The organism is Christiangramia fulva (assembly GCF_003024155.1).
Taxonomy (GTDB): Bacteria; Bacteroidota; Bacteroidia; order Flavobacteriales; family Flavobacteriaceae; genus Christiangramia; species Christiangramia fulva.
This window is the reverse complement of the sequence record NZ_CP028136.1, coordinates 1,209,754-1,267,424: the sequence shown is the minus strand read 5'-3', so window position 1 is coordinate 1,267,424 and position 57,671 is coordinate 1,209,754. Positions and strand designations below refer to the sequence as shown.

Genomic DNA, 57,671 nt, shown 5'->3' with positions numbered 1-57,671 from the left:
CATTTCTTCAATGAGTTCATCTGTGATTTCCAGATTATGATATACGTTCTGAACGTCATCGTCATCTTCGAATTTCTCGACGAGATCAAGTATTTTTTTGGCATCTTCAACTGGAAGTTCTACCGTATTCACAGGGATTCTCTGTACCTCTGAATTTTTTGGTTCGATCTCCAACTCTTCAAGTTTTGAAGACATTAATCCGAAATCGGTGAATTCGGTATAAACGGTAATTAAATCTTCTTCTTTTTCGATTTTCGTCGCCCCTCCTTCTATGAGTTCCAGTTCGAATTCCTCTATGTCCCCCTCGATCTTTTCCTTTTCAATCACAAAAACTCCTTTTTTATCGAAAAGGAATTCAAGAGAACCATTGGTTCCAAGGCTACCACCGTTTTTTGAAAAAATGGAACGCACCGAAGCCACAGTCCGGTTGGTATTGTCGGTAGTACATTCAACAAAAATGGCAATTCCATTGGGCCCGTAACCTTCAAAAGTCACCGTTTCATAAGTGTCAGCATCGGCACCGCTGGCCTTTTTTATGGCTCGTTCAATGGTGTCTTTGGGCATATTGACTCCCTTGGCATTTTGGATCGCATTTCTCAATGTGGGATTTGCTTCAGGATCAGGTCCGCCTCCTTCCTTTACGGCCACGGTGATCTCTTTAATCGCCCGCGTAAATTGTTTCGCACGTTTCTTATCCTGCGCTCCTTTTCGGTGTTTGATATTTGCCCATTTTGAATGTCCGGCCATTGTTAGAATCTGGTTTTTAGTTCGTAGTTCGTAGAAAATTCTTAGATGTACAAAGTTAAAAAAGTTGATAAGATCATTAAAATTCGGAATTTTATATAAGACCTTTAAAAATATAGATGTGAATCAATTCAATTTTGAAAAGCTAGAAGTTTACCAAAAAAGTCTGGATTTTTCTGATCTTGTATATGCGATCACTAAAACTTTTCCTAAAGAAGAATTATACGGATTAACATCACAATTTCGCAGAGCGGCCGTATCGATATCTTTAAATATTGCAGAAGGGTCTGGTGGCAGCAAGAAGGAATTTGCACGTTACCTTAACCTAGCGTCCAATTCATTAAAAGAATGTATAGTATGCGTAACTATTTCAAAAAGGCAAGGTTTTATAACTTCGGAACAGGAAATAAAACTTCGATTTTCATTAACTGAAATTTCAAAAATGTTAGCAGGATTAAGAAAATATCTTAATCAATAAATCTACGAACACCGAACTTCCAACTAATCATTTAGCTTAAGAACTGCCATAAAAGCTTCCTGCGGAATTTCTACATTTCCAACCTGGCGCATTCGTTTTTTACCTTTTTTCTGTTTTTCAAGGAGCTTACGTTTACGGGAGATATCACCACCATAACATTTTGCGGTCACGTCTTTTCGAAGTGCTTTTACCGTTTCGCGGGCAATGATCTTCGCGCCAATAGCGGCCTGAATAGGAATATCGAACTGCTGCCTTGGAATTAATTCTTTCAGCTTTTCGCACATTTTCTTCCCAATGTCATAAGCGTTATCTACGTGTAATAATGCCGAGAGCGCATCCACTTTATTTCCGTTCAAAAGCACATCCACTTTTACAAGTTTAGAAACCCGCATTCCGATAGGGGAATAATCAAAGGAAGCGTAGCCTCGGGAAACCGTTTTTAACCTGTCATAAAAATCGAAGACGATTTCGGCTAAAGGCATGTCAAAGGTCAATTCAACCCTTTCGGTAGTGAGGTAAGTTTGATTGGTAATTTCCCCTCTTTTCTCGATGCAAAGAGACATTACATTCCCAACATAATCTGATTTGGTAATAATGGTAGCTTTAATATATGGCTCTTCCACCCTGTTTAAAGTGGAAGGTTCAGGTAGATCGGAAGGATTGTTTACCAGGATGATATCATCCGGATTTTTATTGGTGTAAGCGTGATAAGAAACGTTAGGAACCGTGGTGATCACAGTCATATCAAATTCACGTTCCAGTCGTTCCTGTATGATCTCCAGGTGAAGCATTCCGAGGAATCCACAGCGAAAACCGAAGCCCAGAGCGGCAGAACTTTCCGGTGTAAATACCAGCGAGGCATCATTGAGCTGAAGTTTTTCCATGGAAGCCCTAAGATCTTCATATTCTTCGGTGTCTACAGGATAAATTCCGGCAAAAACCATGGGTTTTACGTCTTCAAATCCGGCAACTGCTTCTTTGGTAGGATTTTCAGCATCGGTAATGGTATCACCTACTTTTACTTCCCTGGCGTCTTTGATCCCGGTAATAAGGTAACCTACATCACCGGTTTTTATTTCTTTCTTCGCGAGTTGTTGCAGCTTTAAAGTTCCTACCTCATCGGCATAATAGGTCTTTCCAGTATTGACAAATTTTATATGCTGTCCTTTTTTTATCGTACCGTTTATTACACGGAAAAAAGTTTCCACTCCACGAAACGGATTGTAGACTGAATCGAAGATCAATGCACGCAGGGGAGCATCGACTTTTCCGCTTGGCGCCGGAATACGATTGATAATGGCATCCAGAATTTCCTGAATTCCGAGACCGGTTTTAGCACTGGCCGGAATAACGTCAGAAGGATCACAACCCAAAAGGTCTACAATGTCATCGGTAACTTCTTCAATATTCGCGCTGGGAAGGTCAACCTTATTTAAAACAGGGATGATTTCCAGGTCATTTTCAAGAGCGAGATAAAGATTGGATATCGTTTGCGCCTGAATGCTCTGCGCAGCATCAACCACCAGTAAAGCCCCTTCGCAGGCAGCGATTGACCGCGAAACTTCGTATGAAAAATCTACGTGGCCGGGAGTATCTATGAGATTGAGAACAAAATGTTCTCCTTCATGAATATAATCCATCTGAATGGCGTGACTTTTAATAGTGATTCCGCGCTCGCGCTCCAGGTCCATATTATCAAGCAACTGCTCCTGTTTTTCCCTTTCGGTCACCGAGCCGGTAAAATCAAGTAGCCTGTCGGCCAGGGTGCTTTTCCCGTGGTCAATATGAGCAATGATACAAAAGTTCCGTATGTTCTTCATCTCCTTTTTTCTGTCTGATCACCCATTTTAATGAGGCGAGTTTAAGAGTACAAATATAATTGAATTAATACTCATACCTAAAATTTCAAATTTATGTTTGAATACTTGCTATTTAGCCGGTACTTATGGAAATTTATGAATAATTGTTGGTGGTTTACCATATACTTCTATAAATAATAATAAATGAATCAGCAAAATCCAGATACCGAGAAAGCTTCCAATTATGATCATCTAGAGAAGATGAGCACTTTTGAGCTGCTCTCTAATATTAACAAAGAGGACCAGACGGTTGCCCAAAATGTTCAGAAAGCTATACCGGCTATTGAAAAACTGGTAGATAAAATAGTTCCCAAAATAAAAAAAGGAGGAAGGCTTTTTTATATTGGAGCCGGCACCAGTGGCCGACTTGGTGTTTTGGATGCTTCTGAATGTCCGCCTACTTTTGGAGTGAGTCCGGGAATTGTCATTGGTCTTATTGCCGGAGGCGATACCGCTTTGCGAAATGCGGTGGAAAATGCTGAAGATGATACTTCACAGGCATGGACAGATCTTTTGGACTATGATGTTTCAGAAAAAGATGTACTGATTGGAATTGCCGCTTCTGGCACGACTCCTTATGTGATTGGCGGAATTAAAGACGCACGAAAACGAGGAATTATTACCGGTTGTATAACCTGCAGTTCAGGTAGCCCGCTGGCAGAGGCTTCAGAATTTCCCATAGAAGTAGTCACAGGCCCAGAATTCGTTACGGGAAGTACGAGAATGAAAGCCGGGACCGCACAAAAATTAGTCTTAAATATGATCTCTACCTCAGTGATGATCAAACTGGGTCGGGTAAAAGGGAATAAGATGGTGGATATGCAGCTTTCCAATAATAAACTGGTAGGCCGTGGGGTTAGGATGATCATGGAAGAACTTGATGTCGATGAAGAAGAGGCCTCGAAACTTCTTTTAGAACATAAAAGCGTTAGAAAGGTATTGTCAATCAATAAAAAGGCCTGAAAATGAAAAAAATTATAAGATTAAGCCTGATTATCATTTTTTGCGGAAGCCTTGCGTCCTGCAGGACCAAATGGTTTATTGGATATGATTCAGATAAAGAAACAAAAACCGAAAAGACCCAAAAGAACGAGGAAGAGAACAAAACTTCTGAGGTTGAAAATGAGGGGAATTAATTTTCAGTTCTAATGAACTTCAAAAATGAAATATCCAATTTTCTTTCTGAAAAAATTATCCCTTACCATATGGTTGATCTGTTTGAGCCCAATTTTAAACCCAATAAATATTCACGGAAATTCAAAATTTCCTATTGAAGGTAATCTCGGAAACAACGACTTCAAAATCATCGCCTACGCTACTCCTTCCACCAATGAGATAAGTTCAGAAACCGCGAAACAGATGAACCAGATTATTTACAGTTTTCTTCATTTAAAAGGCAATAAACTGGAAGCTTCCGAGAAGGATAAAGAATATCTTAGTTATCTCAATTCTTTGAAAGAAGTAAACCCAAATTTGAAAGTACTTGTTTCTTTAGGCGGCTGGGGAGGCTGTGAAACCTGTTCCGATGTTTTTTCAAGTGAAAAAGGACGGGAAGAATTCGTTTCTTCGGTTAAGGAATTTTTGCAAAAGAATAACTATAATGGCATTGATCTCGATTGGGAATACCCGGTGATTGAAGGCTTTCCCGGTCATGCATTCAAACCGGCTGATAAGGAAAACTTTACTGCCCTGGTCTCAGAGTTGCGTAAAGCATTGGGGCCTGATTATGTGATTTCTTTTGCCGCCGGTGGTTTTAAAGATTACCTGGCTAAATCTATCAATTGGGAAGAGGTAATGCCCCTGGTAGATCATGTGAATATTATGAGCTATGATATTGTGAATGGGAATAGTACCAAAACCGGTCATCATACTTCCTTATTTTCCACCGAAAATCAGCCCATTTCAACTGATTATAGTGTTCGCTATCTTGATTCTATAGGCGTTCCGCGTGAAAAGATGGTTATTGGCGCAGCATTTTACGCCCGCGTGTGGGAAAATGTAAAAAAGACTTTGAACGGCCGGTATCAGCCGGGAAAATTTAAACAGGGAGTTGCTTACAGGCAGCTTAAAGACTTTTTTGAAAAGAACCCGGGTTTCAAAATTTACTGGGATTCGGTAGCTCATGCACCTTATGCTTATAATGAAGAGAAAGGTTTCTTTGCTACCTTTGACGACTCTCTTTCGGTAGCTCAGAAGACGGCCTATGCCATAAAAAACGATCTGGGAGGGATCATGTTCTGGGAACTTTCCAACGATAAAGCGGAAGATGGTCTTCTGGACGTTATTTATAGGGTGAAGGAGAATATGGAAACTAATTAGATCTTAATGTCAATATTTAAAAAATCATCAGCCCTTTTATTTTTATCGCTATTTCTACTCACATTTTTTGCCTGTAAAACTCCTGAAGCCGTCGTCCCAACCAAAGAGGCTTCCAAAAAAGAGGAACAGGAAAACGTGGTTAAACCTTCTGAACAGGAATCACAGGTTTCCCTGGAAGGAAAAGAAGATATTCCTTCCGCTCAAAAAGAATTTCGCGCGGCCTGGGTAGCCACGGTGGCCAATATAAACTGGCCGAGTAAACCAGGCTTACCTTCGGATGTTCAGCAAAAGGAAGCATTAAAAATTTTGGATGCCGCAGTGAAATCTCATTTAAATGCGATCATTCTTCAGGTAAGGCCTCAGGCCGATGCACTCTATGATAGTGAACTTGAACCCTGGTCTTATTACCTTACCGGTAAAAATGGGAAAGCACCTCAGCCCTATTACGATCCTCTTAAATTCTGGATCGACGAGGCTCATAAACGGGGGCTGGAACTTCATGCATGGCTGAATCCTTATCGGGCGCATCATACCACTGCCGGGGAGATTGGAAGTGAATCTATCATTAAAAAACATCCTGAGTGGGTGGTAGAATTACAAAACGGCATGTGGTGGATGGATCCCGCAAACAAAGAAGTGCAGGACTTCTCTGCACAGGTTGTAAAGGATATTGTAAAGCGCTATGACATTGATGGGATTCATTTTGATGATTACTTTTATCCTTATCCATCTTATAACAATAATAAGGGTTTTCCCGATGAAAAAAGCTGGAAAAAATATCTTGCTGAAGGTGGTGAGCTTTCCAGGGCCGATTGGCGACGTAAAAACGTCAATGATTTTATTCAAAGGGTAGCAAAAGATATAAAATCGGAAAAAGGATTTGTAAAATTTGGGATAAGCCCTTTTGGGATCTGGAGACCCGACTTTCCTGTGGGAATCAAGGGAATGGATCAGTATGACGTGCTGTATGCCGATGCTAAATTATGGCTTAACAATGGCTGGATAGATTATTTTACGCCGCAATTGTACTGGCCTACGAGACAGATCAATTTAAGTTTTCCGGTTTTGCTGGGCTGGTGGGATTCTGAAAATGTAACCAGCAGGCACCTGTGGCCCGGGATCAATTTAAGCCTCGAAGAGAAGGAAGAAAATAAAGGGGAGATTATTTCTCAAATCATGATTTCAAGGGGAATCCTTCATGATGATCCGGGAGTGGTTCTTTGGAGCATTGGTCAGTTATTAAAAAATGACGAACTCGATTCCTCGCTGGTGGCGGGCCCTTATCGTGCCAATGCCCTGGTTCCGCCGAGTCCATGGCTGGATGATGAACCTCCTGCACAACCCGATTTCAGAACTGAAAAAACAACAGAGGGAAATTTTATAATATCCCGGATTTCTGACGATCCTGCCGATGTATTTAGGTGGGTGCTGTATTTTAAATATGAAGAGGAAGATTGGAATTATAGAATTTTCAATAAAATTGAGCAAAAAGCCGCCCTTCCTTTAAAAAATGCTGAAAATAAAATGCTGGAATCGGTCGGAATTACAACGGTTGACCGTACGGGGAATGAAAGTGAATTTAAAAAAATACCTCTGCATGAATCCATGTAAAGAATTTTTGTCGGTTTTTTTCCTGTTCCTGGGAATTTCTTTAGCAATTGCTCAGGAAAATGATTCGGTTTATATCAGGCTGAATCAGGCGGGTTATCTTTCGGAGGATTCAAAAACAGGTATCATTTTTTCCAATTCTGAACTTCGTGATGAATTTTCGATAGTGAGTTCAGATGACGAAAATCGCATTTTTCATGGGTCTCTGAAGAAAATTGAGGATAAAGGCTGGGGAAATTTCAAATACTATTATAAAGCTGACTTTTCGAATTTGAAAAAAGCGGGGAGATATGTTCTTCGATACGGAAATCATAGCTCTTCAGAATTTGGTATTGGCAGGACCTTTTCCTATAAAAACTATCAGGAAGACCTGCTGGGATTCATGCGCCAGCAACGTTGCGGTTACAATCCTTTTCTTGATATGGTCTGCCATCAGCGAGATGGACGCACAATGTATGGCCCTATGCCTGACTCCACTTTTATAGATTTTACGGGTGGATGGCACGACGCCGGCGATCAGCTTAAATATCTGATCACTTCCAGCAACGCCACCGCGAAAATGCTAAAAGCTTACGAGTTGCTGCCTGAAAAATTTGCCGATGAGGTAGATGCACTCGGGCATCCAAATCCTAACGGGATCCCCGATGTGCTGGATGAGGCGAAGTGGGGTCTTGACTGGATTCACAAAATGCACTCCGGTAAAAATGAGCTTTTCCATCAAATTGCCGATGATCGTGATCATATTGGAATGAAATTGCCCGATAAAGATTCTGCCGATTATGGCTGGGGCCCAAATTCATATAGAGTAGCCTATTTTGCTACCGGGAAACCACAGGGACTTCGAGAATTTAAGAGCAAGGCAACGGGAATCGCCAATCTGGCGGGAAGATCTGCTGCGGCCATGGCCATTGCAGCACGGGTTTGGAAAAATGATCTTAAGGATTCTATATTTTCAGAAAAATGTCGGGTCGCCGCCAGGGAGCTTTATGAAATGGGAAAAGCCCAGGAAGGTTATCAGCAGGGGAATTCTTATGGTGCGCCCTATCGTTATAATGAAGATACCTGGGCCGATGATATGGAATGGGCTGCGGCCGAATTATATGCAAACACAGGGGATCAAAAATACCTTGAAGACGCAAAAAGATATGCCCAAATGGCAAATTCGGTTTCGTGGATGGGAAAGGATCAAACAGAACATTACCGTTATTATCCATTTTTCAATATTGGCCATTTCGTTCTGTACCCGTTTGTGGATTCCGATTTTCAGAAGAAATTAGCCGGATATTACAGAAACGGAATAGAAGCCTGTCAGGAAAAATCAAAGTCGAGTCCCTTTGAAATAGGGGTTCCGTTTATCTGGTGCTCCAACAACCTCGCGGTAAATTTGATTAGTCAGATTCTTCTTTACGAAAAAATGACCGGAGATCTGAAATATCATTCTTTCATGCTTTCTCAACGCGATTGGCTATTGGGAAAAAATCCCTGGGGCACCTCAATGTTTATGAATATTCCGAGACAGTCCGAATATCCCGAAAGCGTGCATACCAGTGTCTGGTTCATGACCCGCAAGGAAGTTCCCGGCGGACTTGTGGACGGCCCGGTGTATGCTTCGGTCTACAACAGCCTGAAAGGAATCCAGTTAAAAGAAGAGGATGAATTTGCCAACTTTCAGAATGATTTTGTAGTCTATCACGATGATTTTGGCGATTATTCTACCAATGAACCAACCATGGATGGCACGGCCGACGCCGTTTTTATGATGGCTTTTTTTTCTGAATAAAAAATCCTTATCCACTCAGTTTTACCGTAATTTTTGTTGAATGTTGTATTTTCGAAAATGAAGGATAATAATAGGAAGCAGGAATAATTTTACTAAAATGTATTCCGAAATTAATTTAGACACTGAGAAAAAATAAAATATGAGATTGCAAGTAAGATCCATTTCAATACAGCTGTTGGGCCTTTTTTTCCTTTTGATTTCATGCGGGGAGGAAAAAGAAGATTTCAATGAGGCGCAGGAGTATATAAGCCAGACGCAGAAGGAATTTGCTCCCGATAAACGCGTGGCTCTTTTCGAGATTACTTCAGAAGAAAGTGATGCCACAGAAGTGTTAAAAGGCGAAACAAATCTTCCCAGGGCCAAAAAAGCTTTACTGGCAAAACTTGATTCTGCAGGTGTAAAATATATTGACAGTATACAAGTTTTACCCGCTAAAGATTTACAAGGGAAGGAATTTGGAGTTATTGATGTTTCGGTGGCAAATTTAAGAGGAGAAGGAAAACATTCGGCTGAACTGGTTACTCAGGCCACACTTGGCACTCCTGTAAAAATTTGGAAACGTACTGACCAATGGTATTACATTCAAACACCCGATGATTATCTCGCCTGGGTTGACCATGGGGGAATAACTACAATGTCAAGTGAAGAATTCAAAAACTGGAAAGCTTCAGAAAAGGTTATTTATACCAAAACCTTTGGCCAATCTTATACCGGAATTTCGAAAGATTCGGTGGTCAGCGATCTCGTGATCGGTGATATTCTCGAACTGGAAGCGGAAAGGGAAAATTTCTTTAAAGTGCGATATCCCGATGGCCGCGCTGCTTTTATTCCTAAAGATGATTCCCAAATTTATTCGGAATGGTTAAAAAACACAGAGGCTTCTCCTGAAAATCTGGTTGCAACTTCAGAAAAACTGATGGGTTTGCCCTATCTGTGGGGTGGAACTTCTGCTAAAGGTGTGGATTGCAGCGGGTTTACCAAGACTATTTATTTTATGAATGGACTGGTAGTGCCGCGGGATGCTTCGCAACAGGTGCATGAGGGAAAATTGATAGATTCCACGGGTGATTTTAGCAAACTGGAGGTTGGAGATCTTCTTTTCTTCGGAAGGCCGGCAACCGATTCTACTTCTGAAAAAGTGGTGCATGTGGGAATGTGGATAGGTAATGACCAGTTTATCCACTCTTCCGGAGATGTTCACATAAGCAGTATGGATGAAAATGCTCCTGATTTTGATAAATATAATCGTGACCGGTATTTACGAGCCAAAAGATACCTTGGCAGTGATAGTCGGGGATTGAAGTATCTTAAAAACAGATCGATTTTCGAAGCTGAGCCTGCAGATTCTCTGAATTTTTAATTCTTAAAAAGAATTTCCCCGGGAAATTTATTTTTCCCTTCCGGAAACTGTTAAAATATTGCTAAAATTCCCAGAAAGACTATATTTGTTGATGTTTGCTGAAAATTGAATCTGACCATCCATGGGAAACCGACTTTGCCTATTAACAATATTATGCCTTTTTTTCTCTTACTCGTATTCTCAGAACTCTCTGGAAGGAAAAATTATCAATGAAAAAGATGAGCCTGTAGCTTATGCCAATGTGATCCTTTTGAATGCCGAGGATTCTACTTCAGTATACAAGGGAGTGGTTTCAGAAGAGGATGGGAGCTTTTTTGTCGAAAATCTTGATGATCAGAATTATGTGCTTAAAATCACTTTTATAGGCTATGAAGATTACCTTGAAAAGATAAAACTTAGCCATGGTCGTACCAATTTAAAAACCATTACACTTAAAGAAGCTTCAGATGCCCTTGATGAAATAACGGTAAATGCTCGTAAACCAAAGATCACTAAAGAGGTAGACCGACTTGTTTTTGATGTGGCTAATTCAAATCTTTCCTCGGGGAATACCTGGGATGTACTGCGCAAGGCGCCGGGAGTTATAGATAATCAGGGGCAGCTCATGGTGCGAAACACAAGCGTTCAGGTGTACCTCAACGACCATAAAATCTATCTCTCTTCATCAGAATTAAAATCTCTGCTTGAAGGCTATTCGGCTGAAAATATTGAAACTATAGAGATCATTACCAATCCTCCGGCCAAGTATGATGCCGAAGGCGGAGCAATTCTGAACATCCATACGTCAAAGGCAATTTCAGCGGGTTACAAAGGCAGCCTGGAAGGAACCTATACACAGTCCATCTATCCGAAGTTCAAGATCGGGACCAGTCATTATTTTCAGGGAGACCGTTTGAATATTTTTGCCAATTATTCTTTTAATCCCAAAAAGGATTACAAAAAGGATGAAACCTATATTAATTTTATTCGCAACGGTAACTTGTTTTCTCGTTGGGATACCGATTTTGTTAAGGAAACCACCTCACAGGCTCATAATGCGAATGCCATCGTTGATTATGAACTTAGCGAAAACAGTACCTTAAACTTCTCGTTAAACGCTAATTTTTCTCCCGATCAGGAATTTGATAATGACGTAACCACAGAAATCAGAAATTCGCAAAGACAGCTGGATTCTACTCTTATTACCAGTTCCCGGGTTTTGACCGACATAAATAATATTGCTTTAAACCTGGGCTATACTATCTCCTTTGAAAATGGAGGTGAATTTTCTGTAAAGGGGCATTACACCAAATTTGAACAGGACCGGGATCAGCAAGTCTTTTCGGAGTACCGTGATCCTTCAGGGAATATTCTAAATACTAATGATTTCGCAACCTCAGCACGGCAGAATATTGATATTTATACCGCTCAGGCCGACTTTTCGACAAACATAGGCAGTTCTTCTTTTAATCTCGGATCGAAATTTTCAGGAATAGAATCCAATAGTAAGATCGATTATTTGAATGCCGCCGAATTGCAGGAACTTTATGATAATCTTTCTGATAATTTCCTTTACCACGAAAAGATCTATGCGTTTTACTCAAGTTTGTCTCATGACTGGGAAAAATGGAGTGCAAAAGTTGGTCTTCGCGGTGAATATACCGACAGGCAGGGAGAATCGGTTGTTTTGGATAAGATCAATAACCGAGAATATTTTGAACTTTTTCCTACCGCCTACCTGCAATATCGAGTTTCAGAAGATCATAGTTTTACTTTAGATTATAGCCGAAGGATCAACAGGCCGCGTTATGAAAGCCTGAATCCGTTCCGTTATTTTCTGAATGAGACCAACTACAACGCCGGAAATCCCAATCTCGTAGCCTCTATCAGCAATAATTTCAATTTGAATTATACCTTAAAAAATTCATGGTTCTTCGACTTCTATTATAAAGACCACGGAAATTCGCCGGAAACCCTTGTTTTTCAGGATAATCAAAACCTGACTTTAAGAAATGTAAGTCAGAATTTGTTGGGAAGCGAAGGTTATGGACTTGATATTTTCCACAGCCAGTCTCTCACGCGCTGGTGGTATATACAGGCATTTACGTCGCTCTTTCATGAGCAGAACACGTTTATTGCCGTGGAGAGCAATAACGCCGAAGTGACCCGCGAGGTGGACGGAATACAGGCTTATGCCTATAATATTTTTACTCTTTCGAAGGACGGCAGTTTTGAAGGAAATATGTTCGTGCAGTATGTGAGCGATTTCCTTTCCGGTTCTTATAAACTGGAGCCTATGACCACAGTTTCTGTAGGATTGCGCAAAACCCTTTGGAATAAGCGCGCAGAACTTACCCTGAATTTGAATGATATCTTCAATACCACAAATACCAGGCTTACTTCAGATTATTTAAATCAGAGCAACAGTTTTTATTCTTTTTCTGAAAATCGGAATGTACAGTTAGGCTTTAAATATAATTTCGGAAACTTCCGCCTTAGCGATAACGAAAGAACCATCGAGGAGGCTGAAAGAGAACGCCTTTAATCCATAATTAATACTTTCAAACAATTTCTTACTTTTGCAACCTGAAAAACAACTGGTTGTGGCAAAAATTGGAAATATAGATGTAGGAGACTTCCCGTTGCTGTTGGCACCGATGGAAGATGTGAGCGATCCGCCATTCCGCGCCTTGTGCAAGGAGCAGGGAGCTGATGTAGTGTTCACCGAATTTATTTCTTCAGAAGGACTTATTCGCGACGCGGCGAAAAGTACTATGAAACTCGATATTTACGAAAAGGAAAGGCCCGTGGGAATTCAGATTTTTGGGGCTAATCTCGATTCTATGTTGCAATCTGTAGAGATCGTCGAGCAGTCAGGACCAGATATTATCGATATCAATTTCGGTTGCCCGGTGAAAAAAGTAGTTTCAAAAGGTGCAGGAGCCGGAATTTTAAAAGATATTGACCTGATGGTTTCGCTTACCGAAGCCATGGTGAAGCATACAAAACTTCCGGTTACAGTTAAAACGCGTTTAGGTTGGGATCATGATTCCATTAAAATTGTTGAGGTTGCTGAGAGGCTTCAGGATGTGGGTTGCCAGGCAATTTCTATCCATGGCCGCACTCGTGCCCAAATGTACAAGGGCGAAGCCGACTGGAGACCGATTGCTGAAGTAAAAAATAATCCGCGCATGCATATTCCTGTTTTCGGGAATGGCGATGTGGATACTCCCGAAAGGGCCATGGAAATGAGGAACAAGTATGGTCTAGATGGCGCGATGATCGGTCGGGCAAGTATTGGTTATCCGTGGTTTTTTCGTGAAGTAAAACATTATTTTAAAACCGGTGAACATCTTGATCCGCCAGGTCTGCAGGAACGACTGGATGCCGCACGCCGTCATCTTCAAATGGCAATTGACTGGAAAGGGGAGAAATTAGGCGTTTTTGAAACCCGTCGACATTATACCAATTATTTTAAAGGAATTCCGCATTTCAAGGAATATCGTATGAAAATGGTAACCAGCGACGATGCTGCCGATGTTTTTGCCGCTTTTGATGATGTGGAAAGGGATTTTGCCGATTATCAGTTCGCCTGATTGAGCGCTTTTTTGCTTCTTCCAGCCGCGATATAAGAAGCGATAAGTCCTAAAATGAAAATCGTTACCAGGACGATAAGGATATTCTGAAATTTCATTTTTACAGGATAAGGCAGGCTTGGGGTGATCATCACCAGTTCGTAATTCATCTGGAGAACGATCAGCACAATAGCAACAAGGAGTCCCACGATTCCGCCTAAACAGGTCATCAGCATACCCTGCATAAAAAAGATCCTTTTGATCTGCCCCGGCGTGGCGCCAAGACTAAAAATCGTTTTGATATTTTCCCTTTTATCAAGGATCATCACGATGATCGATCCCACCACGTTAAATAGCGCGATGGTAAGGACAAGCGTGAAAATAAGGTAAACAAAGAGATTTTCTGAATTCAGCATTTTGTTTAGCGCGTCGTTCAGTTCTGTGCGGGTCTTTAAATAGATCTTTCCATTAAAGATTTCGCTGATCTTCTGAGATAATTCTTTCACATTCGCATCGGGAGTAAGCCTGAATTCTATGGAAGAAATTTCATTTTCCTTCATCTCCAGCAGGTCCCTTGCAAAACCAATATTCGCAAAAACATATTTATCATCCAGCTCTTCATTGATGCTGTAAATACCTGTTACGATCACATTTTTGGTGGTAAAGGCATTGCTAAGATTGGTCATGGTGATCTGGCCTTTTCCGGGTTTTGGGACCATGATCTTTAGTAAATGCTCATAATTGAAGACACTCAAATTTAAGAGTTGGGAAATACCATTGCCTACCACAACCTGAGGTTCGCTATCGGTAAGCCAGGTCCCGTAAACCACCGCACTGTCGATCTTATTTACTTTTCGGTAATCATTATCCACCCCTTTGATAAAGGCGGTGTGATTTTTAGAGCGATAATCTAAAAAAACCCGTTCTTCAATGGTTTTACTGAAGGCTTTTATTCCGGGAATATTCCGAAGTTTTTCCAGCTGTTCTTCAGAATACGTGAAAGTTTTGCCCTGCTTCGGAAAAGCTTTCAGATCAGGATCGAATTCATTTGAAAAGGACAGGCTGAAATCCCGCAACCCGGAGAATCCGCTTAAAACGATAAAAAGCGAGAATGCTCCCGCGAAAACCCCCACCGCCGCGATAATGGTGATCACATTTATGGCGTTGCTTTTGCTTTTAGTGAAAAGATAGCGCCGGGCGATGTAGAGGGGAAAATTCAAATTACGACTTTTTCCGTTTATCTAATAGATCTGGATTTTCAATAGGATTATGGGAGCCTTTCATTTCTTTTTCGATCTTATCGATATATTCCAGGGAATCGTCAATATAAAAACTGAGATCTGGCATTTTTCGAAGCTGATGCTTTGTTCGCTGGGCCACCTCGTGTTTGATCTTATGTTTATGCGCGTTGATCTCCTCCAGGACCTCTTCTGCATGTTTATTCGGAAAAATGCTCAGATATGCCTTGGCGATGGAAAGATCGGTAGTGACCCTCACTTTGGAAACCGAAATCAAAATTCCCGTACGACCGTTTTCACGCAGTTCATTTTGCAAAATATCGGCCAGGTCGCGCTGCAATAATCCTCCTATCTTTTTTTGTCTGTTTGTTTCCATGCTACAAAAGTAAAATATTTAAATGTGATTTCAGGAAACTGCCATTTCATTTGATCGGAATAAGCTGAAATGCTGATATTTGCTAAAAGCAATAAATAATAAGAATAACCAATAATGAATAAAATAGAACATATCGGGATCGCGGTAAAAGACCTGGAAGCAGCCAATAGAACTTATAAAGCCGTTTTAGGAAGCAAAAACTATAAGACCGAAACGGTAGAAAGTGAAGGCGTGATCACATCTTTTTTTAAAATTGGCGAAAGCAAGATCGAATTACTTGCCGGAACTAATGCCAATAGCCCAGTTTCTAAATTTATAGAAAAAAGGGGAGAGGGTATTCACCATATCGCTTTTCATGTATCCGATATTAAAGCTGAAATTGAGCGTTTAAAGGAAGAAGGCTTCAGATTGTTGAATGAAACTCCGAAACCTGGTGCCGATTATAAGCAGGTCGCTTTTATGCATCCCAAAGATGCCAACGGAGTTTTAATAGAACTCTGCCAGGAAAAAGAATAGGAATTTTTTGTTTGGTGTGTAAGCATCAATTATCTAAATTTGCGCTCTCGATACAATATGGTATCAGGTCCCATAGCTCAGTTGGTTAGAGCACCTGACTCATAATCAGGTGGTCGATGGTTCGAGCCCATCTGGGACCACCAGTAAAATCAAGGCTTCGCAAATTCAGTTTTGCGGAGCCTTCATTTTTCACACGTATTTCACACGTAGAATTGGTAAAAATTTCCTCAAAAATCTTTTTTGGAATCAATTCGGCTCATTTCTATCCAACTTATATTCTTTTTTGATATTATTCATTTTATTTGCTTTATATTGGTATAATTTGAAATATGTTTAATAAAATAGCTTAAATATTGAATATTTTTTAATTAATTTATAATTTCTTACTTTTAATAGATCATGTAATTACAGGTCTATTGTGAAGCAGGAAAACACTTACATCAGAGTCGGCACCCAGTACTATAAACTGGTGAAGATCCCTTCCATTTCAGGGCGCACGAATCAAAGTTTGATTCCCTGGAATATCGAAACCATCCGCCAGGATCACGGAAAGACCTTTCTGGCCCAGATCCCCAAATTTGATGGCTTCACCTGCATTCCCGACCATCTTAATTTTCAATCGACCTTCCATAATTTTTATAATACCTATGCTCCTTTAAGCCATACGCCCGAAGAAGGAAGTTTCAAACGATCTTTAGCATTTGTCAAACATATTTTCGGACCTCATTTTGAACTAGGTCTGGATTACCTGCAGCTGCTTTATACCAAGCCCACTCAGATCCTTCCTATCCTTTGTCTGGTCTCTCAGGAACGCTCTACAGGAAAAAGCACCTTTTTAAAATGGCTAAAGAATATTTTCCAGGGTAATCTTACGTATTTACTTAATGATGATTTCAGTAGCCAGTTCAATTCAGATTGGACCAATAAATTGCTGATTTGTGTCGATGAAGTCTTATTTAATAAAGAAGAACTCACCGAACGAATCAAATACCTGAGTACCACTAATTATAACAAGCTCGAGGCAAAAGGAAAGGACAAACGGGAAGTAGAATTCTTTGGCAAGTTTATACTCTGCAGCAATAATGAGGAGAACTTTATCAAGATCGATCAGCATGAGACCCGCTTTTGGGTGCTGAAAGTACCCAAGGCCGAAAAGGAAGAGACTGAATTACTCGAAAAGCTTAACCAAGAGATCCCGGCATTTCTCTATTTCCTTACGAATCGTCAACTGCAAACACGAAAGAAGACTCGGATGTGGTTTACTCCGGACCAATTAGAAACAAAAGCCCTAAAAAGGCTGGTTCATAATAATAGGAACCGGGTCGAGAAGGAGATGGCCAGCTTACTCATGGCCATTATGGAAACAGATAATTCTGAAGAGATTAAAGTATGTCCGGTGGATGTTTTAAATGCCCTGGGAAAATCCCGGATACGAACCGACCTGACCCAGATCCGGAAGATCTTCAAAAAAGACTGGAAACTTACCAATCAACCCAATTCTAACGGCTACCTGAGGTTTGTCACCTACGCCGATGGAGATATTAACTGGAAGGAAGCCAAAGGACGCTATTTCACTATAACTAAAATGTTCTTAGAGCAGCAGTTTGAGGAAGAGAAGTTAGGCTGATTACTGCCGGCTCAAACAAAAATGATGAATTGATGACAAAATGATGACAGGGAGCCACCAGTGTTCACGGGGGTTCTCATGCGCTGTCATCGTTTCATCATTTTTAAACCCACTTTTCAGGGAAAAGCTTCTGATTCTCTCTTTTTTTTGATGAATTGATGACAGAATAGGATGAGACCAGTAATAGTAAGGCTTAAGGCTGTCATCATTTTGTCATCAAACTGTCATCAAAATGAAAATGATGACAGAAATTAAGAAAAGAGGGACGAGATACTAAACAAAGCTAAATACCAACAATGAAAATGCTATTGAAATAAAAAAGTAGGACCGGCTTTCATCGAGTTACCTAAACAAAACCCCGTCCAGGGGTGAGGGCTTTGTTTAGGTAAAACAGGAAGAAATAATTTAAAAAATATAAAAGTTACTTACCTACTTACCTAAAACCTCTGAAGCCGAATAATAACAGGGCTTTCAGCCAGGTAAGTAAAATTAGATCCATCTTACCTAAGTTACCTAAAAACAGCACTCCAGGTAAGACAGGTAACAGAAGGTAAGTGGCATTTTTATTTGAAAAGCCTTGGTATTGCTGAAAAAGGTAAGTAGGTAACTAAAATTTGAAAAAATGAGTTTAAAAAAACTAACCTGTGAAAGAGCCCGCAGTATTTGCATCGTGGAAACGCTCGCAAAACTGGGGCACTTTCCCAGTAGGACAAGGGAGAAAGAAGCCTGGTACTTCAGTCCCCTCCGGTCAGAAACACAGGCCTCTTTCAAGGTGTCTTTAAAACTGAACCGATGGTATGACTTCGGTATAGGCGAAGGTGGAAATGTCATCGACCTGGTTTGCAAGGTTTCTAATTGTAGCGTGGCCGAAGCCCTTCAATTCCTCTCTGATGAACTACCTGTATATTCATTTCAAGGACCAGCTGCAGATACTTCAAAAAAGGATAGCGCCAACACCATCGTAAAGATCCAACCGATCACCAGGAGCTATTTAAAGAAATATGTACGATCCAGAGGCATCTCTTTACCGATAGCTAGAAAATATTGTAAGGAAGTATGGTATGAATGTCATGGAAAGACCTATTACGCAATCGGACTTCAGAACAATGAGAATGGCTGGGAACTTCGCAATCTATATTTTAAAACCTCCAGTTCTCCTAAAAGTTATACCTGGTTTCAAAATGAGAAAAATCACCTGGTGGTTTGTGAAGGAATGTTTGACCTGTTATCCATCGCGGAATTATATCCGGAAGAATTAAAGAACTCGGATATCATTGTATTAAACTCCTTGTCATTTTTAGCTCAGATCACTGCCAAATTCAAGAGCTATAAAAGCATAGATCTCTACCTGGATAATGATGCTTCAGGAAGGAACAATACCACCGAATTATTGCGGTATTATCCCCACATAAAAGACCAAAGTCATCGCTATAAAAACCATAAAGACCTCAATGAAAAACTAGCTTCCGGGCAGTGGACTTACAGTGGATACAAATCGTTTTGAGTAGCAAAGCAAGATGTGTCATTGTCATGACAATCTTGCTTTGCGCCCGGAGGTTGCAAAGATTAAAAAAGACAGGATTATGAAACGGGAAGTCATCCAGATACGATGCTCGATCTACGAGAAAAAGCTACTCAAAAAAAGAGCGGCCAGGGCGGGAATTTCGCTTTCTGAATATTTGAGATCTACCGCCTTTGAAATTAATATGGTGGAAAGAATCACTCCGGAACAACTGGAATGCTACCAGATGCTCATCCAGTATAAAAACAACTTTATGCGGATCAGTAATATGTTCAAAAAAAGAGATCCCAAACTGGCTAGGAATGTAGAAGCCCTGGCCGAAGAAATACGGCAACACCTTTACAATTTTAAGAGATGATCGGAAAAGGACAATCCATATCACGAACCCAGGCATCCATCGAGTATGGCTGGAACCAGGAGAAGGAGGCCGAAGTGGTGCTCAAAGAACACTTGGCCGGGGAAACGCCGAAACAGATTACCGATGAATTCAGGATCATTCAATCTCAAAATGATCGCTGTACTAAAAATACCTTGAGCTTCGTGGTAAGTCCAACGGTCAAAGACGGTAAAAACCTAAACCATCGCGACCTGGAAAAGATCGCCCAGCGATTTATTAAAGAGATGGGGCTTAAAAATCACCAGGCTATTGGGTTTGTTCATAAGGATAAGCAGCATACCCATGTCCATATCTATGCGAACCGTATCAGCTTAAAAGGCGAAGTCTATAAAGACAGCTTTATAGGAAAACGAAGTCAGATCGCAGCAGATAATGTAGCCAAACAATTAGGACTTACCCGGGTCAGGGAGGTACAACAACAAAAGCTACAGGAATTAAAATGGCAGCGAGTAACTATTAAATACCTCAATGACCGGGTGCTGGAGACCAGGCCAAAAACCCTGGATGATTACATCCAAAAAATGAACGCACGTAATGTAAAGGTCATCCCCAGTATCAATAAATCCAATCAGCTGCAGGGCTTCCGGTTCGAATACCAGGGCGCCAATTTAAAAGGAAGCGAGGTCCACCGGTCTATGAGTGGAAGTAAACTGATCGCAGAAATATCTCAGAATAATAGTTACAGTAAACTCAAAGAGGTACCGAAAACTTTAAAGCTGGTGAATACCACCGTACAATTGAGCACGAACATGGCCAGTAAGATCGCTAAAGATCTGGCTAAGCAGGTGATCAAACGAGGGCTTGATGCTGGTATGGGCATGGGCTACTAAATAATAATTATTATGAAAAAACTAGATGAGATCATGGAACTGATGGCCGATGAAATGGCTGACTTTAAAACTTCACTCGAAAAACTGGAAGCATTATCTAAAGGGCTTAATGAAATGAGTATTCCTATCAGTACAGCTGCAATTGATGAGAATCTACAGAGTTTTCTTCAAAAACAAGAAGAGGCCAACGAGGTAAAAAATGAATTACTCAGAGATATAAATGATAAACTGGAAAGAGCTAGTCTGATCCCCAACTATATTCTTGTATTATTTGGAAGTATTCTAATCCTGCTATTATCCGGATTGGGATATTTTATTTACTCTTCTAAAATATCGGAAGAAGAGAAGTTCCAGATCTATCGAACCATTTCGAAATCGGAACTTGAATCCTATCAAATATTTTTCTCTGAAAACCCGGAGATAAAAGAAGATTACTGCAACTGGTTGGAACAGTAGCATAAATATGCGCCCTATGCTATTTTTACTTCACGTTTAACTTCCCGTACACTATAAAAACAGCACAGGAACCTTGCGCAAGGTTAGTTATTTGAAATATGCGGTATCAAACAGAATCATTTGATTTCAGTTTCTATTTTAAGATCTTTTACTGAACAACTCTAAATAACTTTCAAAAACATATAATCTTCCGCGCTGTCCTCCGGTAATCTCCCTGATAATTCCTTTTTCCTCTAAAGAAGCTATTAATTTATAAGCTGAAGCAGGAGTTTTATCAATAATGGTTGCAACTTTAGATGCATCAATGATGGGTTTAGTATATAAGTATTCCAATACTTTATTACCATCAGCACTCCGAAAGCCAAGGCTTTGTATTTTGGCATCTACATTTTTTTGAAGCTGCATGATCCCATTAAAAGTTTCTACTCCAGATTTTGCGGTCTCAATTACTCCTGCAAGAAAGAACTTAAACCACTGGGAGAGGTCATTATGGGTTCTTACACGCATTAAATTATCATAATATAAGGTTCGGTTTCTTTCAAAAAAGTCAGATAAATATAGAATAGGCTGCTTTAAAATTCCTTTACCAACCAGATATAATGTAATTAATAATCTTCCTACTCGTCCATTTCCGTCCAGAAAAGGGTGAATGGTTTCAAATTGATAATGAATTAAAGCGACTTTCAATAAATCTGGCATAGGATTCAATTCATCGTTGGCAAACTTTTCAATATCCGACATTAAATCACCAATGGAGGTATGAACCGGAGGTATAAAAACTGCATCATTAATTGTCGCACCCCCAATCCAATTTTGACTATTGCGATATTCACCAGGTAATTTATGTTCTCCTCTTACACCGCTAAGAAGAATTTTATGGGTTTGTTTTATCAAGCGTGAAGAAAATGGTAGAGTATGTAAAATTTTGACTGCTTCATTCATGGCAGCTATATAATTCTGCACTTCTTCCCAGTCGTCCCTTTTTTCAAAAGAAACATCCTCCTTATCTAGAAAAGCTTCTTCCATATTAGTTTGAGTGCCTTCTATTTTAGAAGATTGGGTAGCTTCTTTTGCTATATGCATACTTATAAATAAGTCAATATTTACATATTCGGAATACATGTCAAGCCTTCCAAGTTGTCGATCAGCCTTACTCAAAAGATTAAATACTGTCATGTCACTAATTTCCCAATTCCGATTAATATTATTAGGCTGAAAGCTTTTATAGTAACCTTGGCGGACAGTGTGACCAGATTTAAAATTTTTCATTTTATAAATTAAGACATTAGTTATTATACTAATGTATAAATTATATATAATAGATGGGAATCTTATTTTACTTTTTTGTCACTTTTCTAAAACAAACAAAAGTCAAGAGTTATTTTTTCGTAGTATATTAAATTAATAATATGCATGTCATAATTTTAATTTGAAATGATATATGGAAATAATCATACCTTTAAATAAACTATTTAATTATGAGACCAATATATCTTTTACTTTTCTGTTTCTTTTTATTTAGCTGCCTGGAACCAGCAAATACAGAAAATGAAAATGAACCGGAACCAACTCAAACCCTGGATAAGCACCCAGATCTGAAGGAACTGGATATTACCCTTCTAAAAGATAGCTTGGGAATGGATGGAACCGAGAACAACGGCGAATTCAAAATTACCATTCCGCAGAATGACCTAAATGTTTCTGTAGACGGGTTTAAAATTATTCCTCCCATGGGATTAGGAAGCTGGGTGGCTTTCACCCCAACCGGGGATAAACCAATGATCATGGGAGATATTGTGGTTACCGAGAAGGATTTGAAGCCGGTGCAACAGGAAGTTATTAAACAGGGATTGACCGTTACAGCTATTCATAATCATTTTGTTAGAAATGAACCGGATGTGATGTATATGCATATCGGGGGAATGGGAACCGAAGAGGAATTAGCCGCAAAAGTAAAGTCGGTACTCGACGTAGTAGAGAAATCAAGGGGAGCGAATCCTTCAGAGTTTCCTGCGGGAAAGGTAGAAAACACTTTAAATACTAGAATGATAGATAGTATTTTAGGACACAAGGGAAGTATGAATAATGGGGTGTATAAAATAGTCATCGGTCGTCCTGATGTGGATCTTAAGGAGAATGGAACCGGTATCAGTACATTTATGGGTTTCAATACCTGGGCAAGCTGGCAGGGAACTCCTGAAAAGGCGGCGGTTGCAGGTGATTTTACCATGCTGGAAGATGAAGTGGCACCTGTGATTAAAGCGCTAATCGAAAATGATATAGAAGTTGTGGCATTACATAATCATATGGTAAAGGAAGAGCCACGCATTTTCTTCCTGCATTATTGGGGTGTTGGTCCGGCTGAAAAGCTGGCGAAAGGATTGAAGGAAACACTGGGCCAGACCGGTTCCAGTGGAAAAAATTAGGTAATATAAATTCTGCAGATAATAATCTGAATGGCAATAGTACCTTTTAAGGAAGCATTTCGGGTGTGGGTAAGGGTAGCTATTTATAGTTTTGGCGGACCCGCAGGTCAGATATCTGTAATGCACAGAATTCTGGTTGAAGAAAAAAAGTGGATCGATGAAAACCGGTTTCTCCACGCGCTCAATTACTGCATGCTGCTTCCCGGCCCTGAGGCTCAACAACTGGCTACTTACATTGGATGGCTTTTACATAGAACCAAAGGCGGACTTCTTGCGGGGGGACTTTTTATTCTACCAGGATTTCTTTCAATCCTGTTACTGAGCATTCTTTATGCGATGTACCGGGATGTTGAAATAGTTGAAGCCATATTCTATGGTATAAAACCGGCTGTCCTGGCTATTGTGATTGGTGCCGTTATTAAAATTGGTAAACGGGCACTTAAAAATGGAATCATGCTGAGCCTGGCTATCCTATCATTCATTGCCATATTTTTTCTTGAAATCGATTTCCCGGTGATCATCCTAATGGCCGGGTTAATAGGTTTTTTTGGAGGTAAGATCTGGAAAGAAAAATTTCTGGTGATAAAAGGTCATGGAGATAAAACGGAAGATAAAGATCATCTCAGTGATTATTATTCAGAGCCTGTAAAACCTTCATTATTTAAGACTCTCAAAACAATATCAATTTTTTTAATTCTCTGGTCCTTTCCTTTAATAATCATAGCGGGTATTATTGGGGTGGAAAATATATTCTTTTCTGAAGGAGTCTTTTTCAGCAAAACTGCCGTGGTGACCTTTGGAGGAGCATATGCTGTCCTAGCTTATATAGCTCAAAAAGCGGTTGAGGATTATGGCTGGCTGCAATCGGGTGAGATGCTTGATGGACTGGGGATGGCAGAAACCACACCCGGCCCGTTAATTCAGGTAGTGCAGTTTGTAGGTTTTATGGGAGCATTCAGACTTCATGGTACTCTGGATCCATTAATGGCAGGAATTCTGGCTTCAGTTCTGGTCACCTGGGTTACCTTTATCCCCTGCTTTCTTTTCATCTTTGCCGGCGCTCCTTATATCGAATATCTCAGAGGAAATAAAAACTTAACCTCTGCTCTTTCAGCAATTACCGCTGCGGTGGTGGGGGTCATTCTCAACCTGGGGATATGGTTTGCGATCCATACCTTTTTTGGTTCATTTAAAGAAGAACATTTTTTTGGAATCAGGATCTTAATACCCGACTGGAATACTCTTAACCTGGGCTCCTTATTGATAGGTATGCTTGCCGCGTTCGTTTATTTTATTTTGAAATGGGATATGCTTAAAACAATAGCGATAAGCATAATATCTGGCATCATTTATTTTTTCATTTTTAATGCAGGCTGAATGGCATAAAAGATTTGAATAAAGCGGCTGAAAGAGAAAGAAATAATGAAAAGAAATCGGTAATTGTAGAAGGTAATCCCAAAAATAAAAAACCCCGAACTTCAATTCGGGGTTTTCCATTCAACTAATTAAAAAATTATTCCTTCCTGGTCACCAGGTCATACACACAAGGTATCACGACCAGGTTCAGAACCGTGGCCGAAAGCAATCCTCCCAGGATGACCACCGCCATCGGGCTCTGGATTTCACTTCCCGGTTCACCCCCTTTTAAGGCAAGCGGAATCAATGCCAGCCCTGTTGTAAAGGCTGTCATCAAAATTGGATTTAACCTGTCCAGGGCGCCAGATCTGATCAATTCATAACCGCGAAGTCCTTCTTTTCTGAGGTCTTCATACCTGGAAACCAAAAGGATTCCATTTCGGGTTGCGATACCGAACAAACTGATGAACCCGATCGTCGAGGCAATACTTACAATACCTGAAGTAAAATAAACGATCAAAATTCCTCCGATCAGTGCCAGCGGCAGGTTTATCAGTACGACAAAGGCCAGTTTCACGTTGTTGAACTCAAAATACAATAGCAAAAAGATCACAAAAATAGCGGCTATGGCACTTATCAATAACATTTGTGAAGCTTTCGACTCGCTTTCAAACTGTCCGCCGTATTGTATACGGTAGCCTTCAGGCATATTAACGGAAGAGTTCACGGTTTCACGAATTTCTTCAACAGCGCTACGCAGGTCACGTCCCTGTACATTGGCAGCAACCACGATCTTTCGTTGCACATCTTCCCTGCTGATGGTATTCGGACTGCTTACCGAAGCTACATTCGCCACTTCGTTCAAGGGCACCTGGGATCCATTTGGCAGGCCTATTAGGGCCGTTCTTATGTTCTCGATAGTATTTCTGAAGTCCTTGCCATAGCGAACCACCAGGTCAAAATACTTCTGGCCTTCATACACTTCTCCAACTTCGTGTCCGGCAAAAGCAACATCCACCTGTTCCATCAAATCTCCAACCGTCATTCCGTAAGCCGATAAAATCTGCCTTTTTGGGGTGATCTTGATCTGCGGAACTTCGATCTGCTGATCAACGGCAACATCGGCAAGCCCGTCTATAGGCTTGATCTGTTCTTCAATATCCTTTCCTATAGAATAAAGCTGCTGTAGATCGGGACCAAAGATCTTGATGGCGATATTCGCCCGGGTGCCAGAAAGCATATGATCGATTCGGTGTGCAATAGGCTGCCCCAATGTGATATTCACCCCGGGTACTATGCTCAGCTTTTCCCTGACGTCTTCAAAGAATTCTTCCTTCGATTTCTCATCCAGGGTAAACGGCACATCGATCTCGGCAGCGTTCACACCCTGGGCGTGCTCATCGAGTTCTGCCCTACCCGTTCTACGGGTAACCACATCTACTTCGTCCATCTCCAGTAACAGTTGTTCTACCTGTCTTCCTGTCTTATTGCTTTCTTCAAGCGACATTCCGGGAGGTCCTACTACACTAATCACCATCGACCCTTCATTGAATTCTGGCAGGAAACTTCGTCCTAACTGGGTGAACAAGGCCATGGTTAGCAAAAAAATAATTACTGTAACCGCAATCACAGTTTTCGGAATTTTCAGCGCACTGTTAAGTGTTGCCGCATACCTTCGCTCCAACCATCTTTCCACTTTGGTACCTTCGGCCTGGTTCTTCAGCATCTTTTCTTTTTTCAGGAGATAAGTACACAAGACCGGAGTAACCGTAACCGCTACCACTAAAGATGTCAATACCGAAGTGATAAATGCGATCCCGAGTGGTTTCAGCAGTCGGCCTTCCATTCCGCCAAGGAAAAACAAGGGCACAAAAGAAACGATAATGATTAGCGTCGCAATAATGATCGAACTCCTGATCTCCACCGATGCTTCTCTCACCACCGTGATCACCGACTGTCTTTCGGCTTTCGGCTTTCTAATGTTTTCCCGCAGGCGTTTATATACGTTCTCCACGTCGATGATCGCATCATCCACAAGAGCACCGATCGCGATCGCCATACCTCCAAGACTCATGGTGTTAATGGTATAGCCGAGCATTTTCAGCACGATCACAGAGACCAGCAGCGATATTGGTATTGCCAGTAAAGAGATCAGCGTTGTACGCCAGTTCATTAAAAAGATGAACAACACCACGATCACGAAAAAGGCTCCTTCTAGTAAGGTCATATTCAGGTTACTGATGGAAGCCTCAATAAAATCCGCCTGTCTGAAAATTTGAGATTTGATCTCTACACTTTCCGGCAGACTGGTTTCCAGTTCTGCAATAGCTTCATCCAGCCTTTCCGTCAGTTCCAGTGTATTCACATCGGGTTGCTTGGAAATTGTTAGGATCACCGCGGGTTCTCCATTAAGCGAACCATCCCCGATCTTATCGGCCGCGCCGATCTTTACCTCAGCAACATCCTTGATCTTGATGCTCTGGCCGTTCACCTGTTTAACGACAGCCTCCTCCAGATCATCAACGGCATAAGCTCTACCGCTACCTTTAATGATGTACTGATTGCCGTACTGGTTCAAAAATCCTCCTGGTGCATTGGTATTAGCCTCCTGTACTTTTTCGGTGAGCTCTTCCAGGCTAACATCATAGTATTTCATCTTCCCTGGATCGGCAAAGACCTGGTATTGCTTATAATCTCCACCGATAACCACCACGTTGGCGATTCCGCCTATGGCTTTAATCCGAGGACGAATTTGCCAGTCGGAAAGTGTTCTAAGTTCCATCGGGCTCAGGCTGTCTGAAGTAACTCCCAGCAGCATCACTTCTCCCATAATGGAAGAAATAGGTGCCATCGTTGGCGCCCCGATCCCGCTTGGCAGGTTTTCCCTTACCATCGGTATTCGTTCACTAACGATCTGCCTGGCCTTGTATATATCGGTTCCCCAGTCGAACTCAACCCAAACAATAGAGATTCCCGCAGCGGAAGAAGAACGAATTCTTCTAACATTCGGGGAACCGTTCATCGCGGTTTCAAGCTGATAGGTCACCAGTTTTTCAACCTCTTCAGATTCCATTCCATGAGCTTCCGTCAAAATGGTTACAGTAGGCGCTGTAAGATCAGGGAATACATCTACGTTCATATTTCGAGCGAGATAAAATCCCGTGACACTTAATACCACTGCACCAAGCAAAACCAGAAGCCGGTTCTGAAGAGATATTGATAATATTTTGTTTAACATCTAACTATCTTTTCAGAATTAATGTTCGTGTCCGTGCGCCGGAGTTGAACCTGACATTGAAGCCATCTTCACCTGGTATGCTCCTGTGGTGACTACCACATCTCCGGGTTGAAGTCCGCTAAGCACCTGAACCTCCTGTCCGTTTCGTTTTCCGATTTTAATAGGACGCCTTTCAAAGCTTTCTCCACTAACCTGGAGAATCACCGAATAATTACCATAATCTTCCAGTAAGGCTGCTTCAGGAACTATGATTCCCTGCTCTGCATTTCCCATAGCGATTTGTACTTCGGTAAAACTACCTTCCGGCATTTCTACCATATCATTCACTTTTACATATACCGGGATCATTGGCTTGCGGTCTTCCACTTCCTTACCAACAGAAACTATAGATTCTCCAGCTACCTCGTTCCACTCACCACTATCATCTTTGTACCATATACTGGCGATAGATTCTTTAGAAGGCTTGCTCGAAGCACTCAACTGTGTTTTCAGCAGTCTGGACTTATCGGTTCCGATAGTTACCAGATTTGCACCCTGCTCCACGTAATTTCCGTTGGAAGTACTGATGGATTTAATGAATCCGTCAAAAGGTGCGCGTATTTGCTTCCCGCCTGCTCCATAATTGGAAGCAAGTGCACGGTAATTCGCTTCAGCTACGCGATAGTCGCTTTCCACTTTTTCGAATTCCGCCTTTGGGACGATCTTGTCCTCGTAGAGTTCTTTCTTACGCTCGTATTCAGCTTTTGCCTGATCGTATCTGGCTTTCGCCTGAGCAATCTCTGCCTGAACATTATTCGAAGAAAGCCCTTCACTGCTAACGTTCATCAGCAACTGACCTCTTTTCACCTTGCTGCCTTCAGTAAGGTTTTCTGAAACGAAATTCACCATTCCGTTAGCTCCGGCTGCCAGGGTCTTATAGGTTCCCGGCGCTGCCTGCCAAACTCCCGAGGTATGAACGATGTCATAAACTTCCCCTTCAGTAACAGGTTGAGTCTGGAAATCGATCTTCCAGGCCTGCTCCTTTAAAAAACTGATATCACCTTCTTCGGCTTCCTTCACATTTTCTGAAGCTTCGGCAGTTGAACTATAAACCTGAACATTTTCGACCACGATCCTGTCTGAATATTCAGGAGTTTTCAGGTCAAAAACCAGGTCATAAGTTCCGGGTTCTTTCGGTTGCAATGCCGGAGAAAAGATCCCCGGAGAGGAAGGTGCGTCTACTTTATGGCGGATTCCGCTATCCCCTTTTATCAGGCTGACCGTAACCGAAGCCTCACGAACCGGCTGGTGTTTATCCAGCCTGGTAAAGTGGGCGGCAAATTTGCTCGTTTTCCCTTCCACGAGAGCCGGGAACTCCACGAAAAGCTCCGTCTGGTCTGTCCAAACGGTTTTGCTTATCGCGGGAACTCCCGAACTCACGTGATTTCCTTCTGCATCATGCGCATGGCCTTCTTCCTCGTTACTTCCGCAGGAAAAAAGCAAAAGCGAAATGCATATCAATAAAATATATCTCATGTTTTATTATCAGATTTTAGTGATCTTCATGCTCGCTTCCATCCTCATGGGTATGGTGACCGGATTCCTCGTGCATCTCCATAGAGTCCTCACCAACCTTGAACTCTTCCTGTTCCATATGGTCACCGTCCATATGGCTTCCATCTTCGTTATGAGGATGCCCGTGCTCTTCTTCTTCATGAGCATGAGCTTCCGCTCCGTCTTCGTGTTCGTGACCGTGGTCTTCGTTGGCGGTTTCTCTACAAGCTGAAAAACCAAATACTAATATCGCTGCGAAAAATAAATTCTTGAAATTCATAATGTTTACTTTTTAATTATAATTGATGTTTTAATAGTTCTGCTTTTAGCTGAAGAAGCTCTTTTTCCATCTCCAGCATTCTGTTGTAAGCCTGCCGGTAGAATTCCACTTCCCGGTAATAATCCAGGAAGGAAAGTTCTCCCAGCTCGTAAGCTTTGAATAAAAGCTCTTCGGAATTAAGATCCTGAAAAGTTTCCCGATATTCCAGAAACTTTTCATTCAGTAACTGATATCTCTGATATTTCTCCAGAAAAGTGGTGTAAAGCTCAGCCTGAACAAAGTCTGAATTCGACTGCTCGTACTCATACCTTGCCTGCGCAGCCTTCACTTTATTATTGCTGTTCCAAAGCGGAATAGAAATACCTCCCAGAAAACCGGAATAGTTGCTTGAACTCACGCCCTGGTAGTTGTAACCAAGGCTGAGATCGGGAAGCACCTTGTTCTTTTCCAGTTTCACCTGTTGCTCTGCAAGCTCGGTCTGAGCCTGTAAAGCTTTGACTTCAGGATCTTCAGCGAGCTTTTCCTGCCAGATGGCGTCCTGTGAAAGCAGTTGAGTTTCCTCAGATATCTGGAGCTGACCAACTTCTATGGCCTCGCCTCCATTCAGTTTCTGAAGATCCCTGAGCAGACTTTCAATTCGGACCTCAATTTGCTCGATCTCAAACTGTTTCTGGATCCAGGCAACTTTAGCCTTGTTCAGTTCAAGGATTCCAATCTGCTCAGCATCGAATAGTCGCTGGATCTGGTCATAGACCTCTTTTGCCTGCTCCACTCTTTTTTGCTCCAAATCCTTACGTTTCTGAAGGACCTGCAGTTCAAGCAGCTGTTTCTTGGCATTCAGCAAGACTTCCTGTCTGAGGCTTTCATATTCAAGCTCGAGAAGTGCTTCCTGCTTTTCTATACGCTTGCTTCTCGCACCATAAACCGTAGGAAACTCAAATCGCTGTGAAACCTGGTATTCATAATAATCATCGGTCTCATGTTCCCCGAAAGGAAGGTAAAATGCAGAAACCTGCGGATCCTGAAGATTGTTTTCAGACTTATTCGCAAGATTACGGCTCGACATAAAGCTCTGGTATGCTTTAATCTGCCTGTTGTTTTTACTGATCTGTTCCAGTACCTGGTCAACTCCCATATCCTGGGCTGAAAGCCCGAATGAGAATAGGCATCCGAAACAGACGGATACTACATATTTATACATTGTAATTTTTTGGGTTGAACCTATTTGAAGGTGATAAGCATATTGTTTATCAGTTCTAAGTTTAACCTAAAGCGGGTGGTCCCCGAAGAGAGAGAAATGAGAGATACGGATTAAAATATTTTCTGGGCGGTCTATAAAACTCCGAGCTTGTGTATTGCTCGTCAGACAAAAAAGCGAAAACCGCATACTGACCTTCCAGATTTAGCTTTTTGTTTTCAACTTTCTTAAAACTGAAAGTTTCAGAATGCTCCTTTAGGACAGGAATCTCACTGGTACCGGAACCATGCGAATGAAGCGCCAGTAAATATGACAAAAATCCCTCTTGCTCCTTTTCCTGCTTTTTATGATGATGGTGATTCTCGTCCCCGTGATGATGGTGAGCAACCTGCTTTTCTTTACTAATATGATCGTGATGCGCATGAGGAATAACCTGGTGAAAGGACATCAGGAGAAAAATCCCTAATAGAAAAGAAGCTTTTATTTGTGGTTTAATGCGCACTTTTCAAAGATAGGAATATTACGAAACTTTAATAAGCCAGGTAAGACAATTTATGTAAGTGCCAATTGTTTATGATATCTATCAAGAACGTTCGTCGGTAATGAATCCAGATAAATTTGAGTAGTGTTAAGTTTAGAATGCCCAAGCATGGAAGAAATTACATGAAGAGGAATATCCTTTAACATTGCGTGGGTTGCGAAGCTGTGTCTTGATACATAGGATGTAAGATATTCCCTTATTCCACATTTATTAGCAATTCTTCTAAGCCCCTTATTATATCGATTCCTAGCTTCCTGAACCTGTTTATATTGTTCAGACAATGTTTCAGAGTTTAATATAGGTAATATGAAATCATCATTTTCCTTACCATTCAAATAAAATTGAAGGATTTCATTTAATTGATCTGTAATGAGAATATTGTAATTTTTAGAAGTCTTTTTACGTTGAAACTTAATCCTGTCTGCAACAATATTTTTCTTTTTTAGAAAAGCCATATCTATAAACGACATTCCAAAAAGCAAATAGGAAATTAAGAAGTAGTTTTTATAGTGGAATGGCCAGGATCCCTCTTCGGTTTTATAATGCAATAATTTTAGAACACTTTCATATTGTATAGCTCTTTTTGAAGTTGGTGTAGTTTTGATTTGATAATCGTGAAATGGGTAAGCTTCTTTTTCAATCAATCTATCTTTGATGGCTTTATTATATATAGACCTAAGCGTTCTTAAATATGAAGCAAGCCCATTAAGAGAGTTGTTGTTGGACAGATGAAAGGTTTCGAAATTTACGAGGAACTCATAGTTTATATCATTAAATTTTAGATCTTTTTTCTTGGTGTATGATCTTAATCTGGTTAATAACCCCCTATATGATTTAGCACTTCCAAGTCGATTAGCTTTTATTAGGTCATCAACTAATTTGTCACCGTATTCTAAAAAGGAATCAAATTTCCTCCTTTTACTAATTCTTTCTTTAACCTGGTTTATGGAAAGAAATCTTAACTCATTTTTTAATTCCAGAACATTGATAATATTTCTGGCCTTTCCTAGCTGCTCGTAAAGAAATTGGTTTAACAGGTTTACATCGGATTTTCGACCATAATTTGCCCTGACTTTCTTATTTTTATCATCCCAAAAGTGTAAAGGAATAGATTTACCAGTGGATATTGAAGTTGTTTTTTGAAAATGGCAGAGTCTAATAATTATAGTAAAAGTCTGATCATTTTTAATGCGTCTTTTATCGATTGCTAAATTGGCACTGGTTTGCATTTTTACATCTTTGGAATTTGAACTTATAATTTACGCAAATTGAATAAATTTTTGAATGAAAATCACACGTAATTCACACTTATTTGTTTGATTTTAAATGAAATCAATTGAACACAACAAAAATGTAAAAAACTGATTATCATTAAATTAAGTTCATTTTAGTTCCGAAAATATGTGTGAATCGAATTCTCATAATCAGGTGGTCCTTGGTTCGAGCCCAAGTGGGACCACAGTAAAAAATCCTAACACGCTAATTTACAAGTAGTTAGGATTTTTTATTTATAGTTGTGTCACTTTTTGTGTCACTTTTGTATTATCAGTTATCTATACTTCTAAGAGTGACCAATTATAAGGTGTAAAAAAATGAGCAGTTGGAGTTTAGTTACATCCCGTTACGCTTGAAAACCCAGTAAACTATGAGGTTTGAATAAATATATAGGAGTTTAGTTACATCCTGTTACATGACTAACTTGCCCAAAAAAGGAATATACATTCGAGAATTCTCGTACTCCTTAATCAAACCTGCATCACAGTTAAACCCTATAGTCGAAAAATTCTGAAATTTAGGGATTTATCAGCTCATATTTCCAAAAGTACCCTTTATGGGATTTTTTATTTCCCAAACAAACTTGAGTCACAGCATTGGGAGTAAATCCATCTTTCGCTACAGCACCAGCATAACTGTAAGTATTAATCAAAGCACCATCTAAAGAGAATTGATACACCTTCTTTTTGACTTTCTCCCTGCCTTTTTGAAATGCTCCATTGTAGGCAATGTTTTCACCATGCGTTACCCACTCCAAATTTTCAGCCGTGTTATTTGATCGGTTTTCATCTTTATGATTAACAACATTGTTGTTGTGTGGATTGTCAACGAAGAGCTCCGCTACCAAGCGATGTACACTGTGGTTGGTTTTAATCCCATCCTTTGAGAGATTTACCGTAACGTATCCAGAAGTTTTATTTGGTTTTGAGCTTAAAATTTTTTCCTTTAGGTGATAAATTATACCTCTTGAACAGGTGAAAGTTCTTTCCAATCTCTTAACTCTTCCAATATTGCTTATTTCATAAAGGGCTTCATAACCCTTAACCGGTTCCCATTTTTCTTCTTCCATTGCATATATATTTTAAGATATATATGCCCTGAAGAGAAAAAGTAAAGCCCATTAAGATTAAATCCTAATTAATAAGCTGATTCTATTCTATTGCCACACCAGAGAAGTCCCTTACTTCCAATTAGCTTTTGCTTTTGCTGTTGCAGCTCTATTTATTCTCACTAAGTTCTGTTCTTCAGGAGTGAGGTCCTCCCATCTAGAGGTTTTCTTTTTGGCAGGATATTTCATGTCAAGTGCATTCATTCTAGCCCTAAATTTTTCCTTATCAGTTAGAATCTTTTCGGTAGGGGCGCCTCCCGGAAAAATCTTGATATTGTATGAAAATAATTCTTTGATAATTTGAATCGGTACAAGAAGTATTAAAAAGATGAGCAACAGTGGGAGAGAGATACTATAGCACCTATGAATAGAAGGTCTTCAGAAAAATTTTTCGGTGACAGTTTTCTTTGCGCCTTATTAACGGAGTTAACCCACTTTTCGGCCTCCAAATCATAACGAAGGTTCGTGAGCGAACCATTATCATTTGGTCTCCATTTAAAATCCCCAGGCATCGGCATAACAATTTGATTTGCTGGTTGGTAATTGCGGTAATTTACTGCTTTAGGAAGTTTTATGCCAGCTTTATGGTACCTTTTTGTTCCAAAAAGAAGGTTAAATGACAGGTCTAGTTAGGGAGGTTTGGATGGCGGAAAATTATTAAAAATTGTGGGAAGCCTTGCAAATATTGGCTTATACTGATTTTTTATTCCGAAAAACAGATGATATAAGGTTGCCTTGCAATTAAAGTGCAGTAGTAATTCTGGAAATTTTTGCTCTGGATTAAAAAATTGCTTCTCTTTTCACAAGCGTCTTCCTAACTTTTACAACTGTTGCGGTTGATTTATTTGCAATAGCTGCAACATCCCGAACTGTCAACCCTTTCTTCAATTTTTCAACAATCACTGGATGACGCTGTAGGAGACGTTCATCTGTTTGCTTGCTTCCGACTTTTCTGCCTCGGTATTTTCCTTTCGCTTTAGCTAGTTGGATACCTTCCCTTGTTCTTTCCTTGATTCTATTCCGTTCCATCTCAGCGATACTAGCCATCACACTCACCACAATCTTGGATACGGGATTTTCTTTGCCATTAATTCGAGTTTCAAAACCTTCCTTCAAAGATTGAAGATTAATTTTTTGGGAATTGAAAAGCTCAATCGTTTGTAGAATACCCATGAGGTTCCGGCCCAGTCTGTCAATGGAGTCGACAACGATCTTGATTTCTGCTTTCCCGGGATCAACAGATGTCATCCTATTATACAGTTTACTTGCCTCTGGCCTCTCAAGAAATGGTACATTACCTTGGATTTTATCTATGTAGAAAGTTTCCGGATTCCATTGGGAATGTTTTTTGAAATTTTCCATCTGCCTGGATCCATTTTGAGTAATTGAAGAGATGCGAGAATAAAAGAAGACCTTTTCCATACCAAAGCTTTAATTCTAACTAATTTACGTATTAAAATTAGGGTCGGAAATAAATTAACACAAATTGAAGGAAATTTCTGGTTTTATGACTTCTTTTCTGTGCTGGGATATAAGTACACTCTAAAATTGAAACAACAGGTTCTGCAGCAAAGGCCATGGGCACTTCAACTAGGTTTCGCCAGGTGTTGGGTAGTACACAAAAGTGGATTTCCACCCCTGCCTCCCACCCTGGTGGTAACCCCTCTCCTGGGACCCTCCCTGGTTTTTGACCTTGTTTTTCAAATGCATGGTCCCCTGATAAAATTTTTTTTCTATTTTTTTACCACTAATTTCAAGAGACCCCTCATTATAGTTTATGAGTTTTCTTAAGAGCGGGATAAGCTTAAAGAAATGTTTGTGTCGCCCGTAAAAATATGTCCTTCCTCTTCAAATCCTTTAGCAAATTTCCAGATTGGAAAGTCTCAAAATATTCTTCAAATTTAAAAAGAGCAATTCTTCTTGAGGTCATTAAAAGATCTCTTTTTATGTCTTTGGTCTTGATGATGGCCTCACCCTTAGCAGTAGGATTTGCTACTATTTCTATTCTGTAGAGTGAGTTTGTCATAATTTAGAATTTTTAAATTTTTTTGAATGACAATAGATGTAAAAGGCCGGTAAACTTTTGAAAAGAATCCGGCCTTTTAACGATTCTCAGGTAACCAGGTCAGGAAACATTTATTATCATATGGATGCCACCGGGAAACTTTAACATATGTCTTCCTTTTTTATTGGGCACTGAAGCATTCCCTATCCTCTCGGCTAAATCCTCTGGTTTAATTACATTATCCACAAATGGACTGTCAAGATTCAGCTTTTTCAACTCCTCGAATATTTCCTGTTCTTCCTCTAGTTGGACTGGCCAATCATCTATAGAAGCTCGAATGCCTATAATTTTGTTCATATCAGCACACTTACCTAATGCTAGACCAATGTGATGTCCTGTTCCCAAGTCGGGATCATACTCTTCAAGAGTTGGTGAATAAAGCTCTTGCAATTTTGCCACCTCCTCATCATATAATCTTAGGGCCTCCTCACGTGCTACTTCAATATCGTGGTGCAGAATATGATGGATGCTTTTTTTATATATAGTTCTATCTCTCTTGAGTTCAATCTTGACCACCACGTACTGATATAAGAGCATTCCGACAAAGTCATCCTGCGCCATTTGCATTTTTCTATAATCTTCAACAGTAAAGTCTTTATAATCTTCATATTTCATGATATTTCATTTTTTTGATTAATAATTTTTCATTCTTTGAATACTCTAGGCGAAATTATGGAGGAGGCTCTCTTGCATGCAAAGACCATTCTTCAACAGAAATCAGTGGTCTAATCCCGAAGAATTCCTGAAGATCATCTTCCATTGCCTCTTTTACCGTCATTGCAAATAACTCTGTTGTGACAATGGAATCGTGTATGGTAAAAAGTGGTATTTCCGGATACTGGTGAGAAATTTTCTTCGTAATCCGGTCCAGAATCAAATATGCCTCTAGATTTTGAAGAAAGATTGGGAAATAAGTTTTATTATCAATTTTGAAATCATCAACTATATTGGAAACAGCGGGGGGCAAAAAGCGCCTTACTTCTTTGCATCGTTTCTCTTTATTCTGGGTGGAAGAATAGAGAAACTCCATAATAGCCTTCTTAACATAGTCACGCAGTGAATCAAATTCGACCCATTCCTTGTACTGCTTCTTTTCATTGAAAAACTGATCACTGATACCCAGCGGAGTTTGTATTGAGTGTAAGAACTCATCAGAGAAATGAGAGGCTATATGGTCATATAGATCACCTTTAGTAACCAGATATACAAAGAGCTCAATCCCTCTGATATCAACCTCTTCCATAGTTTCCGGAATCATAGTAGATATACTACTGACTATTCCATCCCTCACTTCCCTATCTACTATAGAAGATATGCATTCCTGTACCCTTTCCTTGGAAGAAGAATCCTCTTTAGAAAGGAATAGAAGATTAAGAAGTCCAGCTAACAAGAAGGGTTGAGATGATTTCATATCACAACTAATAAGAGTTTCATTTCCCTTATAAGCAATAAATCTTCTTAGGTCCCTGGGACAATTGGAAAGAATACTATGTAATCTATTATCCTTTCCTTCTCTTTGATAATAAATGACTCCGTTGTTCAACATCTCCAATAGGTATCTTCTTGAATACCTTTTTGAATCTTTCATCTTGACATCCTGTAGGTAGTTTAATCCCTCATTATAATGAACGCTTAGGTGTTCTGATGTTAACCATTGAGTTAGGTGCCCGGTTGTTTTGTCAGCCTTTGATCTCTTTTCTAATTTGTCATGTGAGAGCTTCTTGCGAATAACAAAATCCTCCGGAATGTATCTGATGATCTTCTGAGATTTCTTGGGATGATTCAGTTTATAACCCTTGGCTCTATGCTTCTTGATACTGTAAGGCTGCGTTTTGATAAATCTATGTTTTTCCAGGAATTCCAAGTAGATCTTATATTCATGATGGTATTTCTTCAGTAATTTGGCCTGGAGTCTCACGTACCCATATTTAGAAATCTTTCGACTAATTGAACTTCTGTAACTAATCAAATGGATGAAGAAACAAATCACATCAAACTTTAGTTTCTTCTTTTGGAATGTATGGGTGCCGTTGGCCCATCCAAACCTCTTCAAACCTTCAAAAATTTCTTGAGGAAGAAAGAAGTAATAGGTGGTCTGATTTTCTGCTCTGTATTTCATTACTCTTCTGGATTGTGGATGTAGATGATTTCTCGCTCTGAGCCACTGAAGTAGGCAATGACATCAGACACTTTAATATCCAAAGACAAGACAATTCTTTCTTCTGGTGTTCCATGGACCCGGCTGTATTCAAAAGCGAAGGCTTCAGCTTTCTTGAGGCTCAAGGTCCAACTGACTCCAAAATCTCCTGATTCAGCCTCAGTCTTGGTCATTCCTCGATAAATTTGGACAATGGGTCCCAGCGATTTCAGATATCTTTTTTCGTAGGCACTCATCAAGGAGCTCTTTTCCGGCTCATTCTTTATGAACGACTCTCTAACCTCTTCCCTATAAATAAAAATTCCATCTGCGCATTCGTAGGCTGTACGTAGTAAGTACCAGTAATGCCAGCCATGGAGCTCATTGGCCACTTCAAGGAAGTTTCCGAAGTAGCTGTAGCTGTTTCGACCAGGACCGAAAATTAGCCGGTCTAACTGGTATTTAATTATTTCTTTGCCTTTATATTTGAGTATTTGGTGTGCTCTTGTTTCGTTATTTTTCATTTTGATAGGGATATAAGTTTCCTGGCCCAGGATCAGGGGAAGGAATTGATTGAAAGAATATCTTGAAATATTTACTCAGAAAGAGGGGAGAAGTTGATTACCCTCACAACTTGAAATTTGGAAAAAAATTTAGAATAAAACTGAATGCTCTGATCCAAACTATTTTAAAAAAATTTCTTTTTTTTTCGTGAAAAAATTTAGCTTTCCAAAAACAGGACATGTCTTCAAGGCAAAGTAGCTCCAAATAATTATCAATATTAAAACCATCAAGGTTTACCTGATTATCTCGAAGCCTGAGAATTTCATTTTCACTTTCATCTTCTTCTCTTATTACCAGATAGAGCTCACAGTACTCTTCTAGTTCTTCAGACATTCCATTAATTACTAAGTTCATTTGTTCTAGAGGATCGTTATCAACGGGAATAGAAGAAAAATGATAATCCATAGCAGCCTTCTGCATTTCTAAATAATTATTAAAATCAAGTGGCCGGAATTCTTGTACTTCTATTATTTCATCCTCACCCTCTTCATTTTTTTTTAATTTTTTTGCCTTAAAATAACAAGGTGTAGAATAGGGCTCATTTAAAACTTTTTCGGGATTCGGTGATAATTTGAGAAGTTTTTTATAATAAACAAAACGTTCTTTTTTTCTTTTTCTCTTAAATCTTTCTAGGAGTTTTTTCTCTTTTCTTAGGTTTTTTTCGTTTGTTTTATTTAGGCTTAAAAGAAAATATTCTTTCTTTTTTCCTTTATTGTTTAGAATAAATGAAAGCTCGACATCTAGAATTCCATTAAAGGTAGCTTCAGGTAATTCCAAGTCTTGAAGGAAACTTCCAGGTTGCCTTTCAATTTGTTTCATCTTTCTATAAGCGTATGTTTGGGCTTGAGCCTTATCAAGAACAGGATCCAGATTGTAAATTATGATTTTTTGCTTCAAAATCTCTCCATTTTCCTTATAGCAAAGTGTTCTGACCCTATACATGAATTTTACTTTTTTCATAATTGTTATTTTTGTTCATTTCTCATGATGAGTTCTTTTACATCTTCTTTCCGGAAGTAGACACGTCTACCGATGCAAATAGGGGTTAGAATTTTATTTCTCCCCCAATTGAATAAGGTTCGTCTGGAAACTTTGAAAATTTTTGCCGTTTCTTCTACGGTATATAGATTGATATGGGAGTCTATAAAATCTTGATGTTTATTACCAAGCTTTTCAATGGTTCTAACTATTTCTCTTAAGTTTTCGTGATACTCTTTGCGGGAAAGAGACTCAATAAGAATTGCATTACTTTTTTTCATCCTGTTTGAATTTCGATTGTACAGGGCAAATTTGATAAACAAAAGAGAGTTAAATGGAAGTCGGATTATAACGGACGAGGTATATACTTACCTAGTTAGGCATAAGTCAGTAAAGACGGGAGATTAATTCATAATTCATATTGTTTATGAATTTTATTTTTCAAAGTTAGAGTGGACATTCTCAATGAATTGGTCAATGGTATCCTTTAAATCCTGTCGAGGCTTTCCTGATCTTTTAAGATTGGAGACAGGTAACCCATTATGAATGAAGAATTCAGAAGTTATCTTCCAATGCTTGTTGCGGGTATTTTCTATAATGCCTCGGTCCTTTAGACTTGTTATAAAATAAGCCAGGCCGGAAACAGCTTCTTTCCATTCAATTTTTCTAGAAAGCGGTTTTTGAAGAAATAGGTTTTTAAAAATTCGAAAATTGGTTTTCGGATCTATTATTTCAGTATCCAGCAATAACTTTTTGAAGTGATATTCTAAATCTTCGTCTTTTATTTTTCCGGCCCTTTTAAAAGATAGAATAGGCTCCTTGGGCTTAAAAAATTTGTATAAATATTCCCAGTTAATTTGACTCAAATTATTTTGGTGCTCAATAAGTATTTGATGGAAGCATCTAATGATAGAAAGTTCTAATAAAGAGAAAAGTGGATTATGATGATTTTCAAACAACACGGATTTTTCCTGAAAAGCCTTCGCTTCTTCCTTTTCCTTATTCTTAACTTGCTGATGCAATTTGCGTAATCGATCTACAACTTCGTTCAGGTATTTGTTTCTTTTTCGCAGGTAGACGGTTGAAAACTCTAATTGAAGCCAGTCCATTGATTCAGACTCCTTTTCTTTCAGGACCTTTAATAGAGAAGTCTCTTTACTCCAATTCCATATCCCACCTTCAACTTTATAATCATCTGATCTATCCAAAAATTTTTGAATATGAATAAACGGATGTTCCGGACTGTAGGCTTTTGATCTTTTATATTCTTTTTGATTACAATATTGGATAAATAGCTCCGTTTGTTCCATGATGTCCTCATTAAGTTTCAAATTCTTTAAAGATAATATCTCTCATTTCAATAAATGAACTACACATCGTCTGTGTAACTTATTTATCAAATAGAATAAAGGAGAAATCAGTTTTTTGTTAGATTTCTTCTGGACATAGACCAGAATTCCAATATCGCTCATTAAACACCTCACAGAACTTAATCGTGTTCTCCCATTCTTCTGCTTTAAATTTTACATCTAGGTCTTGCAGGTTAAATTTGTAAGGCGTTATTAAATGTTTCTCTTCACTATACCACTCCTCAATCCAAAACAAGAGAAAATCCTCTGCTCCCAACGTTTCATTCTTTTTTAACCACTGCATGAGAGCGGGGTAATCATTTTTTACACTTTCAAACACCTTCAGTTCTTCCCGGAAGTATTTTTCATGCCTATGAAGATCTACGATTTCTTTCAGGGATGAATATCGGGAACTGAATTTCATCTCCGGATTTTTATCTGTACAACAACAGCCCATCCCATCGATGCATGAATTAACATGCCGGTGGCTGTAGCTGTAGTCATAAAGATCTTCATATCTAAGTATCCACCAGGTGATTTTGGCAACACTATAAAATTTATTTTTTTTAAGGCGGGATAATACTTCAAAGGCTTTTTCTATTTCTTTGAGATACTGATCACGGTGGGGGTGAAGAGTGGAGGTGCTCATAGTTTGTGTGGATTATGCTATTTAAATGTCACTTAACCCGTGAATATAATCGTTGTTGTTATTAGGAACATTTTTTGGGAGGTGCTCAAAAATTTTCTCTACAGGGGTTAACTTCAACTCATCAATCATAGGGATAGACAATCCATAAGCTGTAGAAAATATTGGATATAATTCATTTGAAATATTTTTATTTAGGAGATATGGAATATTTAGAAAGTTTTTATTAATTACTTTTAAGTCGGTAAAACCCAATATTGAAGTTCTCATATTTTTATAAGTAGCTCCACCCCCACAAAAGACAAGGGGACGATCCTGTAGAGCATTTTTGAGATTATTTGGATTAATATGGCTTGCCTTGAAGGATCTATATAGGTCAGAAATTAAAAGCTTTATTTCTTTCTTTACTTCGGATTTATAAATTGATATAATAGGTAAAAACTTCTCTCCTGCTTTATCAGCATAAAATTCCTTTTGTAAGAGTTTAACTTCTTCATTATTATTTTGATCTGAATATGTTTCAAGGATATAATTTAAGCCTTTGTGCAAAGAAATTACTGAATGTATATCTGGCTCTTGACCATTAAGAGTAAAAAAGGCAATATCCGTGGAACCGCCACCGATGTCCATTAACAGGTTCATCCCTTTCGGTAATCTATTCTGATGTGTTAAAGTAAGTAAGCATGCATAGGCTTCAGGAATAATCTTTATACCATATTTAAAAAAAACATCCTCTTCAGAAAAAGGAATTTCTAAAGTCGTTTTTTCTACCAGCTGAGTGTATTTAGTTTTAAGAAATTCATCCTTTGATTTGAATTGTTCAAGTAGGTGATACGCACTAACTAATAATTTCTGTGCTTTCCTTTCCTGGCGCTTGAATTCTTTGATACCGCTAGGAACTCCCATTTGAATAAAGAAATCATTTCCTAATTTTTCCTGTAGAAGAAATAAAACATAGGTCAAATACCACACGGAAATGACATCGGGGCTAATAGAATGCTTCCATCTTGTCTCACTGGAAAAGGAGGCTAGTTTGAAGTAGCGGTAATGAAAATGCTCAACCTTATCTTGTTCCCAATCTAGTAGCTTCTTCGAATAAGCTTTTTCTAAGGCTTTTTTATCTTTTCGCCAGAGAGAAATTGCTTCTTGATATTCCTTTTCAAGTTTCTCTACGCTTTTTTTCCATTTTTCTAAGGGTGATATTTCTTGAGGTTTAGAGGTTCTACCTGCTAATGCCTTCAATTGTTGCTTCCAGTGAAGTTTCTCCTTTTTTTTCTTTTTGGTGGGTTTTGGAGGGTATATTGGCTTCTTAGGCATGGCCGGAATCTTAAAAGCAGGCCTTCCGATATTACTCTCCCGATCAACTGTTTTTGCCTTAGCTTCCTCTACAAAACCGTAACTTATAGTATGGTCCAAATTCACTTGGACGATGGAGGGTAACAACATAACCTTGCCACTTATCCCTTTATTAAACTCCACAAATTTGTACAATTTCTGGTTGGCATTTGTAGCATTTTCAATACATATCTTGGTTTGGTGAGTTCCAAAATCTAATCCTACTGTGTAACTCATAATTCTCAGTTTATGATGATTTGGCTCAAGGAAAGCAGTTTTGGAGAAAGAAGGCTAATTTCCGTTGATGCTAATTCATCTAGAATCCTTTCCTTATCCTCGAGAAGGTTCATTAATATTTTTTTCTGGGCCGGTAGTATATTTGTTATATTCTTTTTTTCACCTTCATCCAAAACGGATAGTTTATTTTCGGAACTTTTAACAATGTTTTCCTGGGTTTTGATCCGATTATTATAATATTCCTCTTTCCGCTGAATTTGCATTTTTTTGTGACTTTCAATTCTCATCCTTTGCTCTTCCAGATTCTTATGTTCTACTTCTTCCAGTTCTAAAGCAAAGTGATATTCCAATTCAGAAATGAGATCAGGGAGAAGTTCATCTGGATTCATAACTGGAGTTGCAAACAATTGGGCTTTACCCAAGAGCTCTTCCGCCAATGTATTCTCTATAACTTTCCCTTCTTCAACACTATATACTAGAGGAATCAAAAGTTTTGTTGTTTGTTCTCTATTAAACCATTTTTTAAGGAATGTACTGGTGTAGACGGCCAGAAAGTATGTGCCAATGTTAAATTTCTTCTTTCCGAGAAGATGCCTGGGTAATGTAAACTGGAATGTATTGGCATCAGCAGATCTTTGATTATCAAAAAATTTAAATGCAGCCAGTATAATCGGATGATAAGTGTTAATCCGGATAAGCTTCGGTTGGTCGTACCCGACTTCTTGAGAAAAAGTAAGTTCCATATTTCCAAGACCCCTAATTCTATTTATAAATCTTCTAAAGGAATCAACAGAGTTAACATCATGAGGTTGATATCTGTTCAGAAAGTTAATGAGTATGTGCGGGGAACTTTTAGGAAGAATTAAGTTGTATATAAGCTTGGCCTCATCAATGGTCTCCAAAGTACAGGTTGGTAATGCTTCCCGGATTAAAAATTTTAAATAATTTACCAGTTCTTTTTCAGTTACATATTTATAATTATCTTGGATCTTCCTAATTTCATTGCGAAAGTGAATATCATTAGTTAGGGTATTTGTGAGGCCCTCACTAATTTCTTCCAGATTTCTTTGTTCAGTTATTATTGCCCTTTCAATATCATCTATCTTTTTTTTCACCTGGTCTTGTGAAAGTTTGGTGCAGTACAGTTCCTTCTCAAGATCTGAAAACCATTTTCTAATATTAGTGACCCCCGTATTATCTTTAAGCTCTAAATCTTTGTCCAATATAGCCTCCAAATCACCTATTGATCCTCTAAAAATGCCAATACGGTCCAATAGTCTGGTGTAGATTTTTTCTTGAATAGAATCTTTGACTATGAGGTTGTATATATTGACAACTGGAGATTTTTGACCAAAACGGTCTATACGACCAATTCTTTGCTCAACCACCATTGGATTCCAGGGCAAGTCATAATTAACTAGTGCATCACAAAATTGTAGATCAAGCCCTTCACTCCCTACTTCTGAGGAAAGAAGAATTTGAACCTGATTGTTTCTTCTGAAATTTTCAATTGCCTCAGTTCTATTTTCTACACCACCATGAATTAATTCGGCATTTAGACCTTCATTGTTTAGTCGACCTTGGAGGTACTTAAGAGTACTTTTGAACAGGGCAAACACAATAAGTTTCTTGTGGGAAAGAGTTACAACCTCATTAATGATTTCAAGTAATTTCTCAAACTTAGCATCTTTGTTGAACAGGAATTTCCCAGGATGTTTTTGATTACTCAAGTAGCCATAAACACTACTTGCAACCTGTCTTTTTTTTTGAATCAATCCCAATGGAGTACCTAAAAACATCTTTTTGCTTCCATCCGTATCATAGAAAGAATTTTCTTCAATATACTCTTCAATGACTTCATCAAATATTTTTCGCTCCTCTGGATATAGATCTATTAACAGAGTGTGGGGCTCCCGTGTTGCTTGAGACCAGTCCTGAGTGACTTCTTTCTTTCGAGTGCGAGAAAACAATTTATTCATGTCACTCATATCTGAAATATCGAACTGGAGATGCACTCTTGTCTCCGCTATATCCTCTTTGGTCATTAAGTCCTGTATGATCTTATTGTAGAGTGGAATTTCCTGAAACAATTCGTGGACTTTAATAGATTTTTTCCATTCGACTTGAAATTCTTCACCGGAGGTATAATACAGGCTGACGGAGGTATCGGTCAATTCCTTACCTATATTTTTCAAGGGAGCACCATTGTTCACTTGTGTTAAAGCTTTAATGAATGGAGCATTAACTGCCAGTTGATTTTGAAAAGTTGAAAATTCGCTATAAGTATGTTCATCAAGGAGTTGGAAAAGATTAAATAAATTTTGTTCGCTGATCATAATGGGTGTGGCCGTTAAGAAAACTACAGACTTTGTATGATCAATAATCTTTTTTACTCCTCGATATGTTTGTGTGGTGTGATTTCTCAATCTATGGGCTTCATCACAGAGTACAAAATCAAACCGCAGGGAATTTTGATCTATTATTTTGAAAAGATCCGGTTTATCACTTCGTTTCTTTTTGTTAGGCCGAACTTTTTCGTAATTGATTATGGCCTTTATTGATCCTCCGAAATCTTTAATGTCCTGGACAAATTCCGATGTTGATTCGTAGATCTTAAAGTTGAGGTTAAACTTTTCCTTTAATTCGGTCTGCCACTTATTCTGAAGAGACTTTGGACATATAATTAAAGAATTATTTAATTCTTTCCTAGCCATCAACTCCAGCATTATATGTCCTCCTTCTATGGTTTTCCCAAGTCCTACTTCATCAGCTATTAAAATTCTTCGGTTATCAGAATTGAGGAACTTTAGCAATGGCTTAAACTGGTATGCCTTAAAAATGGTGTTGGAGGCTTTTAATGAGGAAATTGTGTTATTGCTTGTATTCTCAATTTTAAAACTTGTGTTTATTTTAGAAAAATCCTCATAAGAATTAAAAATTCCCTGGCGAAGCCGTTCAAAAGGATTTGATAGATCCAGATCTGGAATGATAGAAGACTCAAGACAATTTTTGATTTCTCCATTAATACTTACTCTGTAAAGTTGCCGCCCTCTAGCCGGGGGAAAAACATCTTTAATTATTCCTTTTTCATTGGAACCAACAAAAAGAACTGAATCACCGACTGTAAACCTAGACATGAATTAAGAGAGTTTGCATCACAAATTGAATATGCAATTTGCATGAACTATTATTTAATATTTTCAAGAAATCTATTAAGAATTGGATCATACTTAAAAAATGAGCAAAATTTATAGATTAGAGAAGTTCCTACTAGCATAACGGTTTTGATTATTTATAAACCATAACCAATTCAAATTCACATGTTCTCATCTTGTTGTGGTATGTTAAAATTACTAATTTTTGAAAAGTGAGTGCTAGATCAATTTAGATTTTAACTTGCTAACTGATAACTCATGATTTTTAAGAGAACTGGAAATTGCGTTGATTTCTTTGTCCAACTTGTTTTTTTCTTCCTGAATCCTCTTCAATTGGAGCTCCACCATCTCAACCTTTGAGGAAATCTGCTCTTTTCTCGTTCTTTCTTTAGCAATTTTGGAATTTAGAACCTGAATCTCTTTATTCTTTTCCTGATTTAGGATTATTCTGAAAGCACACATTTGAACAACGATAACCGATGCAAGCTCATAGTTACCTCTAACAAGATTTTTTGAAGCGGTAAATGTAGTCCTAAACTTTTTTGAAATGCTTTCGAGACTCTCATTTCTTACCGAGTAAGCAAAAGCGCCAATTCCGATTGCCCAACCCACTGGTCCTGTTACAAAAGCAAGAAAAGAGCTCATGCCGGTATAGAAAGCAAACGGGAGAGTAATTCCTAATAAACTGGTAAGACCTCCAACCAAGGTAGATGCCATAATGTACAAGCCCATGCCCGAGAGTTCTGCTAAAGCAAGGGCTCCAACTGTACCTAAGGAAGCTAATTGGGAACTTTCAAGATTTTGATTTTCCAGCACTTTATTAAGCTCATCCTGGAACTTCTTTTTTTCCTCTGGTGATAACTTATCGTAATTCTCCTTGAATTTGTAGAGGAGTAATTGCTCTTCCATCTTTTGGACTGATGAAGTAGTATCCTGTAAATTATAGTGTTTATTTATTTTTTGAAGAATTTCCTCGTAGTTCAGTTTTTTCTGAAATATGCCTTTTAGGGGCATGATAATACCGGATAATTCCTTTTCAATATCGAAGGACTCACCGGGTTTTTTATTTAAAAGTTTTTGGAAAACCTGTTTTTGCTCAGAATTGAGGTTTTTAAATAATTTTGTCGGATATGGCATTAAATAGTCAATGTCTTGGTAGGAAAAATCATTATCTAAAGTGGAGTAATTAGTAGCATGCATGATTTTGAAAAAATTATTGAATAGAAAAAAGTTTATGTTTTTGGTACTTTATCCATTGGATCATTCGCATAATCTTGAATGATTCTGTTCCTTGAGTCTTTAAGTCTTGAGGCTTCCTGATGAAGAATTGTGATTTTTCCTAAAAACACTGGAAATCTTAAATTTTCACCTTCTTCGAATTTCGTATAGGTCGTTTCCCCAGCTCCAATTTTTGATTCAGACTCCTTGTCTTCTATTGCGAATGGTAGCTCATCATAATCAGAATCCCTTTCCTCACGCCACAAGTAGATTTCTATTCTGTTTGAATGTGAAGGGTCATTTAATAGAACTTCATTAATTCCAGAACCTTTTTTAGTAGTGAAGGTAAAGCGTCTATTTTCACCATTGAGTTGACTGTAACAGTGTGAATAATGGTTCCCCTCAGTTTCGCCTAAAAATTTAACGTGACGATCATAATTGTCTCGTTCATTTTCGGGGATATCTGACAGTGATTTAATTCCATAACTTTGAATAACATTAATTCCGTCCAAATAAATAGACCATCCAAATCTTACATCTAGATTAGATTTAATATTTATCGCAAAATTTTCACCATCTTCAGCTCCAATTAATCCTTTATCATCTCCAATAGGAAATATTTGGTAAACATGTTTATGGTCGTAATTATTGAAATCTGAAACAACTTTGATTTCGATTTCACTTTCTGGTGATTCAACAATCTTCAGAGATTTTTTCATCATAAAAAAGTTAGGAGATGATTGTAGGGAAGCATCAATTATTAAAATTAAATATAGCTATTTTTTAATAATTTTTTGATTTGTTTCATCTTCCCGGAATTTGTAATATTATAAAAATGTTAAATGACAATGATCTCACCCTACTTTTTTCATTGTCAATTAATTAACAAAAACAAAATTCCAGCATTTAGATTTTTCAAATAATGAATCCTGAAAAATATGATTTTGCATATACGTCATCTTCTCTACGTTTGAAGGAGATGGTGCATGTAGGTAAGCATATTATGAAAGGCTCCGAGCCTGATTATGTAAATGAATTAGGTGCAGGAAAGAGCGCAACCGGAAAACGAATTTACAGAGAGGTGAAAAAACGCCTGGGATTTCTCAGTGAACAGCAATTGAATTTGCTGGTTAAAGGTAGCCTTGAGATTCAGAAGCACATAGCGTTTTATGCAGTTTGCAAAACCTATCTTTTTATCAGGGATTTTACGGTGGAAGTTCTCCGGGAGAAATATTTGATATTTGATTACGAGATCAGTGAAGGAGATTATATTTCCTTCCTGCGTAGAAAGCAGGAGCTACACCATGAAATAGGAGAGCTTTCTGAAAGTAGTTCGAAAAAAATAAAACAAGTAACTTTCAGAATTTTGGAGCAGGCTGGATTGATCAACAATACAAAAGAAAGGATAATTCAACCTCAATTACTCCAGCAGGAAGTAGTTAATGCTATTAGCAGCGATGATAAAAAATGGTTGAAAATATTCTTAGTCAGCGACCTAGATCTTAAAAATTATACTAACCAATTATAATGACCAATATAACCGAAAAGTTTGATCATCTGTATAAGGTGATCTCTTCTTCTAATTTTCTCAAAAAACAAAGCCTGGGCGGGGAGATCCCGTTCTTTATATCTACGTATGAAGCGGAGGATGAAAATGAAGTAAAGATTGCGATCAGGCTTCTTCAGAATAAACTTAATTCTCAGGGCATAAAAGTTCTGGAATTGAATTTATACAATATCTCCTGTGAAATTCTGGAAGCTAAAGGAGGAATTGAAAGAATGTTCAGGGTGGAACAGCGAAAATCCAAAGATAAATTTCTAAGGGCTTTGCAATCCTCCCTTAATATTCATCAGGTTCTGATGCCGAAAATCAAGGAAATGATAGATGAATCTGAAGCAAAGGTTTATTTTCTCACAGGAATAGGAGCCTGCTATCCGTTCATTCGCTCGCATAATGTGCTGAACAATCTTCAGAATGTTGCCAGGGATTGTCCTACGGTGGCTTTCTTTCCCGGTGAATATAATGGACATTCTCTGAATCTTTTTGGATTACTTAAAGACGATAACTACTACCGAGCTTTTAATATCAATACAATCAAAGCCTAACCATGACAATCAAAGAATACTTCTTAAAACCTGTAGATCGACCTATTGAAACGGTAATCAAGGCAGATGACAGGGATCATATCTCAACCGAAGTGGCAGAATATGTAATTACCGATGAAATTTCAAAGAAGATCCGGGAGCTCTTTCAGGCTTACAACAATTATAATGGTGTTAATGGTGTATGGATATCTGGTTTTTTTGGTTCTGGTAAATCTCACTTACTTAAGATTTTATCTTATGTGCTCGAGAACAAAGAAGTTGATGGCTATAAGTGCGGTGAATTATTTGCGGAAAAAATTGAAAACGATGAGATGCTTAAGGGAGATGTTCTTGCTGCGACAAGGATCCCTTCAGAGGCTATTTTGTTTAATATAGATCAACAGGCACAAATCACTTCAAAGGCTGATGAGAACGCCATTCTTTCAGTTTTCTATAAAGTATTTTTTGATCACCTGGGGTATTATGGTTTTCAGCCTCACGTAGCGGAATTTGAAATGTGGCTGGATAAACAGAAGAAATATGCCGATTTTAAAACAAAATTTGAAAATCTACACGGTCAGGCCTGGGAGGAGGCCCGGATAGACTATTTCGACCCCATGGTTACCGATAATGTTGCAGAGGTTTTAAGTGACATCTTTGGAAAGGATGCTTCAAAATATGAAGATATACTTGACGAGATGGAAGATAAACAAAAGCAGTCCATTGAGGATTTCAGTCACCGGGTAAATGAATATATCAATACTAAACCTTCAGGCTTTAAACTAAACTTTTTCGTTGATGAGGTAGGGCAATATATTAGCGATAATACCAAGCTAATGCTTAATCTGCAGACCATAGCCGAGTCCCTGGCAACTAAAACCAAAGGAAGATCCTGGATACTGGTCACTTCTCAGGAAGATATGGAAAAGGTGATTGGTGATTTGACCAAAGCTCAGGAGAACGACTTTTCACGGATCCAGGCAAGATTTAAATTAAAAGTGCCTCTTACTTCAGCCAACGTTGATGAAGTAATTGAAAAAAGACTTCTCAAAAAGAAAGATAACGCCAAAGAGCATTTAATAGCATTATACAAAAAGGAAAATGCTCATCTAGAAACCTTATTGTCTTTTTCTGAAGCAGGAGTACAATTCAAAGGATTTAAGAGCCCGGAGGATTTTGCCAATAAATTTCCTTTTGTGCCTTATCAATTCGATTTGTTTCAGCAATGTAGGAGAGCTTTGTCTTCTCATAATGCCTTCCAGGGGAAACATTCTTCTGTGGGAGAAAGATCCATGCTGGGAGTCTTTCAGCAGGTGATCCAGCAGATAGAGAATGGTGATGAACGTACGTTAGTTAGCTTCGATAAAATGTACAGCGGGATTAAAAATGAGCTAAGGGGAGAAATGCAAAGCTCAATTAATCTTGCTGAAAAAAACCTCGATAATCCTTTTGCCGTCAAAGTCCTTAAAGCATTATTCCTGGTAAAGTATTTCAACAATTTTAAGACCACTAAAAGGAATATATCTGTACTGATGCTTGATGATCTGGATGTGGATCTAAAAGAGCATGAAAGAAAAATTGAAGAGGCTCTAAATAAACTGGAGAACCAAAGTTATATTCAACGAAATGGAGATAACTATGAGTTTTTGACTGATGATGAAAAGGATGTAGAGCAGGAAATAAAGAATACCGATGTTGATGAACAACAGGTGACCCAGTTACTTCGGGAAATTCTTTTCGATGAGATCATCAGGGATAACAGGATAAAGTACCTCGAAAATAAACAGTATTACGACTTCACCAGCAAGATCGATGGTATTACTCTGGGCAGGGAAAAGGAACTGGAAATTGAACTGATCACTGAAAATTATCCCGAGTATTCAAACACTACCTATCTACAGTCTCAGACTATGGGGAGTACAGGAATGAAAATGGTTCTTCCTCCAGATTCAAATTTCATCAAGGATTTGAAGATGTATTTGAAGACCGATAAATACGTCAAACAAAACCGCTCTACTTCAAACCGGCCCGAAGTCAGCAGGATTTTAGCCGAGAAAAGCCAGTTAAATGTTAGGCGAAAGTCGAATTTAAAAGAGCTCGCCAACAAGTTGTTATCAGAATCCACGGTCTTTCTGAATGGAAACAAGCATGAGATGGGGGCAACTTCCGATGGTAAAACAAGGGTAATAAAAGCTTTCCAGGATCTTGTCAAGAATGTGTATTCCAACTTAAGAATGCTGGGCAGTACCCAATTCAGCGAAGATACCATTCGAAGCGTGGTTCGAAATCCACAGGATGATCTTTTTGGAACTGATGATTCTACCATGTCTGAAGCTGAAAATCAAATCTTCAGTCTTATCAATAGGAGAAAGAAAAGATCTGACAGGACTTCACTTTCAGATGTTAAAGAGGTATTTACCAAAAAACCATATGGCTGGTATCCTAACGCAATCTGGACGGTAGTTGCAAAGCTATATCGCAGAGGGAAAATTGAACTAAAGCAGGATTCAAATATTCTGGAAGATCAGGATGTGATCGATTCTCTAATCAACAGCTCCTATCATAATAATACCCTGCTTGAGCCTCAGGAGGAAATCGACCCGAAACAGATTAGAGCTCTAAAAGATGCTTATCGGGATGCTTTTGATGAGACCTGCTCTTATAATGAGGGCAAGGAAGTAGCCAAGGCTTTCAAGGAGAAGCTTCAGGGAATGTTGGCGGAAGTGAGTCAGTTACAGGTCCAGGAAAATCAGTACCCGTTTCTTGCCAGTTTAAACGCATTTGCAGACCATTTAAAAAGATGGACTAAGAAAGATTATAATTACTTTTTAAATGAACTGGATGATTTTGAGGACCAGCTTTTAGATACCAAGGAAGACCTTCTAACTCCCATTAAAACCTTCATGAATAGTGACCAGAAGGAAATTTATGATGAGATACGTCAACTGGTTAAAGGAGATACTTCCAATTTTCTTTACGTGGAAGGTGAAGAGCTTGATCAGCTAAATGATTTGATCAAAAACGACCCGAAGCCTTACCAGGGAAATTCGATCAGGGAAGGAAAGGAAGTCAAGGATCATTTAATTAAAAAGCTGAAGGATACTTTTGACGCTGAAAGAGAAAAAGCCAGTTCAAAAATAGATCAGCTGGTATCCGATTTCCAATCCAAAGAAGAGTTCTCTCAGCTGAGTGAAGAAGAAAAAGAACAGGTTTTAGATCCTTTTGAAAGGGCTAAGGAGGAGATCAGGAAAGAGCGATATATTTCCCAGATAAGACAGATTAGCCACCGTGCTGAAAATTATCATTTTGAAAAGCAGTTGAATGAAATGCTAGAACTGGTCACCGAGGACAAACCAGGAGGAGGTGCAGGAGAACCGCCAGCCCGATATATCAAGCGCTCGAACATTAGGGTGCAGTTTGATAAGACTGAATTGAAAACGGAAGAGGATGTGGATGATTATGTAGAAACTCTTCGAAAATGCTTAAAAGAACATATAAAAGACAATAAAAGAATCACCCTTTAATGAACACTAACCGACTTAAAAGATTTGCCCAGGACGCCAGGAGAAAATTATTGCAGCAGGTAGGTTCCAGGATGGAACTGGTATTGACAACTGACTCTGCAGAATTACGAGAAAAGGCCATCGCCTTAAACAGCCTGAAAGATGCTATCAAAGATTCTTCTAAAGCACAGGTAATAGACAAGGTCGCCTATACCTGGTTTAATAGGTTGATGGCGTTGAGGTTCATGGATGTGAACGAATACCAGCCTACCGGTATTAAAATTATTACCCCGAAAGAGGGATATACGCTGCCAGAGATCCTCGAAGATGCGAGGCAGGGCCAGATTCCTGATGAACTCCCAGTAAATAAAGAGCATATTTACGATCTTCTTGACGGGAAGATCCCCAGTTCTAATGCGCAGAATGAAGTATACAAGGAGCTACTAATTGGCGCATGTAACCAACTACATTCCATTTTTCCTTTTCTTTTTGAAAAGATAGATGATTATACAGAGCTTTTATTACCTGATGATCTTACCAGTGAATTCTCCATTATTCATGAATTCATGGAAGGAATGTCCAATGAAGATTGCCAGGAAGTTGAGGTAATTGGCTGGTTATACCAATTCTATATCTCAGAGTTAAATGATATGCTAATTAGTTCTAAGAAAAAATATAAAACTGAGGATCTTGCTCCAGCTTCTCAGCTCTTTACACCTAAGTGGATTGTTCAATATATGGTAGATAATACCTTAGGTCAACTCTGGACGGAAATTGAACCGCAAACAAAGGTTACTGACTCTTTAGAATATTATATAGAACCAGATTATAAAGATCAGCTGGAGAAAAGAAAATCTAAAAGCATTGAGGAGATTAAATTTTTTGAACCATGTGTAGGTTCAGGCCATATCTTATCCTACGCATTCGATGTATTTTATAAAATTTACGAGGAGCAGGGTTATAATCCTTCAGAAATCCCTGAGTTAATAATAACCAAAAACTTATATGGTGTAGATATAGACGAGAGAGCAGCACAGATAGCATCTTTTGTTATTTTGATGAAAGGAAGGGAAAAACATCGTCGTTTTTTAAGAAGCATAGAAAAGAAGAATATCCAACCTAATATCTCTTTTTATCAAGATTTTGAATTTGATGATAAGTTTAAAAATGCTTCGGCTTTAGGATCACTAATTCACGTAACTCCTGAAGAGGCCGATAATTTTCAGATAGATGAAAATTCAATTTTTAGTGCAAGACAAGAGGAATTAAAGAAATTATATAACCTACTTGGCAGAAGATACGATTTAGTGGTTACTAATCCTCCATATATAGGAGCTTCCAGAATGGAACCGACCTTGAGGAATTACGTTGCAAATAAATATCCTGCAACGAAATCCGATCTATTTGCAACTTTTATCCTGAGAAACCTCGAACTATGTAATGCTAATGGCCTGTCTGGATATATGACTCCATTTGTTTGGATGTTTATTTCTACCTATGAAAATTTAAGGGAAGATATTATTGATAATCATTTTATTAATAACCTCATACAACTTGAATATTCTGGATTTGATGGAGCAACTGTACCAATTTGCACATTTACCTTACGAAAGCAGAACCTTCCAAGCGGATTAGGAAGTTATGTCCGTTTAAGTGATTTTAGAGGAGCTAATCAACAAGGTCCTAAAACTCTTGAAGCAATCAAAGATGAAAAATGTAGTTGGTTTTATAAAGCGAATCAAAAAGATTTTGAAAAAATACCAGGTTCTCCATTAGCATATTTTGTAAGCAACAATACAATCAAAATTTTTGAAGACTGTGAACCAATTCAAAATAAAATAAAAGCTCGACAAGGAATCTCTACTGCCGATAATGACAGATTTTTAAGAACATGGCAAGAGGTTGGATTTGAAGACTCTTCATTGTATAGATCAAATAATACTTGGGTTCCCCACAACAAAGGTGGGACCTTTAGAAAATGGTATGGAAATCAGGAATTTTTCATTAAGTGGAAAAATGATGGCTATGAAATAAAAAACTTTTTTAATGATAATGGGCAACGTAGGTCTGTCATAAGAAATCCAAAATTTTATTTTTTGCCTTCGGTTAGTTGGAGTGATGTTACATCAAGTACAAATGCTTTTCGAGTGTTTCCTGAGGGATTTATTCATAATGGATGTGCGCCTTCAGCTTTCGGTCAAGATAAGGAATTTAGAAGATGTTTAGTGGCATTTGGAAATTTAAAATACACATCACATCTTGTAAACATTATTAATCCGACTATGCACTTTTCTGAAGGCTATTTTGCTAAACTTCCATTTACTAGTAAATTTTGGAATAAGGAAACAGCTGATTTAGCCGAAAATTGTATAACTATTTCTGAGCTTGAATGGAATTCTAAAGAATCTTCTTGGAACTTTAAGCAGAATGAGCTCATTCGTTTTTTAGGGAAAGATCTTGAAGAAGCTTATAATTTATACATTCAATTTTGGCAAAGTAAGTTTTTTGAACTGCATAATCTTGAAGAAGATCTTAATAAAAAGTTCATTCACCTCTATGATTTACAAAATGAATTAACTTCCGATGTACCTTTAGGTGATATTACAATATTGAAGGAGGAAGTCGATATTGTCAATAGAGAATTAGTATTCGATCAACAGGAGATTTTTGCGCAATTTATTAGTTATGCAGTTGGATGCATGTTTGGTCGGTATTCACTGGATAAGGATGGTCTAATTTTGGTTAACCAGGGAGAAACGCTTGAAGATTATTTGGAAAAAGTAGGCAAAGGAGAAGCTGAGATTAAATTTCTACCAGATGACGATAATATTATTCCAGTATTAGATGATGAGTGGTTCGAAGATGATATCGTAGGTCGTTTTTATGAGTTTTTAAAGGCTTCATTTGGGAAAGAGAATTTTGATAAGAACCTGGCTTTTGTAGAGGATTGTATAGGGAAGGATATTCGTAAATACTTCGTAAAAGACTTTTATAAAGACCATATAAAACGCTACAAAACACGTCCAATTTACTGGATGTTCTCTTCTCCAAAAGGCTCTTTTAATGTGCTAATCTATATGCACCGTTATACTCCAGATACACTTAATAATATCCTTAACGCATACCTGCTGGAATACCGGGAGAAACTAAAAGCCCGTACCGAGCACCTGGATCATATCATCGAAACTGGTAGCTCCACAGAACAAACCAAAGCAGCCAAGGAAAAAGACAGGCTAAGAGCCATTCTATTGGAACTGCAGGAATATGAAAGAGAGATCTTGTATCCACTAGCTACAGAGCGTATTTCCATAGACCTGGATGATGGAGTCCTGGTAAACTATAACAAGTTTGGGAAAGCTATCCAGGAAGTAAAAGGTCTCAACGATAAAAAAGCCAAGGAAAAGGTTAGAAAGTTTGACTGGATAGATACTTCGCAAATTATATAGGATGGAAAAATATCTATTAAATAACAGGGTTTGTCCGCTGCCTATGAATTGGAATGAGTTGTATAAAATACTGGTGCGGGAAACGAGGAATTCAGGCATCCAGAAACCACTAATTCTTGCTGCCTGGAATTTTACTAGTGATGAACAAAAACTGGGGAGATTTGAAGAGCATTTAAAATTAATCGAGGAAAAAAATATTATCACAGCAAAGGTTTTTTTGGACGGCTTGGAGGAAGATAAGTGGTATCACAAAGAGATTTAATTAAAATAAAGGACGAATGTTCGCTATCTAGGGAGAACCAATAATTTAAATAAACATGAACTATATAAAACCTGAGATAATAAGCCTGAAAAATAGTCAGGAACTTAATGAAAAGTGGTTACAAGCAAGGATTGAAGAAGATCCTTCTATGTTAGGGCTTGGTGATCTTGAATTCCGAGATACTGAAAAGATCATGGTTGGCGGTGGTAGATTAGATACTATACTATATGACCCGGAAGATAAGAAACGTTATGAAGTTGAGATCCAATTGGGTAAGACAGATGAATCTCATGTCATAAGAACCATTGAATATTGGGATATAGAGCGCAAAAAGAATCCACAATACAATCATTGTGCTGTGATTATCGCCGAGGATATCACCAGCAGGTTTTTAAATGTAATATCTCTTTTTAATGGATTTATCCCTTTAATCGCAATCTAGGTGAAAGCTGTTAAATTTGAAGATAATATATCATTGTTTTTTACCAAGGTACTGGATGAAGTTACATTTGATCTATTTGATGAAGATTCGATCTCAGAACCTACCGATAAAACATATTGGGAGAAAAAGGCTTCTACTTCTTCGGTTAGATTAACTCAGAAAGTACTATCAGACCTGGGAGAATTGACTGATGAATATAACCTAAAATACAACAAGCATTATATAGGTATTGAGCGTAATAATATGGCCAATAACTTTATCTCTTTCGTTCCTAGAAAGACCATGGTGATCATGAATATTAAGTATGAACGAGTTGAAGAAATTGATGAACTTTTAGAAGGATCGGATTTAGATGTCTTATCCTATGATAAGCAATGGAAGCAATACAGGGTAAGGTTAAGTGAAAAGGATTTAGCTTCTAATATTGATCTTTTAAAGAACCTGGTGGAGAAAGCTAAACAGGAATACCACAGCTAAGATATGGATCAATTAGATTTATTCGGTGCTCCCGAAGAAGAAACAAAAACTCATTTTGAAATCCAGAATGGAGAATATATTCATATTCCCGGCTTTTTTAATAAGGCCAAGGCAGATAAATTTTTCCAATCCCTTTTGCAAAATATAGAATGG

The 57,671-nt window shown here is 38.6% G+C and carries 51 protein-coding genes and 1 tRNA gene (2 of these 52 only partly in view); 26 read left to right on the top strand and 26 right to left on the bottom strand.

What is annotated here, in order from left to right; translation table 11 throughout:
• A protein-coding gene (locus C7S20_RS05815; protein WP_107011598.1) for a YebC/PmpR family DNA-binding transcriptional regulator crosses the window boundary here: on the bottom strand, positions 1–747 show its 5' portion. The gene continues 15 nt to the left of window position 1, outside the view; only the first 747 of its 762 coding nucleotides appear in the window; its start codon is at positions 745–747; the stop codon falls past the left edge of the window.
• Between the two features lie 118 nt (positions 748–865).
• Between C7S20_RS05815 and C7S20_RS05810 the strand changes: the two genes are divergently transcribed.
• Positions 866–1,222 (top strand): four helix bundle protein, encoded by a 357-nt coding sequence (locus C7S20_RS05810; protein ID WP_107014110.1) that lies wholly within the window; start codon positions 866–868, stop codon positions 1,220–1,222.
• A 23-nt stretch (positions 1,223–1,245) separates the two neighbouring features.
• Here the strand turns inward: C7S20_RS05810 and lepA are convergent, their stop codons facing one another.
• Positions 1,246–3,042: a translation elongation factor 4 gene (lepA, locus tag C7S20_RS05805; RefSeq protein WP_107011597.1), complete on the bottom strand. Its 1,797-nt coding sequence runs from the start codon at positions 3,040–3,042 to the stop codon at positions 1,246–1,248.
• Between the two features lie 183 nt (positions 3,043–3,225).
• Between lepA and murQ the strand changes: the two genes are divergently transcribed.
• The 8 genes from murQ (at position 3,226) to dusB (ending at position 13,723) form a co-directional block, all read left to right on the top strand.
• Complete coding sequence (gene murQ / locus C7S20_RS05800; RefSeq protein WP_107011596.1) at positions 3,226–4,044, top strand: N-acetylmuramic acid 6-phosphate etherase; 819 nt, start codon at positions 3,226–3,228, stop codon at positions 4,042–4,044.
• Between the two features lie 2 nt (positions 4,045–4,046).
• The gene (locus C7S20_RS19525) at positions 4,047–4,217 is read left to right on the top strand and encodes a lipoprotein (protein ID WP_159039880.1); all 171 of its coding nucleotides are present in this window, start codon (positions 4,047–4,049) and stop codon (positions 4,215–4,217) included.
• Between the two features lie 25 nt (positions 4,218–4,242).
• Positions 4,243–5,400 (top strand): glycoside hydrolase family 18 protein, encoded by a 1,158-nt coding sequence (locus C7S20_RS05795; protein ID WP_107011595.1) that lies wholly within the window; start codon positions 4,243–4,245, stop codon positions 5,398–5,400.
• Positions 5,401–5,406: 6 nt separating this feature from the next.
• The gene (locus C7S20_RS05790) at positions 5,407–7,011 is read left to right on the top strand and encodes a glycoside hydrolase family 10-like protein (protein ID WP_107011594.1); all 1,605 of its coding nucleotides are present in this window, start codon (positions 5,407–5,409) and stop codon (positions 7,009–7,011) included.
• Complete coding sequence (locus tag C7S20_RS05785) at positions 6,998–8,788, top strand: glycoside hydrolase family 9 protein (protein ID WP_107014109.1); 1,791 nt, start codon at positions 6,998–7,000, stop codon at positions 8,786–8,788. The genes C7S20_RS05790 and C7S20_RS05785 overlap by 14 nt, the downstream gene beginning before the upstream one ends.
• A gap of 139 nt (positions 8,789–8,927) precedes the next feature.
• A complete protein-coding gene (locus C7S20_RS05780) occupies positions 8,928–10,148 on the top strand; it encodes a C40 family peptidase (RefSeq protein ID WP_107011593.1) in 1,221 nt (406 codons plus the stop codon).
• Positions 10,149–10,269: 121 nt separating this feature from the next.
• Positions 10,270–12,672 carry a TonB-dependent receptor domain-containing protein gene (locus C7S20_RS05775; protein WP_107011592.1) on the top strand — a complete coding sequence of 801 codons (2,403 nt, stop codon included), beginning with the start codon at positions 10,270–10,272 and terminating at the stop codon, positions 12,670–12,672.
• A 58-nt stretch (positions 12,673–12,730) separates the two neighbouring features.
• The gene (gene dusB / locus C7S20_RS05770; protein ID WP_107014108.1) at positions 12,731–13,723 is read left to right on the top strand and encodes a tRNA dihydrouridine synthase DusB; all 993 of its coding nucleotides are present in this window, start codon (positions 12,731–12,733) and stop codon (positions 13,721–13,723) included.
• Here dusB and C7S20_RS05765 read toward each other — a convergent pair.
• Both C7S20_RS05765 and rbfA read right to left on the bottom strand, forming a co-directional pair.
• Positions 13,711–14,922 (bottom strand): ABC transporter permease, encoded by a 1,212-nt coding sequence (locus C7S20_RS05765; RefSeq protein WP_107011591.1) that lies wholly within the window; start codon positions 14,920–14,922, stop codon positions 13,711–13,713. The two genes, dusB and C7S20_RS05765, sit on opposite strands and share 13 nt — an antisense overlap.
• Before the next feature lies 1 nt (position 14,923).
• Entirely contained in the window at positions 14,924–15,316 is a 393-nt protein-coding gene (gene rbfA / locus C7S20_RS05760) for a 30S ribosome-binding factor RbfA (RefSeq protein WP_107011590.1), read from the bottom strand.
• 114 nt (positions 15,317–15,430) lie between these two features.
• Between rbfA and mce the strand changes: the two genes are divergently transcribed.
• The 7 genes from mce (at position 15,431) to C7S20_RS05725 (ending at position 20,664) form a co-directional block, all read left to right on the top strand.
• A complete protein-coding gene (gene mce / locus C7S20_RS05755; protein ID WP_107011589.1) occupies positions 15,431–15,832 on the top strand; it encodes a methylmalonyl-CoA epimerase in 402 nt (133 codons plus the stop codon).
• Between the two features lie 66 nt (positions 15,833–15,898).
• Positions 15,899–15,975, top strand: a tRNA-Ile gene (locus C7S20_RS05750).
• A 275-nt stretch (positions 15,976–16,250) separates the two neighbouring features.
• Complete coding sequence (locus tag C7S20_RS05745; protein WP_107011588.1) at positions 16,251–17,459, top strand: primase-helicase family protein; 1,209 nt, start codon at positions 16,251–16,253, stop codon at positions 17,457–17,459.
• Between the two features lie 622 nt (positions 17,460–18,081).
• Entirely contained in the window at positions 18,082–18,963 is an 882-nt protein-coding gene (locus C7S20_RS05740) for a toprim domain-containing protein (RefSeq protein ID WP_107011587.1), read from the top strand.
• Positions 18,964–19,042: 79 nt separating this feature from the next.
• A complete protein-coding gene (mbpA, locus tag C7S20_RS05735) occupies positions 19,043–19,339 on the top strand; it encodes a mobilization protein MbpA (RefSeq protein WP_107014107.1) in 297 nt (98 codons plus the stop codon).
• Positions 19,336–20,208: a relaxase/mobilization nuclease domain-containing protein gene (locus C7S20_RS05730; RefSeq protein WP_107011586.1), complete on the top strand. Its 873-nt coding sequence runs from the start codon at positions 19,336–19,338 to the stop codon at positions 20,206–20,208. Before mbpA ends, C7S20_RS05730 begins: the two co-directional genes overlap by 4 nt.
• 12 nt (positions 20,209–20,220) lie before the next feature.
• The gene (locus C7S20_RS05725; protein WP_107011585.1) at positions 20,221–20,664 is read left to right on the top strand and encodes a DUF6730 family protein; all 444 of its coding nucleotides are present in this window, start codon (positions 20,221–20,223) and stop codon (positions 20,662–20,664) included.
• 138 nt (positions 20,665–20,802) lie between these two features.
• Here C7S20_RS05725 and C7S20_RS05720 read toward each other — a convergent pair whose 3' ends face one another.
• On the bottom strand, positions 20,803–21,933 hold the full coding sequence (locus tag C7S20_RS05720) for a Fic family protein (protein ID WP_107011584.1): 1,131 nt from the start codon (positions 21,931–21,933) through the stop codon (positions 20,803–20,805).
• Between the two features lie 209 nt (positions 21,934–22,142).
• Here C7S20_RS05720 and C7S20_RS05715 point away from each other — a divergent pair, with 209 nt between their 5' ends.
• Entirely contained in the window at positions 22,143–23,090 is a 948-nt protein-coding gene (locus C7S20_RS05715; RefSeq protein WP_107011583.1) for a DUF1259 domain-containing protein, read from the top strand.
• A gap of 30 nt (positions 23,091–23,120) precedes the next feature.
• The gene (gene chrA, locus C7S20_RS05710) at positions 23,121–24,467 is read left to right on the top strand and encodes a chromate efflux transporter (protein WP_107011582.1); all 1,347 of its coding nucleotides are present in this window, start codon (positions 23,121–23,123) and stop codon (positions 24,465–24,467) included.
• 136 nt (positions 24,468–24,603) lie between these two features.
• On the opposite strand, the gene C7S20_RS05705 is transcribed toward chrA, so the two are convergent.
• The 21 genes from C7S20_RS05705 to C7S20_RS05600 form a co-directional block, all read right to left on the bottom strand.
• A complete protein-coding gene (locus C7S20_RS05705) occupies positions 24,604–27,684 on the bottom strand; it encodes an efflux RND transporter permease subunit (protein ID WP_107011581.1) in 3,081 nt (1,026 codons plus the stop codon).
• A gap of 18 nt (positions 27,685–27,702) precedes the next feature.
• The gene (locus C7S20_RS05700) at positions 27,703–29,199 is read right to left on the bottom strand and encodes an efflux RND transporter periplasmic adaptor subunit (protein ID WP_107011580.1); all 1,497 of its coding nucleotides are present in this window, start codon (positions 29,197–29,199) and stop codon (positions 27,703–27,705) included.
• Between the two features lie 16 nt (positions 29,200–29,215).
• Entirely contained in the window at positions 29,216–29,497 is a 282-nt protein-coding gene (locus C7S20_RS05695; protein WP_107011579.1) for a hypothetical protein, read from the bottom strand.
• Between the two features lie 16 nt (positions 29,498–29,513).
• Positions 29,514–30,698 (bottom strand): TolC family protein, encoded by a 1,185-nt coding sequence (locus C7S20_RS05690; protein ID WP_107011578.1) that lies wholly within the window; start codon positions 30,696–30,698, stop codon positions 29,514–29,516.
• A 61-nt stretch (positions 30,699–30,759) separates the two neighbouring features.
• A complete protein-coding gene (locus C7S20_RS05685) occupies positions 30,760–31,197 on the bottom strand; it encodes a hypothetical protein (RefSeq protein WP_107011577.1) in 438 nt (145 codons plus the stop codon).
• A gap of 50 nt (positions 31,198–31,247) precedes the next feature.
• Positions 31,248–32,465, bottom strand: coding sequence for a site-specific integrase (locus C7S20_RS05680; protein WP_107011576.1), 1,218 nt, complete (start codon positions 32,463–32,465; stop codon positions 31,248–31,250).
• Positions 32,466–33,028: 563 nt separating this feature from the next.
• Positions 33,029–33,580: an NUMOD4 domain-containing protein gene (locus tag C7S20_RS05675; RefSeq protein WP_107011575.1), complete on the bottom strand. Its 552-nt coding sequence runs from the start codon at positions 33,578–33,580 to the stop codon at positions 33,029–33,031.
• A gap of 111 nt (positions 33,581–33,691) precedes the next feature.
• The gene (locus tag C7S20_RS19875) at positions 33,692–33,823 is read right to left on the bottom strand and encodes a hypothetical protein (protein ID WP_257791348.1); all 132 of its coding nucleotides are present in this window, start codon (positions 33,821–33,823) and stop codon (positions 33,692–33,694) included.
• 576 nt (positions 33,824–34,399) lie between these two features.
• Entirely contained in the window at positions 34,400–35,041 is a 642-nt protein-coding gene (locus C7S20_RS05665) for a recombinase family protein (protein WP_107011573.1), read from the bottom strand.
• Positions 35,042–35,423: 382 nt separating this feature from the next.
• Positions 35,424–35,645: a hypothetical protein gene (locus C7S20_RS05655; RefSeq protein WP_107011571.1), complete on the bottom strand. Its 222-nt coding sequence runs from the start codon at positions 35,643–35,645 to the stop codon at positions 35,424–35,426.
• A 99-nt stretch (positions 35,646–35,744) separates the two neighbouring features.
• Positions 35,745–36,299 carry a hypothetical protein gene (locus C7S20_RS05650; protein ID WP_107011570.1) on the bottom strand — a complete coding sequence of 185 codons (555 nt, stop codon included), beginning with the start codon at positions 36,297–36,299 and terminating at the stop codon, positions 35,745–35,747.
• A 55-nt stretch (positions 36,300–36,354) separates the two neighbouring features.
• On the bottom strand, positions 36,355–37,803 hold the full coding sequence (locus C7S20_RS05645) for a hypothetical protein (RefSeq protein WP_107011569.1): 1,449 nt from the start codon (positions 37,801–37,803) through the stop codon (positions 36,355–36,357).
• Positions 37,803–38,345 (bottom strand): hypothetical protein, encoded by a 543-nt coding sequence (locus C7S20_RS05640; protein WP_107011568.1) that lies wholly within the window; start codon positions 38,343–38,345, stop codon positions 37,803–37,805. Before C7S20_RS05640 ends, C7S20_RS05645 begins: the two co-directional genes overlap by 1 nt.
• 103 nt (positions 38,346–38,448) lie before the next feature.
• Positions 38,449–39,345, bottom strand: coding sequence for a hypothetical protein (locus tag C7S20_RS05635; protein WP_159039879.1), 897 nt, complete (start codon positions 39,343–39,345; stop codon positions 38,449–38,451).
• 5 nt (positions 39,346–39,350) lie between these two features.
• Complete coding sequence (locus C7S20_RS05630) at positions 39,351–39,644, bottom strand: helix-turn-helix domain-containing protein (protein ID WP_107011566.1); 294 nt, start codon at positions 39,642–39,644, stop codon at positions 39,351–39,353.
• 153 nt (positions 39,645–39,797) lie between these two features.
• The gene (locus C7S20_RS05625; protein WP_107011565.1) at positions 39,798–40,673 is read right to left on the bottom strand and encodes a hypothetical protein; all 876 of its coding nucleotides are present in this window, start codon (positions 40,671–40,673) and stop codon (positions 39,798–39,800) included.
• Positions 40,674–40,791: 118 nt separating this feature from the next.
• Complete coding sequence (locus tag C7S20_RS05620) at positions 40,792–41,361, bottom strand: hypothetical protein (protein WP_107011564.1); 570 nt, start codon at positions 41,359–41,361, stop codon at positions 40,792–40,794.
• 21 nt (positions 41,362–41,382) lie between these two features.
• Complete coding sequence (locus C7S20_RS05615) at positions 41,383–42,930, bottom strand: acetate and sugar kinases/Hsc70/actin family protein (RefSeq protein ID WP_107011563.1); 1,548 nt, start codon at positions 42,928–42,930, stop codon at positions 41,383–41,385.
• 5 nt (positions 42,931–42,935) lie between these two features.
• Positions 42,936–46,067, bottom strand: coding sequence for a DEAD/DEAH box helicase (locus tag C7S20_RS05610; RefSeq protein ID WP_107011562.1), 3,132 nt, complete (start codon positions 46,065–46,067; stop codon positions 42,936–42,938).
• 237 nt (positions 46,068–46,304) lie between these two features.
• Complete coding sequence (locus C7S20_RS05605) at positions 46,305–47,285, bottom strand: hypothetical protein (RefSeq protein WP_107011561.1); 981 nt, start codon at positions 47,283–47,285, stop codon at positions 46,305–46,307.
• A gap of 32 nt (positions 47,286–47,317) precedes the next feature.
• Complete coding sequence (locus tag C7S20_RS05600) at positions 47,318–48,025, bottom strand: hypothetical protein (protein ID WP_159039878.1); 708 nt, start codon at positions 48,023–48,025, stop codon at positions 47,318–47,320.
• Between the two features lie 200 nt (positions 48,026–48,225).
• Between C7S20_RS05600 and C7S20_RS05595 the strand changes: the two genes are divergently transcribed.
• The 8 genes in view from C7S20_RS05595 to C7S20_RS05565 are tightly spaced (at most 55 nt apart) and all read left to right on the top strand, a layout consistent with a single transcriptional unit that may run on beyond the window.
• Complete coding sequence (locus tag C7S20_RS05595; RefSeq protein WP_107011559.1) at positions 48,226–48,831, top strand: DUF1819 family protein; 606 nt, start codon at positions 48,226–48,228, stop codon at positions 48,829–48,831.
• Positions 48,831–49,409 (top strand): DUF1788 domain-containing protein, encoded by a 579-nt coding sequence (locus C7S20_RS05590; protein WP_107011558.1) that lies wholly within the window; start codon positions 48,831–48,833, stop codon positions 49,407–49,409. Before C7S20_RS05595 ends, C7S20_RS05590 begins: the two co-directional genes overlap by 1 nt.
• Positions 49,410–49,411: 2 nt before the next feature.
• The gene (brxC, locus tag C7S20_RS05585) at positions 49,412–52,912 is read left to right on the top strand and encodes a BREX system P-loop protein BrxC (RefSeq protein WP_107011557.1); all 3,501 of its coding nucleotides are present in this window, start codon (positions 49,412–49,414) and stop codon (positions 52,910–52,912) included.
• Positions 52,912–56,337 carry a BREX-1 system adenine-specific DNA-methyltransferase PglX gene (pglX, locus tag C7S20_RS05580; protein WP_107011556.1) on the top strand — a complete coding sequence of 1,142 codons (3,426 nt, stop codon included), beginning with the start codon at positions 52,912–52,914 and terminating at the stop codon, positions 56,335–56,337. Before brxC ends, pglX begins: the two co-directional genes overlap by 1 nt.
• A gap of 1 nt (position 56,338) precedes the next feature.
• Complete coding sequence (locus C7S20_RS05575; protein ID WP_107011555.1) at positions 56,339–56,599, top strand: hypothetical protein; 261 nt, start codon at positions 56,339–56,341, stop codon at positions 56,597–56,599.
• Positions 56,600–56,654: 55 nt separating this feature from the next.
• On the top strand, positions 56,655–57,041 hold the full coding sequence (locus C7S20_RS19745; protein ID WP_227009111.1) for a hypothetical protein: 387 nt from the start codon (positions 56,655–56,657) through the stop codon (positions 57,039–57,041).
• Entirely contained in the window at positions 57,042–57,518 is a 477-nt protein-coding gene (locus C7S20_RS19740) for a hypothetical protein (RefSeq protein ID WP_227009110.1), read from the top strand.
• 3 nt (positions 57,519–57,521) lie between these two features.
• A protein-coding gene (locus tag C7S20_RS05565; RefSeq protein ID WP_107011554.1) for an alpha-ketoglutarate-dependent dioxygenase AlkB family protein crosses the window boundary here: on the top strand, positions 57,522–57,671 show its 5' end (the start). Its footprint extends 468 nt past the window's final position; only the first 150 of its 618 coding nucleotides appear in the window; its start codon is at positions 57,522–57,524; the stop codon falls past the right edge of the window.

Bases quoted from the DNA above. Each gene is read 5' to 3' on its own strand.
- C7S20_RS05730 (WP_107011586.1), top strand. From the start codon at position 19,336: ATGATCGGAAAAGGACAATCCATATCACGAACCCAGGCATCCATCGAG.
- C7S20_RS19525 (WP_159039880.1), top strand. From the start codon at position 4,047: ATGAAAAAAATTATAAGATTAAGCCTGATTATCATTTTTTGCGGAAGC.
- C7S20_RS05620 (WP_107011564.1), bottom strand. From the start codon at position 41,361: ATGAGCACCTCCACTCTTCACCCCCACCGTGATCAGTATCTCAAAGAA.
- pglX (WP_107011556.1), top strand. From the start codon at position 52,912: ATGAACACTAACCGACTTAAAAGATTTGCCCAGGACGCCAGGAGAAAA.
- C7S20_RS05695 (WP_107011579.1), bottom strand. From the start codon at position 29,497: ATGAATTTCAAGAATTTATTTTTCGCAGCGATATTAGTATTTGGTTTT.
- C7S20_RS05610 (WP_107011562.1), bottom strand. From the start codon at position 46,067: ATGTCTAGGTTTACAGTCGGTGATTCAGTTCTTTTTGTTGGTTCCAAT.
- C7S20_RS05600 (WP_159039878.1), bottom strand. From the start codon at position 48,025: ATGATGAAAAAATCTCTGAAGATTGTTGAATCACCAGAAAGTGAAATC.
- rbfA (WP_107011590.1), bottom strand. From the start codon at position 15,316: ATGGAAACAAACAGACAAAAAAAGATAGGAGGATTATTGCAGCGCGAC.
- brxC (WP_107011557.1), top strand. From the start codon at position 49,412: ATGACAATCAAAGAATACTTCTTAAAACCTGTAGATCGACCTATTGAA.
- C7S20_RS05645 (WP_107011569.1), bottom strand. From the start codon at position 37,803: ATGAAATACAGAGCAGAAAATCAGACCACCTATTACTTCTTTCTTCCT.
- C7S20_RS05615 (WP_107011563.1), bottom strand. From the start codon at position 42,930: ATGAGTTACACAGTAGGATTAGATTTTGGAACTCACCAAACCAAGATA.
- mbpA (WP_107014107.1), top strand. From the start codon at position 19,043: ATGAAACGGGAAGTCATCCAGATACGATGCTCGATCTACGAGAAAAAG.
- C7S20_RS05690 (WP_107011578.1), bottom strand. From the start codon at position 30,698: ATGTATAAATATGTAGTATCCGTCTGTTTCGGATGCCTATTCTCATTC.
- C7S20_RS05640 (WP_107011568.1), bottom strand. From the start codon at position 38,345: ATGAAAAATAACGAAACAAGAGCACACCAAATACTCAAATATAAAGGC.
- C7S20_RS19875 (WP_257791348.1), bottom strand. From the start codon at position 33,823: ATGAATGCACTTGACATGAAATATCCTGCCAAAAAGAAAACCTCTAGA.
- chrA (WP_107011582.1), top strand. From the start codon at position 23,121: ATGGCAATAGTACCTTTTAAGGAAGCATTTCGGGTGTGGGTAAGGGTA.
- C7S20_RS05675 (WP_107011575.1), bottom strand. From the start codon at position 33,580: ATGGAAGAAGAAAAATGGGAACCGGTTAAGGGTTATGAAGCCCTTTAT.
- C7S20_RS05715 (WP_107011583.1), top strand. From the start codon at position 22,143: ATGAGACCAATATATCTTTTACTTTTCTGTTTCTTTTTATTTAGCTGC.
- C7S20_RS05590 (WP_107011558.1), top strand. From the start codon at position 48,831: ATGACCAATATAACCGAAAAGTTTGATCATCTGTATAAGGTGATCTCT.
- C7S20_RS05740 (WP_107011587.1), top strand. From the start codon at position 18,082: ATGAGTTTAAAAAAACTAACCTGTGAAAGAGCCCGCAGTATTTGCATC.
- C7S20_RS05605 (WP_107011561.1), bottom strand. From the start codon at position 47,285: ATGCATGCTACTAATTACTCCACTTTAGATAATGATTTTTCCTACCAA.
- C7S20_RS05680 (WP_107011576.1), bottom strand. From the start codon at position 32,465: ATGCAAACCAGTGCCAATTTAGCAATCGATAAAAGACGCATTAAAAAT.
- C7S20_RS05795 (WP_107011595.1), top strand. From the start codon at position 4,243: ATGAAATATCCAATTTTCTTTCTGAAAAAATTATCCCTTACCATATGG.
- C7S20_RS05725 (WP_107011585.1), top strand. From the start codon at position 20,221: ATGAAAAAACTAGATGAGATCATGGAACTGATGGCCGATGAAATGGCT.
- C7S20_RS05625 (WP_107011565.1), bottom strand. From the start codon at position 40,673: ATGGAACAAACGGAGCTATTTATCCAATATTGTAATCAAAAAGAATAT.
- C7S20_RS05700 (WP_107011580.1), bottom strand. From the start codon at position 29,199: ATGAGATATATTTTATTGATATGCATTTCGCTTTTGCTTTTTTCCTGC.
- C7S20_RS05635 (WP_159039879.1), bottom strand. From the start codon at position 39,345: ATGAAAAAAGTAAAATTCATGTATAGGGTCAGAACACTTTGCTATAAG.
- mce (WP_107011589.1), top strand. From the start codon at position 15,431: ATGAATAAAATAGAACATATCGGGATCGCGGTAAAAGACCTGGAAGCA.
- lepA (WP_107011597.1), bottom strand. From the start codon at position 3,042: ATGAAGAACATACGGAACTTTTGTATCATTGCTCATATTGACCACGGG.
- C7S20_RS05780 (WP_107011593.1), top strand. From the start codon at position 8,928: ATGAGATTGCAAGTAAGATCCATTTCAATACAGCTGTTGGGCCTTTTT.
- C7S20_RS05630 (WP_107011566.1), bottom strand. From the start codon at position 39,644: ATGAAAAAAAGTAATGCAATTCTTATTGAGTCTCTTTCCCGCAAAGAG.
- C7S20_RS05790 (WP_107011594.1), top strand. From the start codon at position 5,407: ATGTCAATATTTAAAAAATCATCAGCCCTTTTATTTTTATCGCTATTT.
- C7S20_RS05650 (WP_107011570.1), bottom strand. From the start codon at position 36,299: ATGAAATATGAAGATTATAAAGACTTTACTGTTGAAGATTATAGAAAA.
- C7S20_RS05785 (WP_107014109.1), top strand. From the start codon at position 6,998: ATGAATCCATGTAAAGAATTTTTGTCGGTTTTTTTCCTGTTCCTGGGA.
- C7S20_RS19745 (WP_227009111.1), top strand. From the start codon at position 56,655: ATGAACTATATAAAACCTGAGATAATAAGCCTGAAAAATAGTCAGGAA.
- C7S20_RS05720 (WP_107011584.1), bottom strand. From the start codon at position 21,933: ATGAAAAATTTTAAATCTGGTCACACTGTCCGCCAAGGTTACTATAAA.
- C7S20_RS05595 (WP_107011559.1), top strand. From the start codon at position 48,226: ATGAATCCTGAAAAATATGATTTTGCATATACGTCATCTTCTCTACGT.
- C7S20_RS05655 (WP_107011571.1), bottom strand. From the start codon at position 35,645: ATGACAAACTCACTCTACAGAATAGAAATAGTAGCAAATCCTACTGCT.
- C7S20_RS05705 (WP_107011581.1), bottom strand. From the start codon at position 27,684: ATGTTAAACAAAATATTATCAATATCTCTTCAGAACCGGCTTCTGGTT.
- C7S20_RS05665 (WP_107011573.1), bottom strand. From the start codon at position 35,041: ATGGAAAAGGTCTTCTTTTATTCTCGCATCTCTTCAATTACTCAAAAT.
- murQ (WP_107011596.1), top strand. From the start codon at position 3,226: ATGAATCAGCAAAATCCAGATACCGAGAAAGCTTCCAATTATGATCAT.
- C7S20_RS05775 (WP_107011592.1), top strand. From the start codon at position 10,270: ATGGGAAACCGACTTTGCCTATTAACAATATTATGCCTTTTTTTCTCT.
- C7S20_RS05575 (WP_107011555.1), top strand. From the start codon at position 56,339: ATGGAAAAATATCTATTAAATAACAGGGTTTGTCCGCTGCCTATGAAT.